Source organism: Nocardiopsis valliformis DSM 45023 (assembly GCF_000340985.1).
GTDB lineage: Bacteria > Actinomycetota > Actinomycetes > Streptosporangiales > Streptosporangiaceae > Nocardiopsis > Nocardiopsis exhalans.
This window is the reverse complement of the sequence record NZ_ANAZ01000045.1, coordinates 1-56,472: the sequence shown is the minus strand read 5'-3', so window position 1 is coordinate 56,472 and position 56,472 is coordinate 1. Positions and strand designations below refer to the sequence as shown.

Below are 56,472 nucleotides of genomic sequence, written 5' to 3'. Positions count from 1 at the left end.
CAGCGCAGACGGCAACCATCAAGCGGCGGGAAACGGGGGAACCCCAGGAGCGAACCCGAGGAAACGCACACAACGCAGGGAGCCCGGACCGAACCCGGATTCGCCAGCAGCATCAGTCCGCTCGGCGGGCCCCCTCGTGTCACCGACCCGTCGCCGGGATAGCCGGGAGACACTGAACACAAGGGCTGACCTCGGGAACTGTTCGGGGCTCCTGTTCGTCCCTGTGGTTAAGGGAGGCGAGAGGAACGACATGTTGCGCCGCTTGGTAACACCCACAGTGCTGGCTGCCGGACTCGCGGCGGGGATGGTCACCGCCGCAGCGGTTCCGGCCGCAGCCGACACCCAGACCGAAGCACCCGAGACACAGGACATCGTCGCGGAGCTGGAGGACGACGGGGTCTTCATCGATCCGTCGATCGACGGCGTCCCGGCCGCGGACGAGGCCGCTCTGGAGGCCGCCGCCGCAGGCTCCGACACACCCGTCTACTACGTCTTCCTGCCCTCGGAGGTCGCTACCTCCCAGGCCGGGGTGAACGCCGTGATGGAACCGGTCATGGCCGAGGTCGGTGACGGGGCCTACGGCGTGCTGGGCGGGAGCGAGAACTTCTACGTCACCTCCCCCAACTTGGAGAACACCGAGGCGATCAGGGAGTTCTCCCTCCAGGCGGGCGGGGACACACCGAACCCGATCGACACCCTCGTGGCGATGCCCGACGCCGTCCAGGAGACCGAGACCGCCAGTGAGGCCCCGGCCGGGGGCGGCGGTTCCGGCCTGGTGCTGCTCGCCATCCTCGCGATCATCGTCGCGGCCGGCGGCTGGTACGTCTACAACAGCCGCAAGAAGCGCGAGGCCGAGAAGGCCAAGCAACTCGAGGAGATCAAGCAGATGGCCACCGAGGACGTCGTCCGCCTCGGTGAGGACGTCGCCCGTCTGGAGATCGATCTGTCCAAGGTGGACGACGAGACCCGCAGCGACTACTCGCGGGCCATGGACTCCTACGACCAGGCCAAGTCCCTGCTGGACACCATCCAGGAACCCGAACAGGTCAAGATGGTGACCGGCGCCCTGGAGGACGGCCGCTACTACATGACCGCCACCCGGGCCCGGATGAACGGCGACCCGGTGCCCGCGCGGCGCGGTCCCTGTTTCTTCAACCCGCAGCACGGCCCGTCCAGCGAGGACGTCACCTGGGCCCCGCCCGGCGGCTCGCCCCGGTCGGTGACCGCGTGCCCGGTCTGCGCCCAGGCGGTACGCACCGGCGGCCAGCCGGACGTGCGCATGGTCGAGGTCGACGGTGAGCGCCGCCCGTACTACGACGCGGGTCCCGCTTACTCGCCCTACGCCGGCGGCTACTTCGGCATGAACATGATGATGGGCATGTTCACCGGCATGATGATGGGCTCGATGATGGGGTCCATGATGGGCGGCGGCATGATGGGCGCCGGTGACGACATGGGCGACGGCGGCGACATGGGCGGCGGCGACTTCGACGGCGGCGGAGACTTCGGGGACTTCGGCGGCTTCGACTTCTAGCCGGTCACGGACGCGCACAAACAGCGCAGGAGGGCTCGGGCGAGATCGCCCGAGCCCTCCTGCGCTTTCTGGCTCCTTCGGCCCGCCGTGTGTCCTGCACTTCCACACGGCGGGTCGCAGCCGCTCTCCGTCGGAGCCCCTACTCCGGGGAGGCGAGCATGAGGGAGCGCGCGGCCTCGGTGACGCTGCCGGACAGCGACGGGTACACCGAGAAGGTGTGCGCGATGTCGTCGACGGTCAGGCGCTGCTGGACCGCGATGGACACGCCCAGGATGAGCTCGCTGGCGCGCGGGCCGACGATGACGCCGCCCAGGACGATGCCGGTGTGCTGGCGGCAGATGAGCTTGACGAAGCCGTCCTTGACCTCGTTCATCTTGGCGCGCGGGTTGGTGTTCAGCGGCAGGGTGACGGTACGTCCGTCGATGCGGCCGCTGCGCACGTCGTCCTCGCTGGCTCCCACGGCGGCTAGTTCGGGGTGGGTGAACACGGTGGAGGCGACGGTGGACAGCTGCAGCGGGGACACGGCCTCGCCGAGCGCGTGCCACATGGCGATCCGGCCCTGCATGGCGGCCACAGAGGCCAGCATGTTCACGCCGGTGCAGTCACCCGCGGCGTAGACGCCGGGGACGGTGGTCCGGGAGACGCGGTCGACCTCGACGAACCCGCCCTTGCCCAGCCGGACACCGGCCTCCTCCAGGCCCAGGCCCTCGGTGTTGGGGATCATGCCGACGGTCATCAGACAGTGGCTGCCGTCGACGGTGCGGCCGTCGGAGAGGGTGACCCGGACACCGTCCTCGGTGCGCACGACCGACTCGGCGCGGGTCTGGTTGAGGATGGTCATGCCGCGGCGGGCGAAGACCTCCTCCAGCACCTCGGCGGCGTCGGAGTCCTGCGTGGGCATGACCAGGTTGCGCGAGGAGACGAGGGTCACGTTCGAACCCAGGGCCTGGTAGGCGCTGGCGAACTCGGCACCGGTGACACCGGAGCCGACCACGATCAGTTCCTCGGGCAGCTCCTCCAGCTCGTAGAGGTGGCGCCAGGTCAGGATGCGCTCGCCGTCAGGCTTGGCGGTGGGCAGCTCGCGGGGGTGGGCGCCGGTGGCGATGAGGACGACGTCGGCGCGGATGCGGCGTTCGCCGACGGCGACGATGTGCGGGTCGACCAGGCGGGCTTCCCCAATGACGACCTCGACGCCCTCCTTGATCAGGCGGGCGCGGGTGTCGTCGGACTGGGCCTGGGCCAGGCGTTTGATCCGCGCGTTGATCTGGTCGATGTCGACCTCGACAGCGGCCTTGTTGTCCTCCGCTTCGGGCACGTGGATGCCCAGGCTGGCAGACTCGCGTACGTACGTGGTCCGGGTGGAGGTGGCGATGAGGCTCTTGGAGGGGACGCAGTCGGTGAGGACGCAGGCGCCGCCGATGCCGTCGCGCTCCACCACAGTCACGTCCGCGCCGAGCTGCGCGGCGACCAGTGCCGGCTCATAGCCCCCGGGCCCGCCACCGATGATCACGACCTTCGTCACGCTGCTTCACTCCCTCTGCGGGCGATGCGGCACACCCGTTCCCGGTCCGGGGCGATATTCGGGCATGGCAGGGCACCACCTGGTTTTATCGCTTCACCCCATTGTCGGCCATGTCCACTGTCGAAAACCGCAGCCACCCTGGCCGAAACGCCTTGTCTCCGCGAGGAGTGGCCTGTCGGGCCCCTACCTGACCTCGGCCGATGCGACGAAGGACACGTGAATCAGGCCGCCGAGGTCACCCAAGGTGACGTGTACATTCCGCCCTCCGAACACTCTGCGTTGCGTTCCGGAACAATTTGGCTACACAGGGGTAGCATCCGACTTGTGAGCGAATCAGAGCAGCCGCCCCAGCCGCCCCAGACCACCGGCGAGGCGAAACGACTGGCGGACTCCGCCGCGAAGGAACTCCTGTCCCGGGCCGGGGCCGACAGTTTCGATGCCCTGGTGGTGCTCGGCTCCGGCTGGGCGGGCGCGGTGGACACACTGGGCACGCCCGACATCGAATTCGACGCGACCGAGCTGCCCGGCTTCGTGGCACCCAGCGCCGAAGGGCACAGCGGCAAGGTCCGTAGCATGTGGGTGGGCGAGAAACGCGTGGTCGTGTTCATGGGCCGCGTCCACGTCTACGAGGGCTTCGGCCCGATGGTCGCCACGCACGCGGTGCGGACCGGGATCGCCGCGGGTGCCCGGATCGCGGTACTGACCGGATCGGCGGGATCGCTGCGCACCGACTACCAGCCGGGGCAGCCGGTGGTACTGCGCGACCACGTCAACCTCACCTCGCAGTCCCCGCTGACCGGTGCCAACTTCGTCGACCTGACCCAGGCCTACAGCGAGCGGCTGCGCCAGGTCATCCACGGGGTGGACGCCTCCCTGGCCGAGGGCGTGTACGTGTCCACCACGGGTCCGCAGCTGCAGACCCCGGCCGAGCTGAAGGTGCTGCGCCAAGCGGGCGCGGACGTGGTCGGGCGCTCGATCGCGCTGGAGACCATCGCCGCGGTGGAGATGGGCGCCGAGGTGCTGGGGCTGTCCATGGTCAGCAACGACGCGGTGGGCGCGGTGCTGGACCCCTTCGAGGAGGATCGCGCCCTGGAGATCGTCACCCAGCGAGCGCGCCGGCTCGGTGAACTGCTGAACCGGGTGATCGCCGCAGCCTGAGCGCCGAGGGCCCCAACAGGAAAAGCCTCCTACACAGCACGAAGCCCGGCGGAGACCGCCGGGCTTTCGTGTGCGCTTGGAGACTGGAGAGGTGTGCTTGCCCGGATGGGACAAGCGAGAGAAGTTGGGGCGCCTTCGACCGGACCCGGCGTGTCCGGTACCGGCGTGGCGAGCGTACATCCCGAGGCCATGGGATGGACGGTACCGGCCGCAGGTCCGGTCGAAGGCGGTGCTTTCCCCGGTGCCGTCGTGCGCTCAGGATCCCCGCAGACCCCGTTGGACTAGCGCTGACGACACCTTCTCTTCCCGATATTCAGTTGAACCGCGCGCGTCACCTTGGGAGGAAGATCCGGGTGGGTGGCCATCCGCGCGAAGCCCGCCCACCCGGAACGTTCTCCCTTAGGCATGCCTAACCTAACCAGAATCTCGGGGTGCTCGTCAACCCCACACCCCGAAAACGAAGAACCCGGCCCCCGCGCACCGCGCGGGAACCGGGTACGGCCCGGGGAGAAGCGCCCCGACCAGCAAAAACGCGGGCCAGAAGAAACTCAGGCCAGGAGGAACACGGCCGTAAGCAGCAGGAGGGGCACCGCCAGGACGACGATGACCTCGATCGGCACCATCGTCTGCGGGCGGTCCTCGGCGCCCAGCGCGGCCGGGCCCTCCTCACTGATCTCCTTGATGGGGCCGCTCAGCGGACGCGTCTTGTACCGCTCCGCGTCCCGGCGCAGGTCGCGGGCGGCCAGGTCCACCGGGCGCATCTGGGTCGGATCCTTGTCGTCGTCGGGGTCCAGGTAGCCCGACTCCCGGCGCATGTTCTCGCGGACCTTGGCCCGCTTGGTCTCACGCAGGGGCCAGGAGCGCAGCACCCGCTCGGGGGTGTGCACCCGCAGCACGTCGACCACGTCCACCCACTGCACGGCCGCCCACGGCACGAAGGTCTCGCGCAGCGGGTTGACCATCCGGATGCCCCGCTCCGTGGAGACCACCCGCGGGCGCAGCCACACGACATAGACCACGGCGACGCTCAGTACCAGGGCCGCCCCGGCGACCCAGGCCATCCGGTCCTGACCGCGCAGCACCACGTCCACCAGGAGCAGGACCGCGATGACCACCCACCCCATCGCCATCACCCGGGAGGAGGTGGAGTAGTGCGTGGTAGGCCCGCCATCGGATCCAGCCATCAGTGGGTCGCCCACTTCAACTGCGCGAACCCGGGCTTGATGATCCCGTTGATCAGCGCCAGGCGCTCGTCGAAGGGCAGGAAGGCCGACTTCATGGCGTTGACCGTGAACCACTGGAGATCGTCCCAGTCGTAGCCGAAGGCCTCGCTCAGCTTGGCGAACTCCTCCGACAGGGTGACCCCACTCTGGAGGCGGTTGTCGGTGTTGACCGTGACCCGGAAGCGCAGGTCGTGCAGGAGCTTGATCGGGTGCTCGGCGATGGAGTCGGCGGCGCCGGTCTGCACGTTGGAACTGGGGCACATCTCCAGCGGGACGCGCTTGTCGCGCACGTACTGGGCGAGGCGGCCCAGCTGCGGCACGCCGTTCTCGTTGGTGGTGATGTCGTCGACGATGCGCACGCCGTGGCCGAGGCGGTCGCAGCCGCACCACTGGAGCGCCTCCCAGATGGAGGGCAGTCCGAAGGCCTCACCGGCGTGGATGGTGAAGTGGAAGTTCTCCCGGCGCAAGTACTCGAAGGCGTCCAGGTGGCGGGTGGGCGGGTTGCCCGCCTCCGCGCCGGCGATGTCGAATCCGGACACCCCGGCGTCGCGGTAGCGGACAGCGAGCTCGGCGATCTCCGAGGAGCGGGCCGCGTGCCGCATGGCGGTCACCAGCTGCCCGGTGCGGATGCTGCGGCCGGAGTCCGCCGCGCGCTTCTCCCCCAGTTCGAGCCCTTCCTGGACGGCCTCGACGACCTCCTCCAGGGTGAGCCCGCCCTCCAAGTGCTGTTCGGGGGCGTAGCGCTGCTCGGCGTAGACCACACCGTCGGCGGCCAGGTCCTCGGCGGCCTCGGCGGCGACCCGCACCAGGGCGTCACGGCTCTGCATGACGGCAGTGGTGTGCGCGAAGGTCTCCAGGTAGCGCTCCAGCGACCCGGAGTCCGAGGCGTCGCGGAACCAACGCCCGAGCTCGGCCGGGTCGTAGGTGGGCAGGCCCTTGTACCCGGCTTCCTGGGCCAGTTCGACGACCGTGGACGGGCGCAGGCCGCCGTCGAGGTGGTCGTGCAGGAGCACCTTCGGCGCCCGCCGGATCTGTTCGACTGTGAGTGGCTGGTTCATCTACCCAGAATGCCACCGGGTGGTGAGGGCCCCCGACACGGCGACACGAAGTTACCGAAAATCCGGCAGAAGCCGCCGGTCAGCGTCGGGCCCCATCCATGTGGACGATCGGGCTGGAACCGCGGTCAGGCCGGGGTCGTGATCAGGCCAGTGCCTCGCTGTCCACCCGCATGCCCTCGGGGGTGTGCTCCCACAGCGCAGTGAGAGCGGTGGTCGCCATCAGGCGGGTGCCTACCCCGATCGCGCGCTCGTCCACGTCGAAGCTGCCCCGGTGCAGGTCCAGCATGGGCCCGCTCCAGTCCGGGGAGTGGGTTCCCAGCCGGGCCAGCGCACCGGGTGCGTGCTCCAGGTACCAGGCGAAGTCCTCCCCGCCCAGGCTCTGCGGGGTCGGCCCGACGGCGTCGGCCCCCAGGGCCGATGTGGCGGCCTCCCGCATGATGTCCACGCTGCGCGCCTCGTTGATGGTGGGCGGAACACCCCGGCGGTAGGTGACCTCGGCATCGGCGCCGTAGGCGGAGGCGACCGACTCCACCAGTCCCTTGAGGATGTCCGGGGCGGCGTGCCAGGCCTCGTCGTCCAGGCAGCGCACGGTGCCCTCGGCGACGGCGTCGTCCGGAATGACGTTGGGTGCCGAGCCCGCGCTGATCCGGCCCCACACCAGGCTGAACCCGGCCCGGGGGTCGATACGGCGGGAGAGCGCGGCGGGTAGTTCGGTGACGATCTTGCCGAGCGCGTAGACGAGGTCGGAGGTCAGGTGCGGGCGGGCGGTGTGCCCGCCCGGCCCGGACAGGCGCACCATGATCTGGTCGCAGGCGGCGGTGATGCCGCCGGTGCGCAGGCCCACCTTGCCCACGACCTGGCGGGGGTCGCAGTGCAGGGCGAAGATGCGGTCCACGCCGTCCATGCCGCCGGCCTTGACGACCTCCACCGCCCCGCCGGGAAGCTCCTCGGCGGGCTGAAAGAGGAGCCGGACGCGGCCCGGCAGGGCACCGGCGCGGTCCTGCTGGGCGAGGAAGATCCCCGTGGCCAGCAGGACCGTGGTGTGCACGTCGTGTCCGCAGGCGTGCGCGACGCCGGGGACGGTGGAACGGTAGGGGACGTCTTTCTCGTCGGTGAGGGGGAGCGCGTCGATGTCGGCGCGCAGGGCGACCGTGGGGCCGGGGCCGTCGCCGATGTCGCAGATCAGACCGGTGCCCTGGGGGAGGGTGCGGGGTTGCAGTCCGACCTGGCGTAGCCGTTCGGTCAGCCGGCCCGTGGTGCGGTGCTCGGCGAAGGCGAGCTCCGGGTGCATGTGCAGGTCCCGTCGAAAGCCCGTGAGCTCCCGCTCATGGCGCGCCAGAAAAGCGGTCAACTGTTCCGGCAGGTCACGTCCCTGCATGCGAGGGTCCCCTCTTCGTTACACGTCTTACCGCGCACCGGCTCCATCGCCGACGCCGACCGTCGCGCGGGTGGAATCGCCTTCGAACTCGGCGGAGAGCATGTCCACGACGTCTTCGAGCGATCCGCCTTCGGCGACGACCGCCCGCTGGCGCTCGTAGGAGGCGCCCTTGTCCAGGATCTCGGAGATCAGGTCCAGGTCCTCCGCGCAGCCCAGGCGGGCCGCGACCGGAGCCAGCTCGCGGACCAGCTCGTAGAGGTCGTCACGGATCGGAACTGTGGTTCCGTGCGAGTCCGTGATGACTCGAGCGTCGAGTCCGTAGCGGGTGGCCCGCCACTTGTTGTCCTTCACCACCCAGGACGGCGGGCTGGGCAAGCTGTACCCGCGGTCGAGCTGGTGATCGAACATCTCCACCAGACTCTGGGAGAGAGCGGCGGCCATTCCCACCTCGCGCAAGGTGGGAATGCCGTCAAACATCCGGATCTCTATGGTGCCGAAATCCGGGTGCGGACGGATGTCCCACCACACTTCCTTGATAGAGGCGATGGTACCTGCCCGGAGAAGGGTTTCGAGGTATTCCTCGAAAGCGGTCCAACCTGACAGGTTCGGCGGCGGCCCCGAGGTAGGGAGCGCACCGAAGACAATCGAGCGCGCGGAGGCCAGCCCGGTGTCGTGACCACCCCAAAATGGGCTAGAAGCACTCAAAGCCAGAAAATGTGGCAGATAGTTCGCGAGCGCGTTCACAATCGGAATGGCCTTCTCCTGGCCGCGCACCCCCACGTGGACGTGAACGCCGCAGGTCAGGATGCGTCGGGCCAGCCACTGCATCTGGTCGACCAGCTCGCCGTAGCGCTTTCCGGGGCTGAGCTCCTGGTCACGCCAGTCGTCTATCGGGTGGGTTCCCGAACAGGTCAGGGTGGTGCCGCGGGGTTCGAGCACCTCGCGCATCCGGGCGACGCTGCGACCGAGATCACCCTTGGCCTCCTCCACCGTCTCGCAGATCCCGGTCACCACCTCCACCTGGGACTGCATCAGTTCGTGCCGCAGCGGGGGGACCGCCGCCTCACTGCTGAGATCGGGGAGTGCGGCGAGGAGTTGCCGCGCCTCCTGCCGGAGATGGCGACTGCCGCGGTCGACGAGTTGGAGTTCCCACTCGACCCCGAGCGTCGCTCGTTCGGACGTTGTGAATGCGATTCCCATCTGCCCTCCAGGTATGGGACGGCCGTTGTGGCCGACGCACCGCTGCCCCGGCGAAACCGGCCATCCGGGACAGGGGAGGACTACCCACCCCACACCGCGCGCATACGGAAGGAACCCTCAGTAAAAAACGAATTCTTTCCGGCCGCTTTTCACTTCGACGGTTGGCTGGTCTGTCAGCCGGCCCTTCGGGATTTCGACCGGTTCCGGAGGGCGAACGCCGCGCCCGCCGCCGCGATCACCGCCCCCACCAGTGACAACCCCAGGGCGAGCACCCGGCGGGCCAGGCGCTGCTCGGCCAGGTCCTCCTCGCGCGGGCGCAGCACGGGGGTCGGACGTGTCCAGTCCATCCCGTTCTGCTCCGGCAGCGGCAGAGTCCCGGTGTAGGGCGGCAGCACCGGCAGCCAGGTGGCCGTCCAGGCGGCGCTGAACATGACCACGCGCATCACCAGGTTGATCCACACCAGCAGGCCCACCAGCACCGCGAAGGACGCGTAGACCGGGTTGGTGAGCGTGCCCGCCAGCAGCTGCGCGGCGAGGTTCTTGAGGATCTCGAATCCCACCGCGCCCAGCAGCGCTCCCTTCCACATCATGCCCGTCGGCCGCCCCGCCCCCGACAACAGCGCGAAGACCAGCAGGAACAGGCACATGTTCACGGCGATGGCGATCACCAGGGCCAGGGCGCGCAGCGACAGGTTGGCCACCAAGGACCCCTCAAGGCCCACCAGGGACAGCAGCCAGACCGTGGCGGTCTGCATGACGCTGGTGAAGGTGACGGTGAACAGCAGGGCCGACCCCAGGCCGATCATGACCAGCAGGTCGACCAGTTTGCGCAGCACGAAGTTGGGGCCCTGTTTGAGGCTCTTCAACCAGATCGTGTGCAGGGCCTCGCGCAGCGCCGAGACCGAGTTCAGGCCCGCGTACAGCAGACCCAGCAGGCCCAGCACGCTCGCGCCCACCCGGGCGTCCGCGATCTGATCCATGGGCAGCTGCTGGGAGAGCCCGGGCAGCACCTCGTCCAGCGCCTCCTCCAGGTAGGTGGTGAGCTCCACTTGCCTGGCTGCCAAGAAGCCGACGACCGCGAAGGCCAGCGCCAGCAGTGGGAAGAAGGACAGGAACGCGAAGTAGGTGACCGCCCCCGCCAACTGACTGCCGTTGCGGTCCGAGTAACGCTCACCGGCCCGCACCAGGTGGTCGAAGAACGGGCGGCGGCGCCGCAGCTCCCAGAAGCCATCCATCGCCACGTTCTGGTAGTGCTGGGCCGCGTCCTTGGCCCGGTCAAGCACTCCGGCCATAACCAACCCCCGTCACACCAATGAGTCCGTAACCCTAGCTTCGCCGATCCCACCTGAGGAAAACCCCACGCCCGGCCGGTACCGAAGTGACGGCAAACTTGAGATCGGTGTTCACCGGGGAGACCGCGAGAAGACAGGGGACGGCACGTGGGGGTCATCGGGGCGCGGGTGCGCGCGGTGCTGGGGACACGGACCGGGGGGCCAGTCGGGGACTGGCCGGAGGCGCCCGACGACGAAGCCCTGCGCTCGGCGTACGCGGGACTCTTCGGGGCAGTACCCGAGGGCCTGTGGCACGCGCCGGGGCGGCTCGCACTCATGGGCGAGCACACCGCGGCCAGCGGCGGAGCGGCCCTGTACGCGGCGCTGCCCTGGGGGGTGACGGCGGCGGCCGGCACCACGGCGGACGGACACGTGCGCGTGGCGACGCCCAGCGGCCCGCTGAGCGATCGGGGCCGGCCAGCCCTCGCGGTGGCCGGGGCCGTGGCCCACGCGCGCGAGAAGGGCCTCCTGGGCGCGGGGAGCGGTCTTCGGGTGGTGCTCGGCTCCGACCTGCCCGAACACGCCTCCCTGGGCCACTCGGCTGCGGTCGGCGCGGCGGTGTCCCTGGCGCTGGCCGATCTTGCCGGGGCCGACCGCCCCACCGGGAGCACCGTCGACCAGAGCGTGGCCCTGGACGCCCGCGCCGGGCACGCCGTCCGGGTGAACCTGGCCAGCGGCCGGACCACCGTGCTGCCGTTCGACCTCGCGGCGGCGGAACTGCGGTTGGTCGTGCTGGAGACCGGGGCGCTCCCCCGGCGGGACCCGCGCCCGGTCCGCGCCGCCGAGCTGGACCGGGCCCAGGACGTCCTGGGCCCGCTGCGCGCCGTCCAGGATCTGCCCGGGGCGCTGCGCCGCCTGCAGAACCCCGTCCTGCGCAGCCGGGTGGAGTACGCCGTCACCGAGGTGCACCGGCTCAACGCCGCGGTCGGTCTGCTGCGCACGGAGCGGACGGCGGAGACTGGGCCGATCCTGTCCGCCTCACACCTGTCCCTGCGCCGCTTCGGCCTTGCGCTGCCCTCCGTCGACCTGGCGGTGGAGACCGCGGCGCTCGCCGGGGCCCGGGGCAGTCGGATGACCGGGTGGGCGGGGACCGCCTTCGCACTGGTCGCCGAGGACCGGGCGGACGACCTGACCGCGGCGGTACGGAGCGCGTTCGCGGCGAAGGGGTGGCCCGAGCCCCGCATGCGGGCCGCGCTGCCGTCCGGCGGAGCGTCCCGCCTGCGCTGAGGCCCCTCCCCTCGCCTCCCCACCTCTGAGCCACCACCGAGAACCCCTGGCCCGCAGGCTTCCGGGGTGACGGCCCACGGGCGCCGGAGGAGATCGGAGCGAACCCGACTACTCTGTCAGCGATCACAAGGGACATAAGACACACGCACAGGACACGCGGCGCGGAGCAGATAGGCGATTCGATGGCTGATCGACGGCACCGGGGAGAGCCCGGCTCGACCGGTGAACACAACAGAGGGGGTGTGTTCCGCCGCGGCGGCGGCCCCGGCAAGCCGGACGAGTTCGAGAAGCTCTACCGCTCCCGTGAGTCCGAGCAGCGGGTCGTGGGCGAGACCCGGCGGATCCCCCCGGCCGACCAGGTGCCCCCGCACCGTCCCCAGAAGCGCCGCACCCACAGCGCCGGGCGGGAGTACGACGGCCGCGGCCACCAGCGCCGCGCGCAGCAGCGCCGTAGGAAGACGGCCCGGAACGCGCTGATCATCGCGCTGGTCCTGCTCCTGGTGATCCCCGGCGGCTTCTACCTCTGGGCGGACTCGCGGCTGGAGCGGGTCGACGCCCTCCAGGACTACGAGGGACGCCCGGACCGACAGCCCGGGACCACCTACATGATCGTCGGCTCCGACAGCCGTGAGGGCCTGGACGACGACCAGATCCGGGAGCTGGCCACCGGCCGCGCCGAGGGCCGCCGCACCGACACGATCATGGTGCTGTACATGCCCCGCGACGGCGACCCCACGATCGTCAGCGTGCCGCGTGACTCCTACGTCCCCATGGCGATCCCCGGCTACGCGGACAACAAGATCAACACCGCCTTCGCCGACTCCGTGTGCGGCACCGGCGAGGACGGCGAGGAGGTCTGCGGCGGTCCGGGCCCGCTCGTGCAGAGCTTCGAGCAGGCCTCGGGCGTGCGGATCGACCACTACGTGGAGATCGGCATGGGCGGCTTCGTCGACCTGGTCGACGCGGTCGGCGGCGTGGAGCTGTGCCCGGAGGAGCCGATGGTGGACCCGAAGGCGGGCCTGGACATCGAGGCGGGCTGCCAGGAGATGGACGGCGGCACCGCGCTGGGCTACGTGCGCACCCGCGCCACCCCGCGCGCGGACCTGGACCGCATCCAGCGCCAGCGCGAGTTCTTCTCCGCGCTGATCCAGGAGGCCAGCGCCCCCTCCACGATGTTCAACCCCTTCAAGTCCGTGCCGCTGGTGGTCGCGGGCACCGACACGTTCATGGTCGACGAGGGCGACAAGCTGCGTCACCTGGCCAGCATGCTGATGGCGATGCGCGGCGGCACCGCGACCACCGCCGTGCCGGTCGGGAGCACTCCGACACTCGACGGCGTGGGTTCAGTCGTGGTGTGGGACGAGGCCAGGTCGGAGCAGATGTTCGCGGCCATGCGCGAGGGCGAGCCTATCCCCGAGGAAGCCATGCAGGACTGATCTCTCCCGAGATCCCTCGGACAGTCCCCGAGACCCTGGAGCCCCCTGGCAAGAGCGAAGGGCCCGTCACCGGAGTGACGGGCCCTTCTTCGTGACGTTCCGTACTGTGCGCGCCTACCCCCCAGCGGGCGCACGGCCGGCACGTCGGCTCGTGGTGGCCGAGGGGCTCGAAACCCGCTCTGGCCTGCCGGTTCTCACCGGCGTGTCTCCACAATAGGTCAAAGTTCGCGAAAGGTGCGAATCGTGTTCACGTGTCCTACGTCGCACCCATCCCGGAAGGACCCTCTCCGGCTCTGCCATCCTCCCACCGCTGACCCTCCGATGGGGGCCGAACACGAGAAACACGCCGAGGAACTTCTGCCGGACCGAAGCCCCGAACCCCCGCGAACAGCGCCTTTCGCGCTTCTCACCCCGGTCAGCGACCCCCGGAGACGAAAGAACCCGGGCGCCCCTCACGGGGACGCCCGGGCGTGGTCAAGGTCTCACCTCGGCTGTCGGCTCATGACCGCCGGGGCGAGCCCCCGGCCAGGGTTCGAGGACCCCGGCCGGGCGCGAGGACCTAGGCCAGACGCTTGCTCAGGTTCTCGTCCAGAGCGGCGAGGAACTCCTCCGTGGTCAGCCACTCCTGCTCGGAGCCGACCAGCAGAGCGAGATCCTTGGTCATCTGACCGCCCTCGACGGTCTTGATGACGACGTCCTCGAGGGTCTGCGCGAACTCGACGACCGCCGGGGTGTTGTCCAGCTTGCCCCGGTGCTCCAGACCGCGGGTCCACGCGTAGATGGAGGCGATCGGGTTGGTCGAGGTGGGCTTGCCCTGCTGGTGCTGGCGGTAGTGACGGGTCACGGTGCCGTGGGCGGCCTCGGCCTCGACGGTGCTGCCATCCGCGGTACGCAGGACCGAGGTCATCAGACCGAGCGAGCCGTAGCCCTGCGCGACGGTGTCGGACTGGACGTCACCGTCGTAGTTCTTGCAGGCCCAGACGTAGCCGCCGTCCCACTTGAGCGCGGCGGCGACCATGTCGTCGATCAGGCGGTGCTCGTAGGTGATGCCCGCGGCGGCGAACTTCTCCTTGAACTCGGCCTCGAAGATCTCCTCGAACACGTCCTTGAACATGCCGTCGTAGGCCTTGAGGATGGTGTTCTTGGTGGACATATAGACCGGGTAGTTCCGGTCCAGGCCGTAGTTCAGGCTGGCCCGCGCGAAGTCCTCGATGGACTTGCGGTAGTTGTACATGCCCATCGCGACGCCGCCCTCTTCGGGGAACTCCGCGACCTCGAACTCGACCGGCTGGCTGCCGTCGGCCGGGGTGTAGGTCATGGTGACCGTACCGGGGCCGGGCACCTTGAAGTCGGTGGCCTTGTACTGGTCGCCGTGGGCGTGACGGCCGATGATGACCGGCTTGGTCCAGCCCGGCACCAGCCGCGGCACGTTCTCACAGATGATGGGCTCACGGAAGACGACGCCGCCGAGGATGTTGCGGATGGTGCCGTTGGGCGACCGCCACATCTTCTTGAGGCCGAACTCCTCGACACGGGCCTCGTCGGGGGTGATGGTGGCGCACTTGACGCCGACGCCGTACTTCTTGATGGCGTGCGCGGCGTCAATGGTGACCTGGTCATCGGTGCGGTCGCGCTCTTCGATACCCAGGTCGTAGTACTTGAGGTCGATGTCGAGGTACGGAAGGATCAAACGGTCCTTGATGAAGGACCAGATGATCCGGGTCATCTCGTCGCCGTCGAGCTCGACTACGGGGTTTTCGACCTTGATCTTGGCCATGGCTGTGTGGCTGTCCCTTCAGTCTTCGCTACCGCCTCGTGCGGCGGAGAACCGGGGCCGGTTCGTGGCCGGTCCAGTCTCCGCGCGCGCGGCAATCCCCTGATCCCGCCCGGTGTCCGTGCTGCCCGGGGAGGCGGTGCTTGTCGGTGTCGCAGTATCTCGACATCAAGCTTATTCGACGCCTAGGCGGAGAGTTGCGGCGCCACCCAGGCCAACACGATCAGGAGGAGTGCGAGGGACACCAGAGTGAGCAGATCGACCCAGCGCCGACGTACCGCCAGCAGGCCGATCCAGTCCTTGGGCAGGAACAACCTGAAGGTGGCCGCGAGCAGCAGCGCGCCCGCGATGATCGCCGGACCGCGCTTGAAGTAGGCCGCGGCCACGACCACGATCCCCGCCGCCAGCGCTGACAGCACCAGGGCATAGGGCACCTGGGAAAGCCAGTACGGCACTCTCCTGCGACCTTCGGGCACACTGCCCGATGCCTTCTCCGGCTTCTCCGGGTCACCGTCCGGGTTCTTCCCGTCCGACTCCGCCACCTCAGCCTGCTCCGCGTCGTCCACCGCGTCCCGACCTGTTCGCTTCCGAATTGCTTGGCCGCCGCGCGGCTCGTTCTGACGGCCTCTCCCCGGGCGTCTGGCACAGACCGGCCACCAGTCGGGAGAGCGCTGTCCGAAACCGAACAGCACTCCAGTGTGGCTCATGTTCCTGGTGGCTCCGGCCGCCCCGCACGAACAGGGGCACCTTCATCCTGGAGAGACCCCGCTCATTGTAGTGAACGGCACAGCCGAAGCCCCAGGGCTCACGGAAACGGACTTGTCTCCCTGGGGGACACCCGTGACCGTTTCCTACTTCCGGTTCGGTCACAGAGCCGTATTTCCACGTCTTATCCGCCTAACTCCGAAGTAAGCGCGTAGAACACGTATCAGCCGGGTAACCAAAGTGGAGATGAGTGCACCGGTGAGCGAGGACCACCCCCATGAAGCCCACTCGACGTGTCGACCGAACGGCCACCCCCCGACAGCCGCACCTCCCCCACCGCCGAACGCACCCCCACCGACCGCGCCCCACCAGCCCGGGAGGAGTCTCCGTGGACGGTCCCTATCTACGGCTGGAGGAGACCGGGGACGTCCGCCCGCTCCCCGAAGAAATCACCACGATCGGCCGCGGTGAGGGCGCCGACATACGGCTGAACGACCCCAGCGTGTCCCAGCTGCACGCCGAACTGGTCCGCCGCGGACCCTACGTCTACGTGGTGGACCTGGGCCTGTCCCGCAACGGCACCCGCGTCAACGGCCGCCCCATCGCCCGCCGCGTGCTCGAGGAGGGCGACGTCATGAGCTTCGGCAACGCGCGCTGTCGAATCGGCGGCCTGCCCAGCGAGCAGCTCAGCCCGGACATCGAGCTCCGCCGCGGCGCCGCTCCCGAACTCACCCGCCGAGAACTGGACGTGCTCACCGCCCTGTGCCAGCCCGCCCTGTCCGAAGAGGCCTTCGTCGCACCCGCCACCGCCCGCGACATCGCCGAGGCCCTGGTGGTCACCGAAGCAGCGGTCAAACAGCACCTGCTGCGGCTCTACCAGAAGTTCCGCATCCCCGAGGGGCAGAACCGCCGCACCCGCCTGGCCAACGAAGTGGTCGCCCTGGGCCTGGTCCGCCCCATGCCCGTCACCGGCTCCTCCCGTCGCGCCAGCTGAACCCGCCGCGCGCCAGCCGCACCCGACGGAACGGCCAAGGGCGGTCAGCCGCCCCCGGGACGGTTTCGCGCGGGCTCGCACGTGGTTGGGTGGACACCGAGTGTGCCTCGAGTGCGCCCGCTCCCACCCCCGGAGCGACGCCCCTCTCCTGAAGGAGCCCACAGGTGAAAGACCTGACCCCAGACGACACCGAAAGCATCGAACGGTACCGCCCGCCAGGCAGGTTGGGAGCCGGCAGGAAGGGTCAGGAGACACCGGCACCGGCGGGTACCCGGACGGCTGCGCCCACCGGGTGGCCGCAGCCCCCGGTAACCGTCGGGACCCCGGCAGCCGCGCCGACGGACTGGCCCCAACCACCGCAGAACCAGCAGCCCCCGGCGGCCGCACCGACGGACTGGCCCCAGCCACCGAGCCAGGAACAGCAGGCACCCGCCTCGACGGGAACCCCGTCAACCGCGCCGACCGACTGGCCCCAGCCGCCGCAGGGGCAGCAGTTCCCGGCGCTGACGGAAACCTCCACGGCCGCACCCGCCGCATGGCCGCAGCCCCCGAGCTCGGATCAGGGGACACCGGCGAACGTAGGAGTCCAGTCGGCCGCGCCCTCGGCCTGGCCCCAGCCGCCCGGCCAGGATCAGCGGCCGACCCCGCCCTCCGATCAACCCCGACCGGCGGCGGAGCCTCCCTCGCTCTCGTCCCTGTTCGGCGGCCTCCTCGGTCCCGATGGGGCCGGCAATCAGCCTCGGAATCCCTCGCCCGCACCCCCGAACCGGGGGTCCGGGCACTCCAGCGGAAGCGAGTCGGCGCTCGACGCCGTCCGCAAGGCCCGCGAGGCCAAGGAGCAGCGGGAGAGGGACGAGGCAGACCGCCCGTGGTGGAAACGGCGGTAGCCCGACCCCGACCGGGGTCCCACACCTTCCCCGAAGACGCCCGGTGCCCGGGTCCGCTCGTCGAGGAGCGGACCCGGGCACCGAGGGGATCAGGCGGTCAGACCAGCAGACCGGCCTGGCGTTCGGCTGCCTCGACCACGTTGACCAGGAGCATGGCCCGGGTCATCGGGCCCACGCCGCCGGGGTTGGGGGACATGTGTCCCGCGACCTCGGGGACGTCCAGGGCGACGTCGCCGACCAGGCCGTCGTCAGTGCGCGACACACCCACGTCCAGCACCGCGGCGCCCGGCTTGACCATGTCCTTGGTGATCAGGCCCGGCACGCCCGCACCGGCGACGATGATGTCGGCCTTGCGGGTGTGCTCGGCCAGGTCACGGGTGCCGGTGTGGCACAGGGTGACGGTGGCGTTCTCCGAGCGGCGAGTCAGCAGCAGGCCGAGGGGACGGCCCACGGTGACACCGCGACCGACGACGACGACCTCCGCGCCCTTGATCGGCACGTCGTAGCGGTTGAGCAGCTCCACGATGCCGCGCGGGGTGCACGGCAGCGGGGCCTTCTCCATCAGGACGAGCTTGCCCAGGTTGACCGGCTGGAGGCCGTCGGCGTCCTTGTCCGGATCGATCAGCCCGAGCACCCGGTTCTCGTCCATGCCCTTGGGCAGCGGCAGCTGCACGATGTAGCCGGTGCAGGCCGGGTCCTCGTTGAGCTCGTGGACGGCCTGCTCCACCTGCTCCTGGGTGGCGTCGGCGGGCAGGTCGCGGCGGATGCTCGCGATGCCCACCTGGGCGCAGTCGCGGTGCTTGCCGCGCACGTAGGTGTGGCTGCCCGGGTCGTCACCGACCAGGACGGTGCCCAGACCCGGGGTGATCCCCTTGGCCTGCAGCTTGGCCACCCGCTCCGCCAGTTCTTCCTTGATGGCCTTGGCGGTGGCCTTTCCGTCCAGAACGATCGCGCTCATGCGTTGCTCCTCGCTGGCAGGGGTTGATGGAAGCCAGATCAGTGGAAGAAGTGGCGGGTGCCGGTGAGGTACATAGTGACCCCGGCGGCCTCGGCGGCGGCGATGACCTCGGCGTCGCGGACCGAACCACCGGGCTGAACGACGGCGCGCACCCCGGCCTTGGTCAGGATCTCCAGGCCGTCGGCGAACGGGAAGAAGGCGTCGCTGGCGGCCACCGAGCCCTTGACCCGCTCACCGGCGCGGGAGACCGCGAGTCCGGCGGAGTCAACCCGGTTGACCTGGCCCATGCCCACGCCCACGGTGGCGCCGTCGGCGGCCAGCAGGATGGCGTTGGACTTGACCGCGCGCACGGCCTTCCAGGCGAAGGCCAGGTCGGCGAGGACGGCCTCGTCGGCAGCCTCGCCGGTGGCCAACGTCCAGGTGGCGGGGTCATCGCCCTCGGCGTCGATGACGTCAGTCTCCTGGACCAGGAGGCCACCGCTGATCTGGCGGGTCTCCACGCGCGGGCCCTGAGCCGGGTCGGTGACGACCAGCAGGCGGATGTTCTTCTTCTTGGCGAGCGTCTCGACTGCTTCGGCGGTGAAGCCGGGGGCGACGACGACCTCGGTGAAGATCTCAGCGATCTGCACGGCCAACTCGGCGCCGACCTCGCGGTTGGTGGCGATCACGCCGCCGAACGCGGAGACCGGATCGCTGGCGTGCGCCTTGCGGTGGGCCTCGGCGTTGTCCGCACCCACGGCGATACCGCACGGGTTGGCGTGCTTGATGATGGCCACGCACGGCTCGTCGAAGTCGTAGGCCGCGCGCAGGGCGGCATCGGAGTCGACGTAGTTGTTGTAGGACATGGCCTTGCCGTGCAGCTGCTCGGCACCGGCCAGGCCGCCGCCTGCCGAGCCCGCTTCGGTGTACAGCGCGGCCTTCTGGTGCGGGTTCTCGCCGTAACGGAGCGCGGCCTCGCGGTCGTGCACGGAGGCGCGGAAGGCGGGCCAGCCGGTGGACTCGGCCTCGGCGTCGGGGGCGTAGGCGCCGGCGAACCAGTCCGCCACAGCGGCGTCGTAGGCGGCGGTGTGCTGGAAGGCCAGCCCGGCCAGGCGCTTGCGCTGCTCCAGGGTGAAGCCGCCGTCCCGGACGGCCTCGAGGGTGGCGTCGTAACCGGCGGGGTCGACCACGATCGCCACGCTGCCGTGGTTCTTGGCCGAGGCGCGCACCATCGCGGGGCCGCCGATGTCGATCTTCTCGATGCAGTCGGCCTCGGAGGCACCGGAGGCGACGGTGTCGGAGAAGGGGTAGAGGTTGACCACGACCAGGTCGAAGGGGGCGATGCCCAGCTCGTCGATCTTGGCGACGTGGTCAGGGTTGTTGCGGTCGGCAAGCAGACCCGCGTGTACGGAGGGGTGAAGGGTCTTGACCCGACCCTCCATGATCTCAGGGAAGCCCGTAACGTCCTCGACGGGAGTGACCGGGATCCCGGCCTCGGTGAGGCGGGCCGCGGTGGAGCCGGTGGAGACGATCTCCACCCCGGCCTCGGCCAGGCCGATGCCCAGCGCCTCCAGGCCGGTCTTGTCGTACACGCTGATCAACGCACGCCTGATGCCCTGCTGGGTCACCGGTTCTCCTTCATGTCGGTGCGGCCGAACCGCACATGCCTGCCGTCGATGCTCCAGCCCTCGCGGGCGAGGCGGCCGACCGTGTCGACCAGCATTCGCCGCTCCACGACCTTGATCCGCTCGTGGAGGCTGGACTCGTCGTCGCCGTCCTCGACGGGTACCGCAACCTGGTCGATGATCGGACCGGAGTCGACGCCCTCGTCGAGGAAGTGGATGGTGGTGCCGGTGATGCGGACACCGTGGGCGAGCGCGTCACGCACGGCGTGCGCGCCGGGGAACGAGGGCAGCAGCGCCGGGTGGATGTTGACCGCCTGGTGGCGGCCGATCACCGCGGGTCCGAGGATGCGCATGAACCCGGCGGAGACCACCAGGTCGGGTTCGTGTTCGGCGATCCGGTCGGACATGGCAGTGTCCCAGGCCGACCTGTCGGAGAAGGAACGGAAAGGTACGACGAACGTGGGTACACCGGCCGCCCGGGCGACCTCGACACCGCGAGTTCCCTCGCGGTCCGTTCCCACTGCGACGATCTCGGCCCCGTAGCCGGGGTCCTTCGCGGCTTCCATCAGGGCGGCCATGTTGCTGCCCGTCCCCGATATGAGAACCACCACTCGCGCGGACAAAGCGTGCTTCTCCCTCATGTGTAGAAGAACGGTGCGGGGATTTGGGTCCCCACTCCCGGGGGCGCCGGGGGACGGCGCAGCATCCGGGTTTCGCGTACGCCTGGTACAGACGCCAGGCCTGGGCCTACTCGGCCCGTCCGCGTTCCCACCCTATCGGGCCGGGTAGCGTCTACCTCACGCGGACCGGACCTTGCCCGCCTCCCCCAGAAGGCTTCGCCAGGAGGGTGCGGCCCCGCGTCACCAACACCACCCGTTCCGCTCCAGGCAGAGCGGACCACGGCGCCCCACCGTGCGAGGGCGTCCCCGAAGGAGTGAACCTGTGACCGACAACAGCCCGGAGCCCCGTGCCGACGGCCAGCCGCCCAAGGTCGAACGAGGAGGCCTGTGGGGACTGTTCCTCGGCCTGGCGGGCCTGTTGTTCCCGCCCTACGGTGTCGTGCTGTCCGTGTTCGGCGTGGTCCAGGGTTTCCGCGCCCGACGCGCCGCCCGTACGCACCGTTCACAGGCTCCGGGCGCGCTGCTGAGCGTGGCCCTGGGCGTGATCGGGATCGTGGTGTCGTCGATCATGATCACGGTGCTGTTCGCCTACCAGGACGAGGTCACCGAGTTCCGCGACTGCTCCGCGAGAGCGCACACGGTGTCCACCCAGAAGGAGTGCGACACCGCCTGGGAGTCGGGCACCGGCCTGCCCCCGGTGGTCATCGGAGCCTAGAGGCCGCACGGGAGCCGAGGAGCCAACCGGTCGGCCCGAGCCGGCACAGGAGCTTCGACACGCTGAGTGAGGGGGTGGCGGGAGGGATCCCGCCGCCCCCTTCGGCGTGCCCGGTACGGCCTCAGCCGTCATCGCCGGTTTCCGGACAGCCCTCCCGGGGAAAAGGGTTGTTTCTCAAACCACCAGGCACAGCCAAAGGGATTACACTTAGTATGCAATCGTTCACTAAAAGTGCTGTCATGTCTGCGTGGAGAGGACCCGATGGACATCGACGTCCCCGGCTCGTCCGGACCGGAACTGAAGGAGTACACCGCGCTGCTGAGGCGCCGCTGGCGTCTGGTGGGCGCCGGGGTGCTCGGCGGGTTGGTTCTCGCCACCGCCGGGGTGCTCGCCGTTCCGTCGACCTACACGTCCGTCGCGGCCGTGCAGGTCCATCCGACCGGGATGGCCGAGTTCACCGGGGAGCGGTCCGGGCGCCTGACCGGCGACGTCAACCTCGACAGCGAGGCCCAGGTGGTGCTCTCCGAACGGGTCACCGCCCAAATGGCTGAGGCGCTCCCGGGCGACCCCGCCCCCGCCGACCTGCGCGAGCGGATCGACGTCACCGTCCCCTCCAACAGCAACATCCTCGAACTCCACTACTCCGCCCGCTCCCCCGAGGCGGCCCAGGAGGGCGCCGACGCCCTCGCCGCCTCCTACTTGGAGAACCGGGGCGAGCAGGCCCGGGCCGTCATCAGCGGCCGGTTGGCGGCCCTGCGCGAGGAACAGGAAGGGCTCTACGAACGGCTGTCCGACCTGGCCGCTGAGAACGCCGCCGCGCAGGGGGCGGAGCGGATCAGCGCCGATGCCCAGGCCGACGCGCTGCGCCAGGAGATCGGTGACCTGGGTAACGGCATCAGCCCGCTGAGCGCACTCCACGAGACGGTCTCCCCCGGCCAGGTCATCACCCCCGCCGGCCTGCCCGGATCCCCCTCATCCCCGCTTCCTCCGCTGTGGCTGGTCGCGGGCGCGACCCTCGGCCTGATCGCCGGGCTCCTGGCCGCCCTGGTCCGCGACCGCCTGGACCCGCGCCTGCACGACACCGAGGACACCGCCCGGATCGGCACGGTGCCGGTACTGCTGGACCTGTCCGCGCCGAGTAAGCGCACCGGTCGCTCTCCTGACCGCTCCCCCGGTCTGCTCACCGACACCGAGCCCGACGGCCAGCGCGCCAACGGATTCGCGCACCTGGTCCGCGCACGCCTGGCCGACCAGCCCCCGGCCACGGCCCCCGGCAGCGCCCCTGCCGGTGAAGCCGACCCCGACGAGCCCGGCCCCGGCCACGTGATCGTGGTCGCCGGGACCACCCCGGGGCGTGCGGGCACCGCCGCCGCCGTGAACCTGGCCGCCGCACTGGCCCGGACCGGCTCCGAGACCCTGTTGGTCTGCGCGGACCCGCGCACCGGCACCGCCGCCGAACTCCTCGGGCTGACCGAGGGCCCGGGCCTGGCCGAGGTCTTGGTGGACGGTGAGGACCCCACCCAGCTGGAGGTCCGCCCCGCCGACGTCCCCCGCCTGCGGGTGCTGCGCCACGGGAAGCCCGGTACCGCCGCCCCGATCCAGGGCGGCGCCGCCGAACTGGTGGAGTTGCTGCGCCCGCACGCGGAGTTCGTGGTGATCGCCGCCGCCGCCGTCAACGAGCGCGCCGACGCCCACGCCCTGGCCGCCTCCGCCGACGTCCTGCTGCCCGTGGTGGAACTGGGCCTGAGCCGCCGCGCGGACCTGACCGGGACGGTCACCGCCGGGGAGCGCTTCGGGGTCACCGTTCCGGGGGCGATCACCGTCCCGCGCCAGCCGGACCCCGGCCCCGCCCCGTCGGCCCCGCTGCCCGTGCCGCCCGCGCCCCGGCTCCCCAGTGAGGCCGAGGCCGGGTCCGACTCCGGTGCCGGGAGGACCTCGAAGCCGAACCACGCCGAGGTGCCCGCCGGGTCGCGGCGTTGACCGGCCCGGGGAAGGCCTTCCGGGGTACCTCCCCGCGGGGTTGGCACGTGGCAGACGGCTCCTGGGCGACCACGCCCAGGCAAGGGGCCGCGGTCACCGGCAGTCCGCTGATCTGGCTGCTGGCCGGATACCCGCTGTGGTGGGCGCTGGGCATGGGGCAGTTCGCCTACTGGCTGTTCGCCGTGCCCATGCTGGCCGAGCTGGTGCGCCGCCACCGGACAACGGGGCTGCGGGTGCCGCCCTACTTCTGGCTGTGGGGGCTGTTCGTCGTCTGGACGGTCCTGGGCCTGGCCCTGGTCCCGCTGGAGATGCCCGGGACGGTCCCGGACAGCGGCGGCTACGCGGGCGCGCTGCTGCGGGTGGTCAACTACCTGGTGCTGACCGTGCTGCTGCTGTACGTCGGCAACCTGACCGAGCGGGAGCTGCCGGTCCGGCTGGTGGTGTGGGCCCTGGCGGTGCTGTGCCTGGTCACGGTGGCCGGGGGCTACCTCGGGATGTTCGCGCCCCGGTTCGAGTTCACCGCACCGCTGGAGTACCTGGTCCCGGGTTCCCTGGCCGACGACCCCTACATGCACACCCTGATCCATCCGGCGTCCGCGCAGATCATGGACGTCTTCGGCGGGATCGACTCGGCCCGGCCCAAGGCCCCCTGGGAGTACACCAACGTCTGGGGCTACATGCTGTCCCTGCTGCTGATCTGGGTGGTGGTGGGCTGGGCGGTCCAGGGTTCGGGCTGGATCCGTCTGGGCGCCCTGGCCGCGGTCGCGCTGTCCGTGGTCCCGGTCGTGTACTCGCTGAACCGCGCGCTGTGGGCCGGACTGGCGCTGTCGCTGGCCTTCGGTGCGGCCCAGGCGCTGCGCCGGGGCCGGGTGGTCCTGGTCAGTACCGGAGCGCTGGCCGTGGTGGTGGTACTGATCGCGCTGGTGCTGTCACCGCTGGCCGACGTCGTGCAGGCCCGAGCGGACAACCCGCACAGCGACGACGGGCGGGCGGCGACCAACTCCGCCTCCGTCGAGGCCGCGAACCTGTCCCCAGTCAACGGCTGGGGCACCACCCGGGAGTCGCTGGGCAGCTCCGACTCCATCGCGATCGGTCCCACAGCCGAGTGCCCGGGCTGCGGACAGCACGTGATCGGCAACGCCGGTCAGCTGTGGATCACCCTCATCTCGAGCGGTTGGGTCGGCACCTTCCTGCTCTTCGCGTTCTTCGCGGCGGTGGCCTGGCGCTACCGGTCCGCGTCGACGGCGGTCGGGCAGGGCGCCCTGCTGACCGTCCTGCTTCTGTTCTGGTACATGTTCTTCTACGTCGCGCTGATGTCCCCCCTCGCCGTCACCATGATCGCCGTCGCCCTGCTCTGGCGCGTCGAGGAACCGGTGCTCGGCCGTCGGGTGACCGCGCGCACCGGCGGGGGTGCCTGGTGAACAGCGAGACCACCTATCTGACCGACCTCGCGGCCGTGCTGTGGCCCTGCGGGGGCCTGCTCGGGCCCGGCGACGGGGCGTTGCGGCGGACCGCCCGACGCAACCGGGGCAACCAGTACCTTCCGGTGCCCAACGCGCACAACCCGAGGGTGATCCTGCCCGCGCACAACCGCTCGGCGGCCACCCGCGGCATCACCTCTTTCGCCCAGGGCCACTCCCTACGCGAGCGGCTGCGAACCCTGCTGCTGACCGGCGCGTTCGCCACCGGGATCGCTCCGCTGCTGCTGCGCGACCGGCTGTACGTGGGCGCGGGACCGGGGATCGAGCACGCGCTCGCCACCGCACTGGACCGCGAACTGTCCATCGCGATCCACGTGGGACCGCCGCGCGCTAACCGCAAGCCGGTCCTGCTGCTGCTCACTCCGGGCGGGCGCACCATCGGCTACGCCAAGGTCGCCATCAACGATCTCACCTCCCGTCTGGTCCACGCCGAGACCCGGGCGCTGCGCCACCTCGCCGGGGCCCGGCTGCGGGACGTGACCGTGCCGCGGCTGCTCTACGACGGCGAATGGAACGGCCACCCGCTGCTCGTACAGGAGGCGCTGCCGGTCGGTGACCAGACGGACCGGCCCACCCGGCACCAGCTGCTGCGCTGCGTCACCCAGATCGTGGGACTGGCGCGGGTGCGCGAGCGCAGACTCTCGGCGAGCCCCTACCGCAGATCCCTGGACGAGCGCATCGCCAAGCTCGGCGCCCGCCCCGAGGCCGCTCCGCTGCGTGCCGCACTGCACCGCCTCCCGGACGTGTCGCTGCCCTTCGGGGCCTGGCACGGGGACCTGACCAGGTGGAACATCGCCAGCACCGCGCGCAGGGCCTTCGTGTGGGACTGGGAGCGGCTCGCCATGGACGCGCCCGCGGGGTTCGACGCCCTGCACTACGACCTCAACGAGGCCGTGCAGGCCGGGGTCCACCCGGGCGTGCACCGCTGGCTGGACAGCGGTTCCCGACTGCTGCGCGACCCGCTGATGGCCGAGAGCGGTCTGCGGGAGCACGTCGTCTCCACCGTGATGGCGCTGTACCTGATCGACCTCGCCACCCGCTACCTCCAGGACCGCCAGGCCGAGAACGGCGGCGGTTTCGCCGCCGTCGACGACTGGCTGCTGCCCGCGCTGGAAGGGCTTCAGGAGAGAGCGGCCCACGAGGCCACCCACATCACCGGCTGAACGCCGCACCGCCGTACCGCACCCCACCGCGCCGGGCCGTCCCGCCGCACACCGCCGGGTCCCCGCCACGAAGGGGATCCCGCAGCCCATCGGGTCCCCACCACGAAGGGGATCCGCAACCCACCGGACCCCCGCCACGAAGGGGATCCCGCCGACGCACTTCGAAGGAGCTCGCGATGCCCCGGGCCACCTCGCCCCTGAACCGTCTGGCCGTCCCGGCCAGGCGTGCCCTGCTCCCCCTCGCCGACGGCCTGGGCGGGCTGACCAGCTCCGCCCGCGCCCTGCCCGACTTCCTCATCTGCGGGGCCCAGCGCTCCGGCACCACCTCGCTGTTCAAGGCCCTGTCCCAGCACCCGGCGGCGACCGGCCCGGTGCTGCGCAAGGGGGTCCACTACTTCGACACCGGGTACCAGCACGGGCTCACCTGGTACCGCTCGCACTTCCCGCTGCGTGCCACCCTGCGCGCGCGGTGGGGACGGCCCCGGGTCCGGGTCTTCGAGTCCAGCCCCTACTACCTGTTCCACCCGCTGGCCGCCGAGCGGATCGCCCGAGAGCTGCCCCAGGCGCGGATCGTGGTGATCCTGCGCGACCCAGTCGAGCGGGCCTACTCCGCGCACGCCCACGAGACCGCGCGGGGTTTCGAGACCGAACCGTTCGGGCGTGCGCTCGACCTGGAGGACAAACGGCTGTCCGGGACCGAGGAACGGCTGGTGGCGGACCCCGCCCACCACTCGCACTCCCACCAGCACCACGGCTACGTGGCCCGGGGGCGCTACGTCGACCAGCTGGTCCGGATGGAGCGGGCCGTGGGACGCGAGCGCATGCACGTGGTGGACTACGCGGACCTGTTCGGCGGCGGCCCCGCGGCGCTGGAGGGGATCATGCGCTTCCTCGACCTGCCGCCGGACCCGCGGACCACCCTGGGGCGGCACAACGCCCGTAAGCGCTCGGTGCTACCGGAGTCCCTGCGCGCCGAACTCACCTCGCGGTTCGCGGACAGCGACGCCCGCCTCGCCGCCTGGTGGGGCCGCACCCCCTCGTGGTGCCAGTGACCCCGACCGAGGCCCGACCGGACAGCGGCCTGCGCCGGGTCCTACGCGGCGGGGTGGTCAACATGGCGGGCGCAGTGGTGAGCGCGGCGCTCAACCTCGCGCTGATCATCGCGATCACCCGGGCGTTCTCGCAGGAGACAGCCGGGCTGCTGTTCTCGGCGACGTCGGTGTTCCTGATCATGGCGGCGGTGGCCAACCTCGGCGCCCCGGACGGGCTGGTGTACTTCATCGCCCGGATGCGGGTCTTCGGCCGCCACGGCGGGGTCCCGGCGCTGCTGCGGCTGGCGCTGGGCCCCGCCGTGCTGGCGGCCTGCCTGGTCTCGGTGCTGTTGGTGGTCTTCGCCCGACCTCTGGCGGACGCCCTGGGCCCGGAGGAAGCCACCACCTACCTGCGGATCCTGGCGCTCTTCCTACCGTTCGCGGTGCTCACGGACTCCGCGTTGGCGGCCACCCGCGCCCACCACGACATGTCGGTGACCGTCCTGATCGACAAGGTGGGCCGCCCGCTGGCGCAGCTGGGCCTGGTGGCGATGATCGCGCTCAGCGGTTCGGCCGGGCTGCTCGCCCTGGCCTGGGCCGGGCCCTACCTGCCCGCCGCGGTGCTGGCCTGGTTCTGGCTGGGCCGGATCGTGCGCCGGGCGGCCCCCGAGGAGCCGCGCGAATCCGCTGACGCGCCCGTGACCGCGCCCGCCGGTACTCTCGCCGAGGAGGAGCGGGTCACCCCGGCCGGGTTCTGGTCGTTCTCGCTGCCCCGCGCCCTGGGCGGGGTCGCCCAGATGGGTGTGCAGCGCGGCGGTGTGGTGATGGTGGCCCTGCTCAACGGGCTGACCGGCGCGGCTGTCTTCACCGCGGCCACCCGGATCATGGTCGTCGGGCAGTTCGGCACCCAGGCCGTGCTCTACGCGGCCCAGCCTCGGTTCGCCGAGCTCCTGGCCGCCCGCGATCACGCGGCCGTGCGCGCGCTCTACCAGGCGGGGACGTCCTGGCTGGTCTGCCTGACCTGGCCGCTGTACCTGTCCGCGCTGGTGTTCGCGCCCGAGGTGATGAAGCTGTTCGGGGCCGAGTACTCGACCGGGGCGATGGCACTGGTCATCGTGTGCACGGGCCAGCTGGCCGCCCAGGTGCTGGGGATGGGCGACCTCATCCTCACCATGACCGGGCGCACCGGGCTGAACCTGCTCAACAACGTGATGTCACTGCTGGCCAACGTGGCGGTGTGCGTACTGCTGGTGCCCTCGCACGGCGCGGCGGGCGCGGCGGTGGCCCTGGTGGCCGCCGTCCTGGTCCGCAAGCTCCTCCCCCTGTGGCAGCTGCGTTCCCTGGTCCTGCTGCACCCCTTCAGCAGTCCCGTGCTGATCGCGACCGGCAGCGCGCTGGTGTGGTTCGGCGCCCTGCCGCTACTGCTGGACGCGGTGACCGGCGGCGGGCTCCCGGTCCTGGCCGCCGCCGTACTGGCGGGCGCGGGCGGGCACCTGTACACGGTCTGGCGCACACGCGCGCACCTTCAACTCCGGAGGTGACCGAACTCCGGCCGTCACCGCGCGTCGCCTTCCCCGCCGGGCTCCCCGCGCTCACGATTGAACACCCAGAGCAATGGACTGATGACTGAATGTCTGACCGACCGGTTCTCCTGGTGGCCTCCAGCGGGGGCCACCTCACCCAGCTCCGCTCCCTGCGCCCCTGGTGGCAGGGCAGGGAACGTGTGTGGGTCACCTTCCGCACCCCCGACGCCGAGTCCTCGCTGGCCGACGAGTCGGTGCGCTGGGCCCACCACCCCACCACGCGCCACGTCGGCAACCTGCTGCGCAACACGGTCCTGGCCCTGCGGGTGATGCGCGCACGGCGCCCCGCCGCCGTGGTCAGCACCGGTGCCGGGGTGGCCCTGCCGTTCTTCGTCCTGGCCTGGCTGATGCGGATACCCACCGTCTACATCGAGGTCTACGACCGCATCGACACCCCCACCCTCACCGCCCGGCTCTGCAAGCCCTTCACCCGCCTGTTCCTCGCCCAGTGGGAGGAGCAGCGCTCGTTCATGCCGACCGCCATCACCGTAGGACCGCTCCTGTGACTGAACAGACCACACGCCCCACGCGCCGCCCCGACGGCAGCGACCACCCCGACGTGGTCGTCAGCCTCGGCACCGACCACCACGCCTTCGACCGTCTGGTGCGCTGGACCGACGACTACGCCCGCCGCCACCCGGACCTGCGGGTACTGGTGCAGCACGGGCACAGCCAGGCCCCGGCCAGGGCCTCGGGCACCCCGTTCCTGCCCGGGGAGGAGCTCTCCGAAGCGATGCGCTCGGCCACCGTCGTGGTCACGCACGGCGGCCCCGGGACCATCACACAGGCGCGGGCCGCCGGGCACCTGCCGGTCGTGGTCGCCCGGGACCCCGAGCTGGGCGAGCACGTGGACAACCACCAGCTGCTGTTCGTCAAGCGGGTGGAGGAGGCGGGCCGGGTGCGCGCCTGCACCACCGCCCAGCAGCTGCACGCGTTCATCGACAAGGCCCTGGCCTCACCCGAGGACTTCCGGGTGGACTCGGGCGCCGACGACGGGACCGAACGCGCGGCCCTGCGCGCCGGTCAGCTCATCGACCTGCTCACCCACGAGACGGACGAGGCCCCGGTGGACAGTGCCCGGGAGGGCTCCGCGACGGGGGCCGAGACCACCGCGGCGACCAGGACACCGAACGACACCTGGCCGGCCGTGACGGTGGTCGTGCCCACCCGTGACCGGCCCGAGCTGCTGCGCCGCACCCTGCGGGCGATCGTCGAGCAGGACTACCCCGGGCGGATCACCACCATCGTGGTCTACGACAACGATCAGCCCGACCCCTCGCTCGCCCACGCCGAGGGCGACCGCCCGGTCCGGGTGGTGACCAACACGCTCACCCCGGGGCTGGCAGGGGCGCGCAACACCGGTGTGCTGGGTGCCGATACCGAGCTCGTGGCCTTCTGCGACGACGACGACACCTGGCTGCCCGAGAAGCTCCGCACCCAGGTGGAGATCATGCGCGCCGAACCCGGCACCGACATGGTGTGCTGCGGCATCCAGGTGGTCTACGACCGGGTCGAGTCCGAGCGGATCCTGGACCGGACCAGCGTCACCTTCGCCGACCTGCTGAAGTCACGGCTGACCGAGCTGCACCCGTCCACCTTCCTGATCCGCCGGTCGGCCATGATCGACGGCTGCGGGACGGTGAGCGAGGAGATCCCCGGCAGCTACGCCGAGGACTACGAACTGCTGCTGCGGCTGGCCAGGCGCGCCCCGATCCGCAACATCCCCGAACCCGGCGTGCGGGTGCTGTGGCACCGCAAGTCCTTCTTCTCGGAGCGCTGGCACACCATCTCCACCGCGCTGCGCTGGCTGCTGGAGCGCTACCCGGAGTTCGCCCTGGTACCGCGCGGCTACGCGAGGATCGCGGGCCAGATCGCCTTCGCCGAGGCGGCCGCCAAGCGGCGCGGGCAGGCGCTGCGGTGGATCGGGCGGACTCTGCGCAACCGGCCGCTGGAGGGCCGGGCGTACCTGGCCGTCCTGGTGGTGTGCGGGGTCCCTGCGGGGTGGATCCTGCGCCTGCTGCACCTGCGCGGCAAGGGGGTGTAGGTGCCGGGCCGGTCCGCCGACCCCCGCGCGGCGAACCGGCCCGGACGAACGTTCCACCCTCTTCTGAACGCGTGGTCGAAGGTCAACGACGGCGGTCGGAAACGGGGAGGCGCCAGCCGGGTGCGGCCGATAATCTCGACACCGCACACGACCGAACAGGGGGACGCTTGTACAGGGAGCATGTGATCAGGGAAGCCGGCGCCGAGGACGTGGCGGAGGCCGCGGACACACTCACCGAGGCATTCCGGAACTATCCCTTCACCCGGCACACGATCTCCGCCGACGACCACCTCGCGCGGCTCCGCGAGTTCCAACGGATCTTCCTGGCCGAGATCGGCCTGCCGCACGGACGGGTGTGGGTGAGCGAGGGGCTGGACGCGGTCGCCGTGTGGTCCACACCCGAATCCGGCGGGGCCGAGGCGGTCATGACGGAGCTGCTGCCCACGCTGGTGAACCTCGCGGGCGACCGCGCGGACGCCTACGCCTCGGCGGAGGGGGCCATGGAAGGGCACCGGCCCACAGAACCGGTCTGGTTCCTGGGCACCGTGGGGGTCCGTCCTGAGGCACAGGGCCGGGGACTGGGCCGCGCCGTGGTCGGCGCCGGGCTGCGCGAGGCGGACGCGGCGGGCGTGCCTGCGTTCCTGGAGACCTCCTCGCCGGGGAACGTCCGGCTGTACGAGTCGCTGGGTTTCCGGGTCACCGCCGAGTACGACCTGCCCGACGGCGGTCCGCGCACCTGGTCGATGCACAGGCCGGCGGGCGGCTGATCAGAACCGTCCCGGGATCGGAGTCCTGCCCTGGAGCAGGCGCTCAGTCGCGGGTGGCGGCGTACTCGGCGAGGCGGCGGACCCGCTCGGGCAGGTTCACGTAGGGGTCCTGTCCGGCCAGTTCGAAGCCGCGCCGGGCGTACTCGTTGGCCTGGATCCGGAAGTCGCAGCCGTCGCCGACCTTGCTGTCCCACAGCTTCACCGCGCGCACGCGCTCGTAGCGTTTGAGGACGTCCGGGACGTCCGTGTACCACTTCAGGGTCTCCCGGGGGCCGATGTTGGTGGTGCCCATCTCGCCGATCATGACCGGTTTGGTCGGGTCGATACCGTGTTTGGGCCCCTCCTCCTGGATCCATTCGTAGGTGGGGGCGAGCGCGTCCTCGAAGGAGTCGACGTGGGTCCAGTTGTTCATCTTGTCGCAGCCGGTCATGTTGTACGCCTCCCAGCTGATCCAGTCAACGTAGTTGTTGCCGGGCCACAGGCCGGGGAGGCGGTTCATGTTGCCGGGCCAGCCGGTCACGTTCCACACCCAGATGACGTTGTCCGCGCCCTCGGAGCGGTACAGGTCGACGATGTGCTGCCAGGAGCGCACGAACTGGGCGGGGGTACCGCGCTTGTTGTAGCGGTTCTTGCCGTCGGCCTCGTGGTCGAAGGTGACGAAGTAGGGCACATCCAGCTCCGCGATGGCTCGCGCCTGGGAGCGCAGCGAGGAGTCGAACTCGCCGTTGATGATGCTGCGGTAGGAGATGTCCGGGTGCCCGGGCCGGGTGAAGCGGCGGGCCTCGATGTTGGTGTGCACGAAGCGGCCCTCGGCGATCATCCGAAGTTCGCGGTCGCCGGGGACGTTCGGCTGGTCGATGCCGCGCCAGGTGTAGACGATGTCCATGTCCCGGCCCACCGCGGACTCCAGCGCGCGCACGTCGTCGCCGTAGGGGCTGGCCCCCCACCAGACCCCGCAGGAGGGTTCGAGGATGTCGGAGACGGTGCAGTGGATCTCCCGGGAGGAGGGCATCCCGAGAAGCGGTGCCGACCGGTGGGCCGGCTGGCTCTCGGGCGGCTGGCTCTCCGCCGGTGTCGCGGCGTCGGAGGGCGCGTCGCCCACCCCCGCGAGCCCCAGGGCGAGGAGCAGAGCCCCCGCCACCGCCATCCCCCGTACCGGTCCGCTGTCCACGGCCAACCGCCCCCTAGCTCACCCGAATACGACACAGAGTGTTCACGTGATGACCATACGTCATATTTTACGCACGCAACACCCTGTCGTTCGCTGAGCGGACATGAGTACGCACAGCTCTCAGCAGACCCGTGCCCTCAGTAGCCGTAGCGTCCGCGCGTGGGAGAGGTGACTGCGGCAACCAGGCCACGGCGCCACGGGGCCATCCCCTCACGCCAGGCGTGATCGGCCCGGACACCCACCGGACCGGTCCTGAAGCGCATCGGATTGCCGGAGACCGCGTGGCCCTCGGACAGCTTCACCCCGCCCTCACCCAGGGTGAGCGGCGCTCCGGTGTGCCCGGCGAAGGCGGCCACGCGCCCGAACTCGGCCTCCGGGTCGGCCACGAAATCTTCGTAGCGCACCCGCAGGGTCGGGACCCCCCGCCGGGCCAGCGCGTCCAGCGTGGAGTTCTGGGTCATCCACTGCACCGCCGAACGACCTGCCGAGTAGCGCGCCATCTCCGGCTCGGAACTTCCCGGCGACGCGTCCGGGCGTGCCACCCGCTTGCCCCAGGAGTGCGCCACCGCCCGGGGGTCGCGCACCACGTGCAGCAGGCGCATCCGAGCCCCGTACCGCCAGCGCAAGCAGGCCGCCAGGGAGGCGTGCTTACTGGCGTCCACGATCACCCGGGCACCGCTGACCTGCGCGACCGCCGAGTAGAGCCGGTGATAGAGGTCCGTGTAGCGCGCAGTGCGGGCCGCGAGGGCGCCCTCCCCCGCCGACCCGTTGAGCAGCGCCGGCAGGTAACGGGTCCGGTCGACGCCGTCCTTGAGCCGTAGCACCCGCTGGACGTCCAGGCATTCCCAGCCGCCGAACGCCCGCTTGCCCACCTCCGCCCAGAATCCGCAGTCGGCGAAGGCCAGACCGCAGCCGCAGCGCTCGTTCTCCACCAGACCCCGCTGCCACAGGTGCACGATCTCACCGACGGAGCAGAACCCGGGCAGCTCACCAAGAAGGCGCTCGATCAGGGTGGAACCGGAACGACCCATCCCGCCGACGAACACCAGACGATATCCATCCACGGACCCAGGCTATTACCTGAAGTCATTGAGAATTAGCGGAACGTGATATTGCTCCGTGTCGACGGCCCGGGAACAGGGACAACCCCGGGCGGGAGGTTCACTCCCGGCCCGGGGCCGTTTCACTCGCGGTCGACGGTCAGTCCGTCAGGATGTGGACGCGCGGGGACTCCACAGCCTGGACGGTCCTACAGACCCTCGACGTTCAGCAGCAGGTTGACTGTGTTGCCGGGCACGCCGCTGAGCTTGTCCTCGCCGCCGTTCGCGATCAGCCAGTCGAGGATGACGCCCTGCTCGTCATCGCCAAAGGTGCTCTTGTACAGTGCGGCGGCACCGGCCACGTGCGGGCTGGCCATCGAGGTACCGCTGAAGCTGTCCGTGCCGCCACCAGGGATGGTGGACTCGACGGCCACGCCGGGAGCGTAGATGTCAACGGCCGGACCGTGGTTGGAGAAGGAGGCGGTGGCGTCGTTCCGGTCGGAGGCACCGACTGCGACCACACCCTCGGCACCGCCCGGGGAGACGTTGCCCGTGTCCTGGCCCTCGTTGCCCGCAGCGACGGCCACGAACACACCAGAGTCGGCCAGAGCGTTGACCGCGTCGTCCACGGCCTGCGAGGCCGGGCCGCCCAGGGACAGGTTGGCGACCGCGTTGTCCGCGGAGTTCTCGGCCACCCACTCGATGCCCGCGATGACGTCGTCGTAGGAACCCGAGCCGTCGTCGCCGAGTACCTTGACGCCGATCAGGTCGGCACCCGAAGCCACACCGTAGCTGTCCGCACCCACGGTGCCCGCCACGTGCGTGCCGTGGCCTTGACGGTCGCCGCCGTCACCGCCGGTGGCGTCGAAACCGACCGAGGCGCGGTCACCGAACTCGGGGTGGGAGTCGTCGATCCCGGTGTCGATGACGTAGACGGAGGTGCCGCTGCCGTCGGACTCAGTCGTGTAGGACCCGTCCAGGGGCAGGTCCTCCTGGTCGATCCGGTCCAGGCCCCACGGGACCAGGGTGTGGGCCTCGCCGACCTGCTCGATGTAGGCGACGCCGTCCTGGGCGCGCAGCTTCTCGACCTCGGCCGCGCTCAGCGTGGCCGAGTAGCCGTTGATGGTCTCCTCGTAGACGTGGTTGACCTGGTCGGCGGAGATGCCGAAGGCCGACGCGGAGACGGACGTGGTGGTGATGGTGTCCTCGAGGACGACGAACCAGTCACCGCCCGCGGCGGAAGAGGTCGTGTACACCGGCGCGAGTTCCTGGGCGCCAGCGGTGGTGGCGCCGGAGAGCGCCAGGGGAATGGTGAGTGCGCTGACCGCGACAGCGCTGAACGCGACCCTGCGAGTGGGCTGCTTCTTCACGCGGTTCCTCCTTGTGGGGGTATTCATAGTGGGAGTACGCGACAGGACATAACCGTGCGTATTGGATCGATTGCTAACCCGTACGCGATTCGCACACTTTAGACAGATATGACCCGTGAATGCCAGAGGATGAGCGAATTTTTCTGAACGATCACCCTTCGCATCACTAGCCAATGCGCCAGGTTCCCTTGCTTCGGGGTGACAATCTGTTTGGTCTGAACGCCTACATACGCCCCTAACGCCGGGTAACTTCCAAGCCCCCGAGAACCGCCTTCCACCCGATTCCCATTGGCACCGAGGCCCAGAAAAAAGCTGGTCAAGCCTTTACTTCAGGAAATATCAGCGCAAGAAACAGCCCTGGACCGGCCTGGACCGGCCTGGACCGGCCCAGCCGGGCACCCCAGTCGATAACACACGAAACGGGGCCGCCAAAAGCGGCCCCGCTCGGAATGTTTGGGCTTTTACCGGGTACCACTAGTCGGCTTTGACGACCATTCCTGCGCCCACCGTGGTGTTGGTGGCCTCGTCGATGAGGATGAACCCGCCCGTCTGCCGGTTCTTCGTGTACTCGTCCACGAAGAGCGGCTGGGTGGAGCGCAGCCGGACCCGGCCGATCTCGTTGAGCGCCAGGTGGTCCGCGCTCTCGTCGCGGTGCAGCGAGTTCACGTCCAACCGGTAGCGCAGGTCCTTGACCATGACCTTCGCGGTGCGGGTCGTGTGCTTGACCAGGAGCTTAGAGCGCGGCGTGAGCTTGCGGGCGTCCGTCATCCAGCACACCATCGCCTCGATGTCCTGGGACACCGCCGGGGTGTTGTTGGGGCGGCAGATCATGTCGCCCCGGGAGATGTCGATCTCGTCCTCCAGCAGCAGGGTGACCGACATCGGCGAGAACGCCTCCGCCACCTCCCCGTCCGCGGTGAGGATCTTGGCGATGCGCGTGGACAGCCCCGAGGGCAGGTGCGTGACCTCGTCGCCGGGCTTGAGGACCCCGCCCGCGAGCTGGCCCGCGTAGCCCCGGTAGTCGTGCAGCTCCGGGTCGTCGGACTTGTGCGGCCGGATCACGTACTGCACCGGGAAGCGCGCGTCGATCAGGTTACGGTCCGAGGCGATGTGCACGTTCTCCAGGTGGTGCAGCAGGGAACCGCCCGTGTACCAGGGCATGTTCTCGGATTGGCTCACCACGTTGTCGCCGTGCAGGGCGGAGATCGGCACGAACGTGAGGTCGCGCGCGTCCAGCTTGGCGGCGAACTCAGCGAACTCGGCCTTGATCTCCTCGAACCGGTCCTGGGAGTAATCGACCAGGTCCATCTTGTTCACCGCGAGCACCAGGTGCGGCACCTGGAGCAGGGTGGTGAGGAAGGCGTGGCGGCGGCTCTGCTCCTGCAGACCCTTGCGGGCGTCCACCAGGATGATCGCCAGATCGGCGGTGGAGGCGCCGGTGACCATGTTCCGGGTGTACTGGATGTGCCCGGGGGTGTCCGCAATGATGAAGGTGCGCTTGGGGGTGGCGAAGTAGCGGTACGCCACGTCGATGGTGATGCCCTGCTCACGCTCGGCGCGCAGGCCGTCGGTGAGCAGGGCGAGGTTGGTCTGCTCCTCGCCGCGAGCGACGCTGGTGCGCTCCACGGCGTCGAGCTGGTCCTCGAAGATGGACTTGGAGTCGTACAGCAGGCGGCCGATCAGGGTGCTCTTGCCGTCGTCCACAGAGCCCGCCGTGGCGAACCGCAGGATGTCGTTGCTCATGATGCCTGGTCCAATGTGCGAAGTATGAGACGGCCGGGGAGCCGCGAGTGAAGAGTGGGGAGGCGGCGGCGCGGCTGTTAGAAATAGCCCTCGCGCTTGCGGTCCTCCATCGCGGCCTCGCTGGCCCGGTCGTCGGCGCGGGTCTGACCGCGCTCGGTGATCCGGGTCGCGGCGATCTCGGCGATGATGTCGTCCAGCTCCACGGCCGTGGACTTGACCGCACCGGTGCAGGTCAGGTCACCGACGGTGCGGTAGCGCACGGTCTCGGTGAAGGGCACCTCGGTCTCTTCGCGCTGAATCAGCGGGGAGTCGGCGAGCAGGATGCCGTCACGCTCGAACACGCTCCGCTCGTGGGCGAAGTAGATCGAGGGCAGCTCCAGCTCCTCCCGCTGGATGTAGCCCCACACGTCGAGCTCGGTCCAGTTGGAGATCGGGAAGACCCGGATGTGCTCGTCCCGGTTGATCCGGGTGTTGAACACGTTCCAGAGCTCGGGGCGCTGGTTCTTGGGGTCCCACTGGCCGAACTCGTCGCGGAAGGAGAAGACCCGCTCCTTGGCGCGGGCCTTCTCCTCGTCGCGGCGGGCGCCGCCGAACGCGGCGTCGAAGCCGTTGTCCTCGATGGCCTCCAGCAGCGCCGAGGTCTGCAGCCGGTTGCGGCTGGCCCAGCGGCCGGTGGGCTCGGTGACCTTGCCCGCATCGATCTGCTCCTGGACCGAGGCGACGACCAGTCGCACCCCGGCCTGGGCCACCCGGCGGTCCCGGAACTCGATGACCTCGTCGAAGTTGTGTCCGGTGTCCACGTGCATGACGGGGAACGGGATCGGGCCGGGCCAGAAGGCCTTCTCCGCCAGGCGCAGCATGACGATGGAGTCCTTGCCACCGGAGAAGAGGAGCACGGGGCGCTCGAACTCCGCCGCCACCTCGCGCATGATGAAGATCGCCTCGGCCTCGAGGACGTCCAGCTGGGAGAGCTGGTAACGCCCGAGCGCCTGCTGACTCGCCTGACCCATGGAATCCGCCTTAGAAATACCGACACACACGACCGGTTCCACCGCGGAGGGGTCCTTCGGTTCAGGCCCCCGCGTGCGGACCGGCGCTGTCAAGGTCCGCGCCGTCGCGGATGCTTGCCAACAACATACCCGACAATTCCGATCGGCATACAAGGACATCGGGGAGTAGCGGGTCGGCTACGTTGTATTGCAGCTCGGAGCCGTCGATCCGGGAAGTGTGCAGGCCAGAGGCGCGCGCGACCGCCACCGGAGCGGCACTGTCCCACTCGTACTGCCCACCCGCGTGCACGTAGATGTCGGCGATACCGAGCAGCACGGCGCAGATCTTCGCGCCGGCCGACCCCATCGGGACCACCTCGGCACCGAGCTGGGTCGCCATGCGCTGCACGAACGCGGGCGGTCGGGTGCGGCTCGCGGTGATACGCAGCCGCTGACCCTCGGGGCGCTCCTCCGGTAGCCACGGCGGGTCGACCGTGGACAGGCAGCTGCCCTGGGCGGGTAGCGCCACCGCACCGGCGACCAGGTCTCCGTTCTCCCAGAGCGCCACGTGCACGGCCCAGTCGGTGCGGCCGGGCTCGGAGAACTCCCGGGTCCCGTCGAGCGGGTCGATGATCCACACCCGCCGGGCCTTCAGCCGCGCCGGGTCGTCCGCGCCCTCCTCGGACAGCACCGCGTCGCTGGGCCGCAGCCGCCCGAGCGCGGAGAAGAGGAACTCGTGCGAGGTACGGTCCCCCAGGGTGCGCAGGACCTCGGGCTCGTCGAAGCCGTGGCGGGCGCGCAGGCGCAGCAGCAGCTGCCCGGCCTCGCTCGCCAGGTCCCGGGCCACCTCATGATCGTTTCGGATGCTCTTCACCGGCTAGTATGCTCCCGCCCCACGGATCACCGCTGACCACGTCTTCCACAGAATCTGGATGTCCAGCGTCAGCGACCAGTTTTCCACGTACCGCAGATCCAGACGGACCGATTCCTCCCAAGAGAGGTCGGATCGGCCGCTGACCTGCCACAGACCCGTCAACCCCGGTTTGACCACCAGCCTGCGGCGGACGTCGTGCCCGTACTGGGCGACCTCCTCCGGCAGCGGCGGCCTGGGGCCGACGAGCGACATCTCTCCGCGCACCACGTTGATGAGCTGGGGAAGCTCGTCAAGCGAGTAGCGGCGCAGCCACGCCCCCACGGGCGTGACCCTGGGATCCCGACGCATCTTGAAGAGCACACCGTCGTGCTCGTTGCGGGGCCGGAGAAGACTCTTCAGCGCCTCCGCCCCGACCACCATCGTACGAAACTTGTAAACCGTGAACTCGGCCCCACCCCGGCCAACACGCGTTTGCCGGAAAAAAGCGGGTCCGCCGCCCTCGGATCGGATGAGCAGGCACAGGACCAGGAAGAGGGGCGAGAGCAGGACCAGGGCGAGCGCGGCGGCGCAGCGGTCGAAGGCGCCCTTGACCAGGCGGCGGGCGCCGACGAGCTCGGGATGCTCCACGTGCAGCAGGGGCAGGCCCGCCACCGGGCGGATCGTGGTGCGCGGACCGGCGACCTCCATGAGGGCGGAGGCGACGGTGAGATCGGTACCGGTCTTCTCCAGCTGCCAGGCCAGGCGGCGCAGCTCCACACCGTCCATCTCGGGGCAGGCCAGGACGGCGACGGTGTCCGCACCGACCAGGGCGGCGGCGTCGGCGGCGTCGGTGAAGCTGCCCAGGACCGGAACGCCCTCGATCTCGGCCGTGTGGGCCTCGTGTTCGGGCAGGCAGACGCCCACCACGCGCATGCCGTGGTAGATCTCGTCGCGGAAACGCCGGATGAGGTCACTCGCGGCCACGCCGTAGCCGACGACCACGACCCCGCTCATGCACGCCCCCGAACGGCGGCGTCGGTGCAGCGCCTTGCGTCGCGCGTAACGCAGGCCGAGGCTGAGCAGGACGATCAGGGGCAGCGCGACCAGCACGTAGCCGCGGGCGAGGTCGAACTTGACGGCGTAGGCGCCGACCGCGACGGTGGCGGCCAGGACCGCTCCGGCGACCGCGACCCGGCGGTACTCCTCGGTGCCCACCCCGAGGAAGCGGCGTTCGTAGCCGCCGCCGAGGCAGACGAAGACGACCCAGGCCAATGGCAGGATCAGGGAGATGACCAGGTAGGGGACGGTTGTGGCCGCGGCCAGGGAGCCGTGGAAGCGGACCGCGGTCCCGGCCAGGGTCGCGGTGAGGGCACCGGCCAGGTCCAGCCCGACCAGTCCGAGGACGTAGGGGCGCAACCAGGTGTCGGCCCGGGGGCCGGTGTTCACCAGGACCCGCCGGGGCGGGTGGGCGGGTGCTCCTTCCGCCCTTTTCGGACGCTCCTGCCGATGCGCGGCGGGTTTCCCCTGGACGGTCCCGCTGGTTGTCACCACGTATCCCCCAAGACCACGTACGGATTCCTGTGCTCACTATGAGTAATCGCCCCTGGCGTCATGGGACTCACGCGGAGGGTGTGAGCGGGGCGCGCTTCGGGGGGCGGAACTCGTACCGCCAACCCGAACAGTAACCAAAAGTAGTGGAAAAGTCGCCGTAGGTTGCGGCCTGTTGGGGAAGAAGTCCCGATCCAGCCGAGAACGTGTCTTTCCTGAGACCGGCCGGACCCTACCCCTTAGGGACAGGATCCGGCCAAATAGCGCCTGGACCGAAACCCCGCACGAAACGTGACGCGGCCCAGACCCAGCACGCGAAGCGCCGGGGCGGCACCCAGAGCGTCAGGCCAGCGAGGGGTCCATGACCGCCGCGAGCCGCAGGTGGGGCTCGGCCAGTCCCCGCTCTCCCTGGCGCTGGAGTGTGCGCCCCAGCAGCAGGTGGGCGTAGGCGTCGTCCGCACTCTCCTCGAGCAGCGCCTCCAGAGTGCTCCGTGCCCGGTTCAGCTGGGCGGAGCGGTAGTAGGCACGGGCAGCCAGGAAACGCACGTTGCGGTCGTCGGCGTGGGTCTCGGCCAGCGGCCCGAGCAGTTCGAGCGCGCCCAGCGGGTTGGCGAGCTCAAGCAGCGCCTCGGCCCGCCGCAACCGCTCCACCTCCTCCGGGAGCCGCCTCGGCTCCCGCCCGGCCGCCTCGGCCAGGAACTCGGCGATCAGCTCGGGCGACTGGGCCCCGGTGAGCGCCATGCCGTTGGCCACGAAGGTCGGCGAGGTACGTACGCCCTCGGCCTGCCCCCACAGCAGGAGTTCACGGACCCGCTCCACGCCGCCGCCCCCGGCCAGTAGCTCACCGCCCCGGGCGAACCCGGCCTCGGCGGCGATGCCCGCCAGCACCTCGGAGTCGGCGATGTCACGGCCTTCCACGAAGTGGGCGCGCAGTACGCCTTCGGCCACGGCGTCCTGGACCGCGGGCCCCTCGGCCTCGGCCAGGGCGAGCAGCCGGTGGGCGTCGTGGCTGTCGGCCCGCCAGGCGGCGCCCCAACGGTCGCCGAGCCCTTCGGCGGCGGCCAGCTCCGACATCTGGACCAGCTCGCCGTCCCCGCCCTGGACGGGACCGCAGGCCTCCAGAGCGACCTCGACGAAGGGGTCGCGCAGGAACTCCTCGACCGGCTCGGACACGGCGGGCGCCGTGGGGTCGATCCGGTAGGGCCGCCACACGACCTCGACCGGCTCGCCGGACCGCCCGGCCAGCGCGCGCTCCAAGCGTCGCTTACCGATGTACATCCAGGGGCAGACCACGTCCGCCCAGATCTCGATCCTCATGCGAGCAGAATAAACGACACCTGTCGCTTAATCAACATGTGTTGCTTAAGCGACAGATGTCGTACCCTGGTCCCGTGAATCCCGATGACCCCCGAGTCCAACGCACCCGCGACCGGCTGCGCGCCGCCCTGCTCTTCCTCGCCGCCGAACAGGAGCTCGGCTCCGTGACCATGGCCGCCGTGGCCAGGCAGGCCGGGATCAACCGGGCCACCGCCTACCAGCACTACGCCGACCTGGACGCCCTGGTCGCCGACGCGATGGACGGCGCCGTCACCCACGTGGCCCGCTGCGCCGCCCTCTGCCCGCTCGACCAGCCCCGGGGCCCGCTCGACCAACCCCGGAACCGGGCCCCCGAGCCGTTGGTCGACCTGTTCACCCACGTCGCGGCCAACGCTGTGCTCTACCAGCGGATGCTCTCCGCGCAGGGCAGCGCCCGCTTCTCGAACCTGCTGCGCCAACGGCTCACCGAGGCCCTCGCCGACCGCTTCAGCACCGGCGCCAGGCCACCCGGCTTCGACGACGTCCCGGTCACCACCCACGCTGCCTATCTCGCGGGCGCCCTGGTCGGGGTGGTCGCCATCGCCTGCACCGAGGACAGGGCCCCAGCGGACCACGCCCATGCCGCCTGGCGCCTGCTGGTCCCCGGGCGTTAGGGCGGCGGAGCGGTGCTGTGGCGGACGATGAGTTCGGTGGCCAGTTCCACCCGGGAGCTCTCGATGGTCTCGTTCTGGACGAGCCTGTGCACCGTGCGCACCGCGAGACGGCCCATGTCGGCCAGCGGCTGACGCACCGTGGTCAGCGGCGGTGAGGACCAGCGGGCTTCCGGAAGGTCGTCGAAACCGACGACGCTGACGTCGTCAGGCACGCGCAGGCCCCGCTGACGCAACGCCTCGTAGACGCCCAAAGCCATCTGGTCGCTGGAGACGAACACAGCGGTGGGGTGGTCCTCCCCCGCGAAGAGGCGCTGACCGGCCCGGAAGCCGGACTCGTAGGTGAACTCGGCCGGGGCGACCAGAGCCGGGTCCACGCTCAGACCCGCCGTCTCCAGGCCCGCGCGGTAGCCGTCGAGTCTGGCCCGGCTGCACCAGAGCTCGGGCCGGCCCTCCACGAAACCGATGCGCCGGTGGCCGAGCTGGATCAGGTACTCGGTGGCGCTGAGGCCACCGGCCCAGTTGGTGGCGCCGACCGTCGGCGTGACCAGTTCGGGGACGCCCACCGCGTCGATCACCACCGCGGGCACGTCCAGGTCGCGCAGCTGGCCGTTGAGTTTGGGGTCCAGGTCGGTGGTAACCAGGATCGCGCCGTCGCTGACCCGTGCGCGGACGTTGTCCAGCCACTGGCGGGCCGCCTTGGGTCGGTTGTGTATGGCCGAGACCACCACCCCGGTACCCGACTGGTGGGCGGCGTCCTCCACGCCCCGGATGATCTCGACCGCCCACGGACTGTCCAGATCGTTGAAGACCAGGTCGAGCAGGCCGACCCGTTCCTTGGGACGGGAACCGCGGCGGCGGTAGCCGTGCGTGCGCAGCAGGGTCTCGATCCGCTCCCGGGTGGCCGGTGCGACGTCGCCCCGGCCGTTGAGAACGCGCGAGACCGTCGGCGCGGAGACGCCCGCCTCCGCCGCGATGACGGAGATGGTGACCTCTCGTGAGGGGGTAGCGCCCACTGAACCTCCTTGGTCCCGCACCAGACTACGAGATCTTCGCGACAAGGGGTCTTGACGCTCCCGCCGGCAGAATTTACTGTCCATTTCCAACAAGTTTCGGAAGTTTCCGGAACTTGATCGGAAAACTGAGTCTGGAGCCCCCGCTATGAGACAGATTCGACTCTCCGCAGCCGTGCTCACCGCATTGGCTCTGACCCTCCCCGCGACCGGCGTCGCGTCGGCCGACATCCGGCCGGAAACCGCCCACCGACAGGACACCACCCTCCGCGACGCAGCCCCCAGCGGCTTCGTGATCGGCAGCGCCGTCGCGGGCGGCGGACACCACCAGGACGAGGACTACCCCGACCCCTTCACCGGGGACCAGGCCTACCGCCAGCTCCTGGCCCAGGAGTTCAGCTCGCTGTCCGCAGAGAACCAGATGAAGTGGGACCACCTGCGCCCGAGCCCGGACGAGTACGCCTTCGAGGACGCCGACGCCATCGTCGAGTTCGCACAGGCCAACGGGCAGGACGTACGCGGGCACACCCTCCTGTGGCACAGCCAGAACCCCGACTGGTTGGAGAACGGGAACTACTCCCCCGAGGAACTGCGCGCGATCCTCCAGGACCACGTCGAGACCGTGGTCGGCCGCTACGCGGGACAGATCCAGCAGTGGGACGTGGCCAACGAGATCTTCGACGACGGCGGCAACCTGCGCACCGGGGACAACATCTGGATCCGCGAGCTGGGGGTGGAGATCGTCGGCGACGCGTTCCGCTGGGCGCACGCGGCCGATCCCTCGGCGGAGCTCTACTTCAACGACTACAACGTCGAGGACGTCAACGCCAAGAGCAACGCCTACTACGAGCTGACCCAGGAACTGCTGGCGGAGGGTGTGCCGGTACACGGCTTCTCCGCGCAGACCCACCTCGCTCTCCAGTACGGATTCCCGTCCAGTCTCCAGCAGAACCTGGAGCGCTTCGAGGCCCTCGGCCTGGCCACGGCCCTGACCGAGGTGGACGTGCGCATGCAGCTGCCCGACGGCAGCGAGCCCACCGAGCAGCAGTTGGAGGAGCAGGCCGACTACTACGCGCGCGCCCTGGAGGCCTGCCTGAACGTCAGCGGCTGCGAATCGTTCACCGTCTGGGGCTTCCCCGACCGCTACTCCTGGGTGCCCAACACTTTCCCGGGTGAGGGCGGCGCGACCATCTACTGGGACGACTACGCCACCAAGCCCGCCTACGACGCACTCCGGGAGACCCTCCTGGCGGCGTCCTGATCCCTGCTGACGGATCCGGCCTGGGCCCGGATGCTCACGTCCGGGCCCGGGGCGGGTCAGGCCGCGGTGTGGAAGATGTTCTGCGCCTTGCCCAGACCGTCGGTGAGGATGGTGCGGACCGCGTCGGCGGCACGCCCCACGTTCAGGTCCAGCTCGGGGCTCTCGGTCGAGGAGAAGTCGCGCAGCACGTAGGCGGCCGGGTCCATCCGCCCGGGGGGACGGCCCACACCGAAGCGGACCCGCAGGTAGTCGGGGCCGGAAAGGGAAGCGGTGGCCGACTTCAGCCCGTTGTGGCCGCCGGAGCCGCCGCCCTTCTTGAGCTTGAGGGCCCCGAAGTCGATGTCCATCTCGTCGTGCACGACGATGATCCGCTCCATGGGCACCTTGTAGAACCGGGCCAGCCCGGCGATCGGCCCGCCGGACAGGTTCATGAAGGTGCGCGGCTTGGCCAGGACCACCGAGACGCCGTCGATCCGGGTCTCGGCGACCTCGGCGTGCGCCTTGTGCACCTTCCAACGCTCGCCCTTGTCCGCGGCTATAGCGTCCACCACCATGAACCCGGCGTTGTGCCGGTTGCCCGCGTACTTGGGGCCGGGGTTGCCCAGCCCCACGACCAGCCAGCGCTCGGCCTCAGCCATGTCCTCGTCCCTGCTCTCCCTGAAACCCGGGCTCTCACCGGAACCCGAGCTCTTCCGGAATCCCAACCTGCTCAGAAAACTCCACATGCCGACCGACACTATCGAGCCAGCGACCCCGCACACGCCGAGCGCGCGGCCCCTGGAAACGGGAACCGCGCGCTCGGTGATGTGTGGTGTGGCACCGCGCCTTACTCGGCAGCGGCAGGCTCAGCGCCCTCGGAAGCCTCGCCGCTGGTCGACGGCTCCTCCTCCACGCGCGGCGCGGAGACGGTGAGCAGGAGCGACTCGGGGTCGGTCACCAGGGTGACACCCTCGGGCAGCTTCAGGTCGGCGGCGGTCGGGTTGGCGCCGATCTCCAGACCGTTGATGTCGAACTCGACACCGTTCGGAATGTGGGTGGCCTCAGCCTCGACGGTCACGGTGACGAGCTCCTGGTTGAGCACGCCGGGAGCCTTGACCTCACCGGTGAGGGAGACGTTGATCTCGACCTCGACCTTCTCACCCTTGGAGACGACCAACAGGTCGATGTGCTCCAGGAAGCCCTTGATGGCGTCGCGCTGCACGCTCTTGGGCAGGGCAAGGTTGTCCTTGTCCAGGCCTTCGAGGCGAATCAGGACGTTCGGGGTCTTCAGGGCGAGCATGAGATCGTGGCCCGGCAGGTTCAGGTGGCGGGGCTCGGTGCCGTGGCCGTAGAGGACGGCCGGCACCTTACCCGCGCGGCGGGCGCGACGGGAGGCGCCCTTGCCGAATTCCGTGCGGGGCTCGGCAGCGATACGTACCTCGGACACGACAAAACTCCTCGGGTTCAACCCCGCAGCACGGGGAACACGACTCCAGTAGTACGAACGATTCTCGCCTTCGGCGGAGAATGACGGCGGGGTCACCCAGCTTGCCGGGGACTCGACCGCCCTGGTTCCAGGCGTGCCCGGCGAGCCGTCACCGGACCGGTTCGGCCCGGGAACGCTCGTCGCGCACCCCTGCCCGTGTTGTTTCCAGGCGGATACACAGCAGGAATCCACCCGGGCACGGGGACACTCGGTCAAGTCTACTGGCTCTGGTGACGACTCCGTACATGCCCCACCGGCGGGACCCGCTCGGGTCCCGCCGGTGGACACACACGGCGCCGGGGGCTGCTGAGGGGGGACCTCAGCGTGCTCCGGCCGGGCCGGAGGTACTGCTGATACGGCTGGTGAAGCTGATGAAACCGGTGAAGCTAGTCGAACAGGCTCGTGACCGAGCCGTCAGTGAAGACCTCGTTGATCGCGCGGGCGACCAGCGGGGCGATCGAGAGCTGCGTGAGCTTCTCGAAGGAGCGCTCCTCCGGCACCGGCAGCGTGTTGGTGATGACCACCTCGGAGATCCGCGAGTTCTGCAGGCGCTCGGCCGCGGGGCCGGAAAGCACACCGTGCGTGGCAGCGACGATGACCTTCTTGGCGCCCTGCTCGAAGAGGGCCTCGGAGGCCTTCACGATGGTGCCGCCGGTATCGATCATGTCGTCGACCAGGACGCACACGCGGCCCTTGACCTCACCGACGACCTCGTGGACCTTCACCTCGTTAGCGACGTCCGGATCACGGCGCTTGTGGATGATCGCCAGGGGCGCGCCCAGGCGGTCGGCCCAGCGGTCGGCGGTGCGCACGCGGCCGGCGTCCGGGGAGACCACCGTGATCTCGGAGTGGTCGACCTGGCTGGCGACGTGGTCGGCCAGGATCGGCAGCGCGAAGAGGTGGTCCACCGGGCCGTCGAAGAAGCCCTGGATCTGGTCGGTGTGCAGGTCCACCGCCATCATCCGGTCCGCGCCCGCGGTCCGGAACAGGTCGGTCACCAGGCGCGAGGAGATGGGCTCGCGGCCGCGGTGCTTCTTGTCCTGGCGGGCGTAACCCAGGATCGGTGTCACCACGGTGATCCGCTTGGCCGAGGCGCGCTTGAGCGCGTCCACCATGATCAGCTGCTCCATGATCGACTCGTTGACCGGGTCGGCGTGGCTCTGGATGACGAACGCGTCACTGCCGCGCACCGACTCCAGGTACCGCATGAAGATCTCGCCGTTGGCGAAGGTGTCGAACCGAGTGGGGCACACCTCGATCCCCAGCTCCTTCGCGACCTCCTCGGCCAGTGCCGGGTGCGTACGCCCCGAGAACAGCATCAGTTGTTTCTGGCCGGTGGCCTTCATGCCGGTCACGTGTTTCTCCCCCACAGTCACTGCTTTTTCGCGTCGTCGGCTCTGTGCCGCTCCGCCTGCTCCGCCGCTTCCGCGGACGGAGTTCCCGGACGCTTGCGCTGCGTCCAGCCCTCGACGTTACGCTGCCGGTTTCCCTCGGACACGGCGAGGGCCCCCGGCGGGACGTCGTCACGGACCACGGTCCCGGCCCCGGAGTAGGCGCCGTCACCGACCTGCACGGGAGCGACGATGGTGTTGTCGCTGCCGATGCGGACGTGGTCGCCGATGGTGCTCCGGGACTTGTTGACCCCGTCGTAGTTGACGAACACCGAGGAGCAGCCGATGTTGCTGCCCACACCGATGTCCGCGTCCCCGACGTAGGTCAGGTGCGGGATCTTGGAGCCGGTTCCGACATTCGAGTTCTTGACCTCGACGAAGGCTCCGGCCTTGGTCCGCTCGGCCAGGCGGGTGCCCGGCCGCAGGTAGGTGTAGGGGCCGACAGTGGCCCCGGGGCCGATCTCGGCCCCATCCGCGGTGGTCTCGCGAACCTTCGCGCCGTCACCGACAAGGGTGTCGCGCAGGTCGGCGCCAGGGCCGACCTCCGCGTCCTCGCCGATCTTGGTGGTGCCGTGGAGGCGGCTGTTGGGGTGGAGCACGGTGTCGGCGCCGATGCTGACCTGGGCGTCCACCCAGGTCGTCGCGGGGTCGACGATGGTGACACCGGAGAGCATGTGCTCGGTGAGCAGGCGGTCGTTGAGGATCCGCCGGGCCTCGGAGAGCTGGACGCGGTTGTTGACGCCCTGGACCTCGTTCCAGTCCTCGGCGCTCCAGGCGTCCACCCGGTGCCCGTCGCCGCGCAGCAGCGCGACGGCGTCGGTGATGTACTCCTCACCCTTGGCGTTGTCCGTGGACAGTCGCTGGACGACCTGGCTCAGGAGGGCGCCGTCGAAGGCGTACATGCCGGAGTTGATCTCGTCGACGCGGTGCTGCTCGGGCGTGGCGTCGGCGTGTTCGACGATCTCGGTGAAGCTGCCGTGGGCGTCGCGGACGATGCGCCCATAGCCGTGGGGGTCGGGCACGCGGGCGGACAGCACGGTGACCGCATTGCCCTCCTTCTCGTGCGCCGCGACCAGCGCGGCGAGGGTTCCGCCGCGCAGGAGGGGGGTGTCGCCGCAGGTGAGGACGACGGTGCCGGACAGCTCGATGCCCTTGGCGGCGAGGTCCTCGACCGCCATGCGCACGGCGTGGCCGGTGCCGTTCTGTTCTTCCTGCACCGCGGTGACCGCCTCGGGGGCGACGTCTTCCAGGTGGGATCGCACCTGGTCACGGGCGTGGCCGACGACCACGACCGTGTTTTGGGGGTCGAGTTCTCGGGATGCGTAGAGCACGTGGCCGAGCATGCTGCGACCGTTGAGTTCGTGGAGCACCTTGGGAAGTTTGGACTTCATGCGGGTGCCTTCACCCGCCGCGAGGATGATCGCGGCAGCCGGACGGTTCACGCTCACTGGAGGAGACCCCTCGAGATAGCTGGCATATGAACGTCGGCTCACCCTGCGGCGGCGCGACCCGCATGCCGCGCGGGCGGCCGTCGGATGACCAGCGGCCGACATGGGAAGGATACATGCGCGTCACGGGCAACCATCAGTCACGTGACCTGCGTTACGCGGGCGCGCCCGGGGCCCTGTGGAGGGGCGGGCGGCGGAAGTGGCTTGCTCCCGGACCAGGGCTCGAACCTGGACGATGGGGACCAAAACCCCACATGCTGCCGATTACATCATCCGGGAACGATTCGGGCGGGCCCGCCCGAACGATCGACACCAACATAGCGCCTTCACCCGGGGGGTTGCCAAACCTACGGGGTCGTAGGTTACGGTTACGTAGGAATAGGTTGGGCCGTCTCGACGGGTGCCCTGGCACCGGTGACGCCGTCCTGACCGGTGACGACGTTCTCCATGACGAGGTGTGCAAGACCCATGACAGCTGCCCCTGAGGTGCCGACCGAAGGCATCGTCAAAGCCGCAGAGACCACCGCCGCGCCCAAGCGCGAGGTGATCCCCGAGTACGAGCCCGAGCTGAGAGGCAAGGCCGAGCGCTACACCGTCTTCGCGTTCGTGTTCATCCCGCTGATCGCGCTGCTCGCCTCGGTGCCCTTCTTCTGGGGCTGGGGCCTGTCGCTGGTCGACATCGCCATCGCGACGGTCTTCTACGTGATCAGCGGCCTGGGCATCACCGTCGGCTTCCACCGCCACTTCACCCACGGCTCCTTCAAGGCCAAGCGCCCGCTGCGGATCGCGCTGGCGATCGCCGGTTCCATGGCCATCGAGGGCAGCGTCATCAAGTGGGTGGCCGACCACCGCCGCCACCACAAGTACGCGGACGCCGAGGGCGACCCGCACTCGCCGTGGCGCTTCGGCGACGACTGGAAGTCCGTGGCCAAGGGCATGTACTACGCGCACATGGCGTGGATGTACCTGGACGACAAGAAGACCTCGCCGCGCCGCTTCACCCCGGACCTGCTCAAGGACAAGGACGTCGTCCTCGTCGACAAGCTGTTCCTGCCGATCGTGATGTTCTCGCTGTTCGCCCCCGCCGCCATCGGCGGTCTGATCACCATGTCCTGGTGGGGCGCGGTCACCGCGTTCTTCTGGGCGAGCCTGGTCCGCGTGGCGCTACTGCACCACGTCACCTGGTCGATCAACTCCATCTGCCACACCATCGGCGAGGAGAACTTCGAGGTGCGCGACCGCTCCCGCAACGTGTGGTGGCTGGCCATCCCGTCCTTCGGTGAGTCCTGGCACAACCTGCACCACGCCGACCCGACCTGCGCCCGCCACGGTGTGCTCAAGGGGCAGATCGACATCTCCGCCCGACTCATCTGGATCTTCGAGAAGTTCGGCTGGGCCACCAAGGTCCGCTGGCCCAACAACGAACGACTCGCCGCCAAGCGAGTCAAGGTCTAGGATCAGAATCCATATGGGAGCAGCCGACAGCGAGCAGAGGACCCGCGTGCGCCGCAAGCGCATGACGGGCAAGGAGCGTCGGCAACAGCTGTTGGAGATCGGCCGGGAGCTGTTCGCCGAACGAGGGTTCGACGCGACCTCCGTTGAGGAGATCGCCGCACGGGCCGGGGTGTCCAAGCCCGTGGTCTACGAACACTTCGGCGGGAAGGAAGGCATCTACGCCGTCGTCGTGGACCGGGAGATGCGCACTCTCCTGGACATGATGGGCGAGGCCCTCACCGCCGACCACGCCCGAAGCAAGATCGAGAAGGCAGCTCTGGCCCTGCTGCGCTACGTCGAGGAGGACAGCGTCGGGTTCCGGGTTCTCACCCGTGACTCGCACGTGGCGTCCGGAACCGGCAGCTTCGCGAGTCTGATCAACGACATCGCCAGCCAGGTCGAGCACATCATGGCCGACGAGTTCGCCGAACGGGGTTACGACCCGGGACTCGCCCCCATGTACGCGCAGGCCCTGGTAGGCATGTGGGCACTGACCGGCCAGTGGTGGCTGGAGGTCCGCAAGCCCAAGCGCGAGGTGGTCGCGGCCCACCTGGTCAACCTGGCCTGGAACGGGCTCTCGGCCCTGGAGGCCAAACCGAAGCTGGACACGCGCAAGCGGCGTTCCGGCTGACTTCGCCCCTCCGGCGGTGCCGCGTGTGGCACTGCCCACAGGAGGGGATGTCGTCCCTGGTCATTGGTGGGGCGGGTATGCAACGCATACCCGCCCCACTATCTTGATGTCAAGAGATATGGTGGTGCCATGCGCGATGAGGTGGATGGGCTGATCGAGGCGTGGCGATCCGAACGGCCGGACGTTGACGTGACACCCCTGGAGGTGTTCAGCCGGGTGTCCCGGCTCGCCCGCCACCTGGACCGTGCCCGCCGCACCGTCTTCACCGAGCACGCGCTGGAACCCTGGGAGTTCGACGTCCTGGCCGAGCTGCGCCGGTCCGGGCCGCCGTACGAGCTGAGCCCCGGGCGCCTGCTGCGCGCCACCCTGGTCACCTCCGGGACCATGACCAACCGGGTGGACCGGCTGGCCGCCGCCGAGCTCGTGCGCCGTCGTCCCGACCCCGCCGACAAACGCGGTGTCCTGGTCCGGCTCACCGACCAGGGGGCCGAGCGCATCGACGCCGCCCTGGCCTCGCTGCTGAGCTACGAGGAGACCCTTCTGGCCCCGATGCCGGCCGCCGAGCGCGAGCAGCTGGCATCGTTACTGAGATGCCTTCTGGCGCCCCTCGACAAGGGCCCCTCGGGTCCGCAAGGGTAGTTACCCGGCGGTATCCGTCTGCTCACCGGGACCCGCCAGCTGGGCGCGATTCATTTTCCAGTAAGGGTCTTGGTTGGAGAGCACTTTGAGAATCCGGTGGATGGCCGCGGTCGCCGCGGCCGTGGTGGTCGCGGGCTGCTCCGGAGGCGGCGACGAGGAACCGACCACGACGCAGAGCTTCTACCTGTCCCTGGGCGACTCCCTGACGGTGGGCGTACAGCCCGACGAGGACGGCCAGGCGCAGGAGACCGCCGAGGGGTACACGGACGTCCTGTACCGCGAGCTGAAGGACGCCGACTCCACGCTCCAGCACGAGCGCATGGGCTGCGGCGGCGAGGACACCACGACCTTCATCGAGGGCGGCATCGCCAACTGTGACACCCGCTACGAGGCGGGGTCCCAGCTCGAACAGGCCGAGGAGTTCCTTCGGGAGCACGGTGACCAGGTCGACCTGGTCACCCTCACTATCGGCGGCAACAACTTCACCAACTGCGTGGACGGCGTCGGCGGGCAGGACGAACTCGACATCGAGGACATCGGTGTGAACGAGGAGTGCGTGGCGGACGGCCTGGAGCGGCTGGAGACCGAGGTCCCGCTGATCGCCGAACGGCTGACCGAGGCCGCGGGCCCGGACACCCAGATCATCGCGATGACCTACTACAACCCGTTCCTGGCGCTGGCTCTGCTGGAGGAGCCGGAGGCCGAGGCCACGGAGGACGAGGACGAGGCTTCGGAGGACGCGGCAGCCGAGGAGGGCGCAGAGGAGAGCGCGGAGGCAGTGCCCGCCGAAGACGCCGACGAGGGCCTGGCCGCTCGGACCGTGGAGATCCTGAGTGAGGTCAACGACTCACTGACCGCCTCCTACGAAGCCGCCGGGATCGACGTGGCCGACGTGGACACCGTCTTCGACGGCGCCAACACCGAGGTGCCCGCCGACAGCGACACCCAGATGCCGGTCAACCTCCAGCAGATCTGCAACCTCACGTGGATGTGCAACGTGGCGCAGGGCCCGGACATCCACACCAACCTCGCCGGGGCCCAGGCCATCGCCGAGGTCTTCTCAGGAGAGCTCCGCTAGTTCTGCTTGCCTGTTTCCTGCGGGTCCCGGTCGGTCTCCGGCCGGGACCCTTCGCGTTGGTCCTGGAGCCCGGTCCGCTCCTCCAGCAGCGCGGGGAAGCGCCCGGCGAGGAAGGTGCGACGGGGGCAGTCTCCCCAGCCCTGCGCGAACCGGTGCCCGTGTCGCGGCCGCTCATTCCCAGCGACGGAACAGCGGCAGCGAGGGCGGACAGGGGGCCGGGCCCGGCGTTCACCGGGCCGCGTGTCGCGGCGGTGGGACGGAGTCACCCGGGGCTGTGCGGACAGGCCCCATGGGGGCACGGGCCACCTCCCCCGGGCGAGAGCAGGCAGGGCAGGCCGGGCGAGTGGGGCAGGCCGGGCAGACAGGGCGAGTGGGGCCGGTTTTCAGAGTGGGTGCGTGGCACCCGAAACCCGCACCTGAGACTGTCCGCTGCTTCCGAAACCCCCGTATCCCCGATGATCTTGCTACCAGGAGCGAAATCGGCGCCGAACTCGCCCCTGGTAGCAAGATCATCTTCAAACAGAGGACCGAAACAGGCACCCGGCCCCCACACCACCACTGCCCTCGCTGCCGCTTGTTCGTCGCCTACCTTGACCGGCCGCGACACGTCCCGCCGATCCGCGCCGGGGCGCGGAGGGCACCGGCCGAAGGCCGAGGTAGTTGGGCCCGAAGGGGCCCGTCTGCCGCCCCGACCGCTCCTCCCCCGTTTCCCGACAGCCGCCAACCGCCGTCGTAGCGAAGCGGGTCAAGGTGGAGCGCCCTGATCCGGCGAAGCCGCGACGGCGACGACCTTGACGCGCGCAGCGGAGACGGCCACACTCACGCGGCGGGAAACGGGGGAACGAACGTAGGGAGCCCGGCACTACCAGAGCACATGGCATGCCCGGCAAGGGGAGATCCGCCATGCCGACCCGGCGTCGCTCGCCTGCTCAGCACGGCCCTCACAGAACAGATCCCGGCCGCCTCTAGTAATAGCCCTTCTTGCCGTCGAGCAGTTCGCGGATGATGTCCGCGTGCCCGGCGTGCCTGCCTGTCTCCTCGACGAGGTGGATCAGCATCCAGCGGAGGTTAGCGCTGCCGGCGCGGAAGTCGGGGTGGCGGCCGGTGTCGTCCAGGGAGGCCGCGTGGATGATCTCGTTGCTGCGGGCGCACTGGGCCTCGTACTCCGCGAGGAGTTCGGTGAGGGGGCGGCCGTCCGTGTGCCAGTCGGCGTCTTCGTTCGACTGGTCGAACGAGGGGTTCTGCTTCTGGTCGCCACCGAGGAACAGCACTTCCAGCCACGTGTGCTCGGTCCAGCGCATGTGGGAGATGAGACCGGCCATCGTCATGGCCGGTGAGGTGGGGATGATCGAGCGGTGGGCGTCCCCGTCGTTCAGCCCTTCGCATTTCCAGCGCAGGATCTGCCGTTGAAGGTCCAGCCAGCCGATGAGCGCGGTGCGTTCGTCCGCTTGGAGCGGGGGGCGTTTCAGTTCCGATGCCATCGGCACACGCTACTTGGAACCCCGGGAGGGGGCACCTGGTTTTAGTGCCTGAAAGCGCTGAACAGAGGCGGGTTCAGCGGCGGCTGTCGCGGGCGGAGTGGAGGAAGGCTGTCCACTCGGAGGAGGCGAAGGGGAGGCGCCCCTTGGCAGGGTGCTTCGAGTCCCGGAGCGCGGCACCGCAGGGAAGCTCGGCGACCTCTACGCAGTTGCCGCCACGGCCATCGCTGTAGCTGCTCTTGCGCCAGACGCGCGCTTCGCTCATCTCAAGCCCTTCATCCGGAACGACTGACAGTCGGGGAGTTGGTCCTGGGACGTCACCCTGTCACCGTTGTACCCTGGACGGGCATACAACAACGGGCCCCGCCACTTCGACTGGCGGGGCCCGTCTTTATTACACCCGTCTACTCAGTGACGGCGGCCCCCAGCAGGGCAGACCACTCAGCGCCGGAGAAAGACAGATGCCCAGCCTCACGGTTCTGGGTGTCACGCACTCGTGTTTCGGAACCCTCCGCAACCTCCACACAGTTCTCGGCTGCGTTGCTGTAGGAGGACTTGTGCCAGTCCATCATCGGAATTCCTCAGCCTTCTTCCTCAGCAGGTCAATCGTCGCACCCGGAGAACGGGCCCTGGCCTGCAACTCACTGAACAGCATCCCATACTGACGAACGCGACCGGGATCGTCAGTGGTTTGCCCGAGGTACAGCGACTCCGCGTAGAGCACGTCTGGAGCATTCCCGCTGGACAGCAACGAGAACGGACCTCCGAGACCGAGCTGTGGAAGCCGCTCCCAGGAGTACACCTGAAGCATGATCCGGCCCGATTCCATCAGTTCCGCCAGCCTCACGAACTGATCCGCCATTACCTTGGGGAAAGCGACGGATCGAAGCACCACCGCGTCATCAAGAACCACATGGTAATGCGGGGTGTCGTCCTTGAGGACTTCTCGGCCTTGCGACTCTCGCAGCTCCACTCTTTCATCAACTGTCGCCGAGCTGAACCAGGGTGCGCTCGCCTTGATGACTGCGCGCGCATAATCAGCGTTCTGGAACGCTGCTGGCACGAGAGTTGAATGGTACTCACGGATGAAATGTGCACTCTTCTGCAAGCTGTGGAACTCATCCAACCAGTCCACCGTCTCAGGCTGGTAGAGCTCAGCATACTGTCGGGCCAGAGCGCTCCGAGCCTGAAGAAAATAGTCGGCCTTGTCTACCCGTGCAACGTTCAGGGGGCAACGACCGTTTTCAACGTTTCCTATGTGTTCTGGACTGCATCCAAGCTGGTCGGCAAGCCACTTCTGCGTGCGGCCTTGCTTCTTACGCTGACGCATCAGCGCCGCACCAAAACGGACATCCGAGGGGTTTCTTCCATCTGGGGGCTTCTTATCATTTGGCACACTTCCACTGTAGAGCAACCCTCAGAAAGCCTCAAGAATCTTATGTGAATTATCAAGAATCCTCAGCTTCGCCCTTCTAGCTTCCCAAAGGCGTCCGCGAGGTGTTTTCTGAAGGTGGCTGCAATGCCCCGGCCCCAAGGCGAGACACATGTGGGATGCCGGGATCCGCCCGCCGAACTCCTACGACTGGAAGAGGTTCCGTCTATGGCGTCCAAGCTTGCCCCCGTGCCCCCGATGCCCGAAGTGACCATCGCTCTCAACGAGCTGGTCCCCTACTCCCTCCGCTACTACTTCAACGGACGGCCCGACCGTCCCTACTACTCCTCCCGCCGTTACGACTTCGGCTCCTCTCCCCTGCTCCTCCCGCTGGTGCGAGCCTTTCTGGACACCTGTGCGGCTGAGCACAGCACCGACTACCGCTACCTCTTCACGCTGATCGGTAGCGAGCTCGCTTCCAACGCGCTCAAGCACTCGCGTTCGGGGCTGCCCGGGCACAACTACACGCTGTTGTGCGAGCGCAAACGGAACGGACTCCGTCTCATCTGCCGGGACGACGGCATCGCCGACGACCCCACCACGAGCGTGCACGATCGCCGGTACCTGAGCGCCGACCCGGGTGGGTTGGACCCCGACAGCGATTCCGGGCGGGGGCTGGCCCTGGTGGACGCGTTGGCCACGGACTGGGGAGACAACGGCCGTCCGGGGCACCGCGTGGTGTGGTTCTTCCTGGCCTATGACCTGGAGGACAGCGTCTGGCCCGAGCTGGCCGACTAGCAGCACTCCGAAAAGGAGAGAGGGCCCAGGAAAGCGCGGCAACGCTTCCCGGGCCCCACACAGAATCCCGAATTCCACACTGCGAAATGTTAGAAAGCAGGATCAGTGATGCATCTTATCTCCGGAACCCGTTCCCCGTCCGGGCCGTTCTGTGGCTCGTGCGTACATCAGAGCTGTCGGGCGCTGCGCGCGACGAAGCTGCCGATGTTGGGCGGGCAGCGGTGCGAATTCGCGAAGGAACACCGGATCGCCGCTGAGATCCAGGCGGACAACCCGCAGCTCGTGCTGTGGTTCGGGGAAGCAGTGCGCCACGAGGCGCCACGAGATCGAGTGGAGGTGGAAGACCTGCA

At 69.6% G+C, this 56,472-nt stretch carries 49 protein-coding genes and 2 pseudogenes; 22 read left to right on the top strand and 29 right to left on the bottom strand.

What is annotated here, in order from left to right; all coding sequences use genetic code 11:
* Positions 1 to 277: 277 nt before the first annotated feature.
* On the top strand, positions 278 to 1,534 hold the full coding sequence (locus D457_RS0128475) for a hypothetical protein (RefSeq protein ID WP_017584076.1): 1,257 nt from the start codon (positions 278 to 280) through the stop codon (positions 1,532 to 1,534).
* A 139-nt stretch (positions 1,535 to 1,673) separates the two neighbouring features.
* On the opposite strand, the gene D457_RS0128470 is transcribed toward D457_RS0128475, so the two are convergent.
* Complete coding sequence (locus tag D457_RS0128470; RefSeq protein WP_017584075.1) at positions 1,674 to 3,056, bottom strand: NAD(P)H-quinone dehydrogenase; 1,383 nt, start codon at positions 3,054 to 3,056, stop codon at positions 1,674 to 1,676.
* Between the two features lie 324 nt (positions 3,057 to 3,380).
* Between D457_RS0128470 and D457_RS0128465 the strand changes: the two genes are divergently transcribed.
* A complete protein-coding gene (locus D457_RS0128465; protein WP_017584074.1) occupies positions 3,381 to 4,214 on the top strand; it encodes a purine-nucleoside phosphorylase in 834 nt (277 codons plus the stop codon).
* Between the two features lie 548 nt (positions 4,215 to 4,762).
* On the opposite strand, the gene D457_RS0128460 is transcribed toward D457_RS0128465, so the two are convergent.
* From D457_RS0128460 to D457_RS0128440, 5 genes are all read right to left on the bottom strand, one after another.
* A complete protein-coding gene (locus D457_RS0128460) occupies positions 4,763 to 5,398 on the bottom strand; it encodes a PH domain-containing protein (RefSeq protein WP_039831997.1) in 636 nt (211 codons plus the stop codon).
* On the bottom strand, positions 5,398 to 6,495 hold the full coding sequence (locus D457_RS0128455) for an adenosine deaminase (RefSeq protein ID WP_017584072.1): 1,098 nt from the start codon (positions 6,493 to 6,495) through the stop codon (positions 5,398 to 5,400). The genes D457_RS0128460 and D457_RS0128455 overlap by 1 nt, the downstream gene beginning before the upstream one ends.
* Positions 6,496 to 6,637: 142 nt before the next feature.
* Positions 6,638 to 7,873 (bottom strand): M20 family metallopeptidase, encoded by a 1,236-nt coding sequence (locus D457_RS0128450; RefSeq protein WP_017584071.1) that lies wholly within the window; start codon positions 7,871 to 7,873, stop codon positions 6,638 to 6,640.
* Between the two features lie 27 nt (positions 7,874 to 7,900).
* Positions 7,901 to 9,073 carry a glutamate--cysteine ligase gene (locus D457_RS0128445; protein ID WP_017584070.1) on the bottom strand — a complete coding sequence of 391 codons (1,173 nt, stop codon included), beginning with the start codon at positions 9,071 to 9,073 and terminating at the stop codon, positions 7,901 to 7,903.
* A gap of 173 nt (positions 9,074 to 9,246) precedes the next feature.
* The gene (locus D457_RS0128440) at positions 9,247 to 10,365 is read right to left on the bottom strand and encodes a YihY/virulence factor BrkB family protein (protein WP_026117121.1); all 1,119 of its coding nucleotides are present in this window, start codon (positions 10,363 to 10,365) and stop codon (positions 9,247 to 9,249) included.
* Between the two features lie 147 nt (positions 10,366 to 10,512).
* Here D457_RS0128440 and D457_RS0128435 point away from each other — a divergent pair, with 147 nt between their 5' ends.
* Together D457_RS0128435 and D457_RS0128430 are read left to right on the top strand one after the other, a co-directional pair.
* Complete coding sequence (locus D457_RS0128435) at positions 10,513 to 11,631, top strand: galactokinase family protein (protein WP_017584069.1); 1,119 nt, start codon at positions 10,513 to 10,515, stop codon at positions 11,629 to 11,631.
* A gap of 182 nt (positions 11,632 to 11,813) precedes the next feature.
* On the top strand, positions 11,814 to 13,067 hold the full coding sequence (locus D457_RS0128430; RefSeq protein WP_026117120.1) for an LCP family protein: 1,254 nt from the start codon (positions 11,814 to 11,816) through the stop codon (positions 13,065 to 13,067).
* A 559-nt stretch (positions 13,068 to 13,626) separates the two neighbouring features.
* On the opposite strand, the gene D457_RS0128425 is transcribed toward D457_RS0128430, so the two are convergent.
* A complete protein-coding gene (locus tag D457_RS0128425; protein WP_017584067.1) occupies positions 13,627 to 14,844 on the bottom strand; it encodes an NADP-dependent isocitrate dehydrogenase in 1,218 nt (405 codons plus the stop codon).
* 182 nt (positions 14,845 to 15,026) lie between these two features.
* Entirely contained in the window at positions 15,027 to 15,407 is a 381-nt protein-coding gene (locus tag D457_RS0128420) for a DUF3017 domain-containing protein (RefSeq protein WP_017584066.1), read from the bottom strand.
* 527 nt (positions 15,408 to 15,934) lie between these two features.
* Between D457_RS0128420 and D457_RS0128415 the strand changes: the two genes are divergently transcribed.
* Positions 15,935 to 16,540 carry an FHA domain-containing protein gene (locus D457_RS0128415; RefSeq protein WP_017584065.1) on the top strand — a complete coding sequence of 202 codons (606 nt, stop codon included), beginning with the start codon at positions 15,935 to 15,937 and terminating at the stop codon, positions 16,538 to 16,540.
* 244 nt (positions 16,541 to 16,784) lie between these two features.
* Here D457_RS0128415 and D457_RS36000 read toward each other — a convergent pair whose 3' ends face one another.
* From D457_RS36000 to purN, 4 genes are all read right to left on the bottom strand, one after another.
* Positions 16,785 to 17,060: a hypothetical protein gene (locus tag D457_RS36000; RefSeq protein WP_152514398.1), complete on the bottom strand. Its 276-nt coding sequence runs from the start codon at positions 17,058 to 17,060 to the stop codon at positions 16,785 to 16,787.
* Between the two features lie 464 nt (positions 17,061 to 17,524).
* Positions 17,525 to 18,385: a bifunctional methylenetetrahydrofolate dehydrogenase/methenyltetrahydrofolate cyclohydrolase gene (locus D457_RS0128410; RefSeq protein ID WP_017584064.1), complete on the bottom strand. Its 861-nt coding sequence runs from the start codon at positions 18,383 to 18,385 to the stop codon at positions 17,525 to 17,527.
* Positions 18,386 to 18,423: 38 nt separating this feature from the next.
* Positions 18,424 to 19,992: a bifunctional phosphoribosylaminoimidazolecarboxamide formyltransferase/IMP cyclohydrolase gene (gene purH, locus D457_RS0128405; RefSeq protein ID WP_017584063.1), complete on the bottom strand. Its 1,569-nt coding sequence runs from the start codon at positions 19,990 to 19,992 to the stop codon at positions 18,424 to 18,426.
* Positions 19,989 to 20,600, bottom strand: coding sequence for a phosphoribosylglycinamide formyltransferase (gene purN, locus D457_RS0128400; RefSeq protein WP_017584062.1), 612 nt, complete (start codon positions 20,598 to 20,600; stop codon positions 19,989 to 19,991). The genes purH and purN overlap by 4 nt, the downstream gene beginning before the upstream one ends.
* Before the next feature lie 331 nt (positions 20,601 to 20,931).
* On the opposite strand from purN, the gene D457_RS0128395 reads away from it, so the two are divergent.
* The 9 genes from D457_RS0128395 (at position 20,932) to D457_RS0128355 (ending at position 31,373) form a co-directional block, all read left to right on the top strand.
* Positions 20,932 to 21,324, top strand: coding sequence for a hypothetical protein (locus tag D457_RS0128395; RefSeq protein WP_017584061.1), 393 nt, complete (start codon positions 20,932 to 20,934; stop codon positions 21,322 to 21,324).
* Between the two features lie 261 nt (positions 21,325 to 21,585).
* On the top strand, positions 21,586 to 23,304 hold the full coding sequence (locus D457_RS0128390; RefSeq protein ID WP_026117119.1) for a chain length determinant family protein: 1,719 nt from the start codon (positions 21,586 to 21,588) through the stop codon (positions 23,302 to 23,304).
* A 47-nt stretch (positions 23,305 to 23,351) separates the two neighbouring features.
* Positions 23,352 to 24,725 carry a ligase gene (locus tag D457_RS0128385; RefSeq protein WP_017584060.1) on the top strand — a complete coding sequence of 458 codons (1,374 nt, stop codon included), beginning with the start codon at positions 23,352 to 23,354 and terminating at the stop codon, positions 24,723 to 24,725.
* Complete coding sequence (locus D457_RS0128380; protein ID WP_017584059.1) at positions 24,722 to 25,948, top strand: phosphotransferase; 1,227 nt, start codon at positions 24,722 to 24,724, stop codon at positions 25,946 to 25,948. The genes D457_RS0128385 and D457_RS0128380 overlap by 4 nt, the downstream gene beginning before the upstream one ends.
* Before the next feature lie 176 nt (positions 25,949 to 26,124).
* On the top strand, positions 26,125 to 27,000 hold the full coding sequence (locus D457_RS0128375; protein ID WP_017584058.1) for a sulfotransferase family protein: 876 nt from the start codon (positions 26,125 to 26,127) through the stop codon (positions 26,998 to 27,000).
* Positions 26,970 to 28,520 (top strand): lipopolysaccharide biosynthesis protein, encoded by a 1,551-nt coding sequence (locus tag D457_RS0128370; RefSeq protein WP_026117118.1) that lies wholly within the window; start codon positions 26,970 to 26,972, stop codon positions 28,518 to 28,520. Before D457_RS0128375 ends, D457_RS0128370 begins: the two co-directional genes overlap by 31 nt.
* A gap of 89 nt (positions 28,521 to 28,609) precedes the next feature.
* The gene (locus D457_RS0128365) at positions 28,610 to 29,068 is read left to right on the top strand and encodes a glycosyltransferase family 28 protein (RefSeq protein ID WP_017584056.1); all 459 of its coding nucleotides are present in this window, start codon (positions 28,610 to 28,612) and stop codon (positions 29,066 to 29,068) included.
* Positions 29,065 to 30,606 carry a glycosyltransferase gene (locus tag D457_RS0128360; protein WP_017584055.1) on the top strand — a complete coding sequence of 514 codons (1,542 nt, stop codon included), beginning with the start codon at positions 29,065 to 29,067 and terminating at the stop codon, positions 30,604 to 30,606. Before D457_RS0128365 ends, D457_RS0128360 begins: the two co-directional genes overlap by 4 nt.
* 182 nt (positions 30,607 to 30,788) lie before the next feature.
* Entirely contained in the window at positions 30,789 to 31,373 is a 585-nt protein-coding gene (locus D457_RS0128355; protein WP_017584054.1) for a GNAT family N-acetyltransferase, read from the top strand.
* A gap of 43 nt (positions 31,374 to 31,416) precedes the next feature.
* On the opposite strand, the gene D457_RS0128350 is transcribed toward D457_RS0128355, so the two are convergent.
* The 8 genes from D457_RS0128350 to D457_RS0128315 all read right to left on the bottom strand — a co-directional run bounded on the left by D457_RS0128350 (position 31,417) and on the right by D457_RS0128315 (position 41,404).
* Positions 31,417 to 32,520 (bottom strand): glycoside hydrolase family 26 protein, encoded by a 1,104-nt coding sequence (locus D457_RS0128350; protein WP_017584053.1) that lies wholly within the window; start codon positions 32,518 to 32,520, stop codon positions 31,417 to 31,419.
* Between the two features lie 161 nt (positions 32,521 to 32,681).
* Positions 32,682 to 33,590 (bottom strand): sulfotransferase, encoded by a 909-nt coding sequence (locus D457_RS0128345; RefSeq protein ID WP_017584052.1) that lies wholly within the window; start codon positions 33,588 to 33,590, stop codon positions 32,682 to 32,684.
* 203 nt (positions 33,591 to 33,793) lie between these two features.
* Positions 33,794 to 34,954 (bottom strand): S8 family peptidase, encoded by a 1,161-nt coding sequence (locus D457_RS0128340; RefSeq protein ID WP_017584051.1) that lies wholly within the window; start codon positions 34,952 to 34,954, stop codon positions 33,794 to 33,796.
* A gap of 474 nt (positions 34,955 to 35,428) precedes the next feature.
* Positions 35,429 to 36,697: a sulfate adenylyltransferase subunit CysN gene (cysN, locus tag D457_RS0128335; protein WP_017584050.1), complete on the bottom strand. Its 1,269-nt coding sequence runs from the start codon at positions 36,695 to 36,697 to the stop codon at positions 35,429 to 35,431.
* 77 nt (positions 36,698 to 36,774) lie between these two features.
* A complete protein-coding gene (gene cysD / locus D457_RS0128330; RefSeq protein WP_017584049.1) occupies positions 36,775 to 37,707 on the bottom strand; it encodes a sulfate adenylyltransferase subunit CysD in 933 nt (310 codons plus the stop codon).
* 61 nt (positions 37,708 to 37,768) lie between these two features.
* Positions 37,769 to 38,560: a 3'(2'),5'-bisphosphate nucleotidase CysQ gene (locus D457_RS0128325; RefSeq protein WP_017584048.1), complete on the bottom strand. Its 792-nt coding sequence runs from the start codon at positions 38,558 to 38,560 to the stop codon at positions 37,769 to 37,771.
* A gap of 3 nt (positions 38,561 to 38,563) precedes the next feature.
* Positions 38,564 to 40,090: a sugar transferase gene (locus D457_RS0128320; RefSeq protein ID WP_026117117.1), complete on the bottom strand. Its 1,527-nt coding sequence runs from the start codon at positions 40,088 to 40,090 to the stop codon at positions 38,564 to 38,566.
* Positions 40,091 to 40,429: 339 nt separating this feature from the next.
* The gene (locus tag D457_RS0128315) at positions 40,430 to 41,404 is read right to left on the bottom strand and encodes a DsbA family oxidoreductase (RefSeq protein WP_017584046.1); all 975 of its coding nucleotides are present in this window, start codon (positions 41,402 to 41,404) and stop codon (positions 40,430 to 40,432) included.
* Between the two features lie 74 nt (positions 41,405 to 41,478).
* Here D457_RS0128315 and D457_RS0128310 point away from each other — a divergent pair, with 74 nt between their 5' ends.
* Positions 41,479 to 42,057 carry a TetR/AcrR family transcriptional regulator gene (locus tag D457_RS0128310; RefSeq protein WP_017584045.1) on the top strand — a complete coding sequence of 193 codons (579 nt, stop codon included), beginning with the start codon at positions 41,479 to 41,481 and terminating at the stop codon, positions 42,055 to 42,057.
* On the opposite strand, the gene D457_RS0128305 is transcribed toward D457_RS0128310, so the two are convergent.
* Positions 42,054 to 43,070: a LacI family DNA-binding transcriptional regulator gene (locus D457_RS0128305; protein ID WP_017584044.1), complete on the bottom strand. Its 1,017-nt coding sequence runs from the start codon at positions 43,068 to 43,070 to the stop codon at positions 42,054 to 42,056. The genes D457_RS0128310 and D457_RS0128305 overlap by 4 nt on opposite strands.
* Before the next feature lie 145 nt (positions 43,071 to 43,215).
* On the opposite strand from D457_RS0128305, the gene D457_RS0128300 reads away from it, so the two are divergent.
* Positions 43,216 to 44,328, top strand: a complete 1,113-nt coding sequence (locus D457_RS0128300) for an endo-1,4-beta-xylanase (protein WP_017584043.1) — start codon at positions 43,216 to 43,218, stop codon at positions 44,326 to 44,328.
* Between the two features lie 56 nt (positions 44,329 to 44,384).
* Here the strand turns inward: D457_RS0128300 and pth are convergent, their stop codons facing one another.
* From pth to glmU, 4 genes are all read right to left on the bottom strand, one after another.
* Complete coding sequence (gene pth, locus D457_RS0128295; RefSeq protein WP_026117116.1) at positions 44,385 to 45,053, bottom strand: aminoacyl-tRNA hydrolase; 669 nt, start codon at positions 45,051 to 45,053, stop codon at positions 44,385 to 44,387.
* A 101-nt stretch (positions 45,054 to 45,154) separates the two neighbouring features.
* On the bottom strand, positions 45,155 to 45,754 hold the full coding sequence (locus D457_RS0128290; RefSeq protein WP_017584041.1) for a 50S ribosomal protein L25/general stress protein Ctc: 600 nt from the start codon (positions 45,752 to 45,754) through the stop codon (positions 45,155 to 45,157).
* 425 nt (positions 45,755 to 46,179) lie between these two features.
* A complete protein-coding gene (locus D457_RS0128285; RefSeq protein WP_017584040.1) occupies positions 46,180 to 47,148 on the bottom strand; it encodes a ribose-phosphate diphosphokinase in 969 nt (322 codons plus the stop codon).
* Positions 47,149 to 47,165: 17 nt separating this feature from the next.
* Positions 47,166 to 48,632 carry a bifunctional UDP-N-acetylglucosamine diphosphorylase/glucosamine-1-phosphate N-acetyltransferase GlmU gene (gene glmU / locus D457_RS0128280; RefSeq protein WP_017584039.1) on the bottom strand — a complete coding sequence of 489 codons (1,467 nt, stop codon included), beginning with the start codon at positions 48,630 to 48,632 and terminating at the stop codon, positions 47,166 to 47,168.
* Positions 48,633 to 49,100: 468 nt separating this feature from the next.
* Between glmU and D457_RS0128275 the strand changes: the two genes are divergently transcribed.
* The 4 genes from D457_RS0128275 to D457_RS0128260 all read left to right on the top strand — a co-directional run bounded on the left by D457_RS0128275 (position 49,101) and on the right by D457_RS0128260 (position 52,474).
* The gene (locus D457_RS0128275) at positions 49,101 to 50,087 is read left to right on the top strand and encodes an acyl-CoA desaturase (protein WP_026117115.1); all 987 of its coding nucleotides are present in this window, start codon (positions 49,101 to 49,103) and stop codon (positions 50,085 to 50,087) included.
* 13 nt (positions 50,088 to 50,100) lie between these two features.
* The gene (locus tag D457_RS0128270; RefSeq protein WP_017584037.1) at positions 50,101 to 50,757 is read left to right on the top strand and encodes a TetR/AcrR family transcriptional regulator; all 657 of its coding nucleotides are present in this window, start codon (positions 50,101 to 50,103) and stop codon (positions 50,755 to 50,757) included.
* Between the two features lie 129 nt (positions 50,758 to 50,886).
* Positions 50,887 to 51,396, top strand: coding sequence for a MarR family winged helix-turn-helix transcriptional regulator (locus D457_RS0128265; RefSeq protein WP_017584036.1), 510 nt, complete (start codon positions 50,887 to 50,889; stop codon positions 51,394 to 51,396).
* 100 nt (positions 51,397 to 51,496) lie between these two features.
* The gene (locus tag D457_RS0128260) at positions 51,497 to 52,474 is read left to right on the top strand and encodes an SGNH/GDSL hydrolase family protein (protein WP_017584035.1); all 978 of its coding nucleotides are present in this window, start codon (positions 51,497 to 51,499) and stop codon (positions 52,472 to 52,474) included.
* Between the two features lie 965 nt (positions 52,475 to 53,439).
* Here the strand turns inward: D457_RS0128260 and D457_RS0128255 are convergent.
* From D457_RS0128255 to D457_RS35155, 4 genes and pseudogenes are all read right to left on the bottom strand, one after another.
* The gene (locus tag D457_RS0128255) at positions 53,440 to 53,955 is read right to left on the bottom strand and encodes a DinB family protein (protein ID WP_017584034.1); all 516 of its coding nucleotides are present in this window, start codon (positions 53,953 to 53,955) and stop codon (positions 53,440 to 53,442) included.
* A 73-nt stretch (positions 53,956 to 54,028) separates the two neighbouring features.
* Positions 54,029 to 54,199, bottom strand: a pseudogene (locus D457_RS0128250) (DUF397 domain-containing protein); the annotation flags it as partial.
* A gap of 157 nt (positions 54,200 to 54,356) precedes the next feature.
* Positions 54,357 to 54,521, bottom strand: coding sequence for a DUF397 domain-containing protein (locus D457_RS35160; RefSeq protein WP_338043099.1), 165 nt, complete (start codon positions 54,519 to 54,521; stop codon positions 54,357 to 54,359).
* Positions 54,521 to 55,348, bottom strand: coding sequence for a helix-turn-helix domain-containing protein (locus D457_RS35155; RefSeq protein WP_239646247.1), 828 nt, complete (start codon positions 55,346 to 55,348; stop codon positions 54,521 to 54,523). The genes D457_RS35160 and D457_RS35155 overlap by 1 nt, the downstream gene beginning before the upstream one ends.
* A gap of 204 nt (positions 55,349 to 55,552) precedes the next feature.
* Here D457_RS35155 and D457_RS0128235 point away from each other — a divergent pair, with 204 nt between their 5' ends.
* Both D457_RS0128235 and D457_RS36810 read left to right on the top strand, forming a co-directional pair.
* Positions 55,553 to 56,122: an ATP-binding protein gene (locus tag D457_RS0128235; protein ID WP_017584030.1), complete on the top strand. Its 570-nt coding sequence runs from the start codon at positions 55,553 to 55,555 to the stop codon at positions 56,120 to 56,122.
* A gap of 108 nt (positions 56,123 to 56,230) precedes the next feature.
* Positions 56,231 to 56,472, top strand: a pseudogene (locus D457_RS36810) (hypothetical protein); the annotation flags it as partial.

Excerpts from the sequence above, each read along its gene's own strand:
- D457_RS0128460 (WP_039831997.1), bottom strand. The coding sequence starts at position 5,398 with ATGGCTGGATCCGATGGCGGGCCTACCACGCACTACTCCACCTCCTCC.
- D457_RS0128455 (WP_017584072.1), bottom strand. The coding sequence starts at position 6,495 with ATGAACCAGCCACTCACAGTCGAACAGATCCGGCGGGCGCCGAAGGTG.
- D457_RS0128450 (WP_017584071.1), bottom strand. The coding sequence starts at position 7,873 with ATGCAGGGACGTGACCTGCCGGAACAGTTGACCGCTTTTCTGGCGCGC.
- D457_RS0128445 (WP_017584070.1), bottom strand. The coding sequence starts at position 9,073 with ATGGGAATCGCATTCACAACGTCCGAACGAGCGACGCTCGGGGTCGAG.
- D457_RS0128440 (WP_026117121.1), bottom strand. The coding sequence starts at position 10,365 with ATGGCCGGAGTGCTTGACCGGGCCAAGGACGCGGCCCAGCACTACCAG.
- D457_RS0128430 (WP_026117120.1), top strand. The coding sequence starts at position 11,814 with ATGGCTGATCGACGGCACCGGGGAGAGCCCGGCTCGACCGGTGAACAC.
- D457_RS0128425 (WP_017584067.1), bottom strand. The coding sequence starts at position 14,844 with ATGGCCAAGATCAAGGTCGAAAACCCCGTAGTCGAGCTCGACGGCGAC.
- D457_RS0128410 (WP_017584064.1), bottom strand. The coding sequence starts at position 18,385 with ATGAGCGCGATCGTTCTGGACGGAAAGGCCACCGCCAAGGCCATCAAG.
- D457_RS0128390 (WP_026117119.1), top strand. The coding sequence starts at position 21,586 with ATGGACATCGACGTCCCCGGCTCGTCCGGACCGGAACTGAAGGAGTAC.
- D457_RS0128375 (WP_017584058.1), top strand. The coding sequence starts at position 26,125 with ATGCCCCGGGCCACCTCGCCCCTGAACCGTCTGGCCGTCCCGGCCAGG.
- D457_RS0128365 (WP_017584056.1), top strand. The coding sequence starts at position 28,610 with ATGTCTGACCGACCGGTTCTCCTGGTGGCCTCCAGCGGGGGCCACCTC.
- D457_RS0128350 (WP_017584053.1), bottom strand. The coding sequence starts at position 32,520 with ATGGCGGTGGCGGGGGCTCTGCTCCTCGCCCTGGGGCTCGCGGGGGTG.
- cysN (WP_017584050.1), bottom strand. The coding sequence starts at position 36,697 with ATGAGCAACGACATCCTGCGGTTCGCCACGGCGGGCTCTGTGGACGAC.
- cysD (WP_017584049.1), bottom strand. The coding sequence starts at position 37,707 with ATGGGTCAGGCGAGTCAGCAGGCGCTCGGGCGTTACCAGCTCTCCCAG.
- D457_RS0128315 (WP_017584046.1), bottom strand. The coding sequence starts at position 41,404 with ATGAGGATCGAGATCTGGGCGGACGTGGTCTGCCCCTGGATGTACATC.
- D457_RS0128300 (WP_017584043.1), top strand. The coding sequence starts at position 43,216 with ATGAGACAGATTCGACTCTCCGCAGCCGTGCTCACCGCATTGGCTCTG.
- pth (WP_026117116.1), bottom strand. The coding sequence starts at position 45,053 with ATGTGGAGTTTTCTGAGCAGGTTGGGATTCCGGAAGAGCTCGGGTTCC.
- D457_RS0128275 (WP_026117115.1), top strand. The coding sequence starts at position 49,101 with ATGACAGCTGCCCCTGAGGTGCCGACCGAAGGCATCGTCAAAGCCGCA.
- D457_RS0128270 (WP_017584037.1), top strand. The coding sequence starts at position 50,101 with ATGGGAGCAGCCGACAGCGAGCAGAGGACCCGCGTGCGCCGCAAGCGC.
- D457_RS0128265 (WP_017584036.1), top strand. The coding sequence starts at position 50,887 with ATGCGCGATGAGGTGGATGGGCTGATCGAGGCGTGGCGATCCGAACGG.
- D457_RS0128260 (WP_017584035.1), top strand. The coding sequence starts at position 51,497 with ATGGCCGCGGTCGCCGCGGCCGTGGTGGTCGCGGGCTGCTCCGGAGGC.
- D457_RS0128255 (WP_017584034.1), bottom strand. The coding sequence starts at position 53,955 with ATGGCATCGGAACTGAAACGCCCCCCGCTCCAAGCGGACGAACGCACC.
- D457_RS35160 (WP_338043099.1), bottom strand. The coding sequence starts at position 54,521 with ATGGACTGGCACAAGTCCTCCTACAGCAACGCAGCCGAGAACTGTGTG.
- D457_RS0128235 (WP_017584030.1), top strand. The coding sequence starts at position 55,553 with ATGGCGTCCAAGCTTGCCCCCGTGCCCCCGATGCCCGAAGTGACCATC.